We start from the raw sequence: 57,671 nt of genomic DNA, 5'->3' as shown, positions 1-57,671 counted from the left end.
CCTGGAAGCGCCGAACTGTGTGAGCTGGGGTCCGAACCGCATCGATTGCTTCGCCCGCGGCACCGACCAGGCGATGTTTCATCGCTGGTGGGACGGCAACTCCTGGGGTGGCTGGGAAAATCTCGGCGGCGTCATTCGCGAGAAGCCGGAATGCGTGAGCTGGGGACCGAACCGCATCGATTGCTTCGCGCGCGGTCTCGACAGCGCGATGTGGCATCGCTGGTGGAATGGCTCCGCGTGGGGCGGTTGGGAGAATCTCGGCGGCGTCATTCTGGAAGGGCCGAGCTGTGTGAGCTGGGGCGCGAACCGCATCGATTGCTTCGCCCGCGGCACGGACGCGGCGATGTGGCATCGCTGGTGGGACGGCAATTCCTGGGGCGGCTGGGAAAGTCTCGGCGGCGTCATCCTGGAAGCGCCGAATTGTGTGAGCTGGGGCGCGAACCGCATCGATTGCTTCGCCCGTGGCACCGATCGCGCGATGTGGCATCGCTGGTGGAATGGCTCGGCCTGGGGCGGCTGGGAGAGCCTCGGTGGCATCATCCTGGAAGCGCCGAACTGCGTGAGCTGGGGACCGAACCGGATCGACTGCTTCGCCCGTGGCACCAATCTCGCGATGTTCCATCGCTGGTGGGACGGCAACTCCTGGGGCGGCTGGGAGAATCTCGGCGGCATCATCCTGGAGCAGCCGAACTGCGTGAGCTGGGCCGCGAACCGCATCGATTGCTTCGCCCGCGGTACCGACCGCGCGATGTGGCATCGCTGGTGGCCGTGTCCGTCCTGCGCCGTCGGAACGCGCAAGTCGATCAACAACCTCACCGCGGCGGAGCTGATGTCGCTGCGCAAGGGCGTCGCGACCATGATGTCGCGCAACTCGGCCCCACGCGACAGCGCCGATTTTCGTCGGAGCTGGATCTTCTGGGCCAACATGCATCTGCATTTCGGCAATGATTGCGCCGGCCCGATCAGCGGGCAGGGCATGCAGGGTGTGCAGACGTTCACTGCGACGAATGCGTCTGAAACCGCGACGTGGTGTAAATGCGAGCACGGCACCGATCGCTTCCTGACCTGGCACCGCATGTATCTCTGGTACTTCGAGCGCGTGCTGCAGCAGGCGGCCGGCGATCCCGCGCTTCGCCTGCCATATTGGGACTACGCGACCGATCCTGGTTTGCCGGCCGCGTATCGTGCCGCGACCTATGTCAACGAGAACGGAGCGACGGTTCCGAACCCGTTGCGCGTCGAGGCACGCCAGGCGGCTCTGAACGCCGGCACGTCGTCATTGTCGGCAGGCGTTCGCTCGTCGGCGGGCGCGATGACGGCGACGAACTACCTGTCGTTCAATGGGTCGCTCGAACAGACACCGCACGGCTCCGTTCACTGCGCCGTCGGCGTCGCCGGCTGCCCGAACGGCCTGATGGGTTCGGTTCCGGTCGCAGCCCTTGATCCGGTGTTCTACGCGCACCACACCAACATCGATCGGCTGTACGAGTGCTGGCTCAAGGTCAACGAGCCGGCGCGGTTGCCGACCGATCCGGGTCATCTCAACACGCAGTTCTCCTTCATCGACTCCGACGGCAGTACCCCCACGCGCAAGGTCAGTGATATGCTGAAGCTCTCGCAACTGGGTTACGCCTATGCCGCGGGCGGCGGCTGTCCGGCCGGAACGCTGGTCGCCGAGGCGGAAGGCGTGAGCATGCAGGGAGCTGCTGTGACCATGAGCGACGCGAACCGAACGACAGTCGCAGCCGCGTCGACCGACCGCGCGCTGGCTTCCGTCGGTCAGACCAAGCTCGAGCGTGGCGTCACGACCGTGCCGATGAACGTCTCCGGTGCGAGCATGAACAGCCTTTCCGCAACCGCCGAGCCGCTCGCCGGACGCCGCGTGCGCCTGGTCATCGACGGCCTGAAATATGATGCGGCACCGGGAACGCTCTACAACGTCTATCTGATGAAGGGCGGCCAGCGCGAGCAGGTCGGCATCATCAACTTCTTCAACTTCTCGGCCCCGGCGGGCGGCGCCCATGCCCACCACACCGGACCTGCCAATGCCAGCCAGTTCGAGTTCGATGCCACCGACGCGGTGCATCGGCTCGGTGTCAGTGCGGGCGAGCAGCCCTCGCTGGTGTTCGAGCCGACCACCGGCCTGTCCGACTCCGCGCCGGAGGCGGCCGCGGCCCTGATCAAGCCGGACGCCAATGTCCGCTTCGACAGCGCCCGTCTCGTCGTCGTGCCGCCGAGTTAGCACGCGGCCGCGTGGCATTGGTCGCGTCAAGACAGGAAACCAGAGCCTCCGTTCCGAAGAGAACGGAGGCTCTGGCGCGTCGGGGTGACCTCGGTGGAGAGCGCGCGGCAGCATTCAGTCCGGAAGCGCGAAGGCCACGATCTCGTCGCTCACCTTCGGCGTGAGGATGGAGTTTCCGCCCGCGGCAAACACGACATATTGCTTGCCCTTGTACTGGTAGATTGCGGGCATCGCGACGGCAGGCGCGCCGACCAGGTGCTTCCACAACACCTCGCCGGTGCGCAAATCGAGCGCGCGCACCCGCGAGTCCATGGAGGCGCCGATGAAGATGAGTCCGCTGGCGGTGAGCGCAGGGGCGCCGATGGTGACGGTGCCCCAGGACTCCGGCATGTAAAAACCCCATTTCTGGATTTGTCCAAACGGTCTTTTCCAGAGCCGTTCGCCGGTCTTCAAATCGTAAGCCGAGATCGTTCCATACGGCGGATTCCAGCAGGGCATGCCGATCGGATTGAGGAACGTCGTGAGGTTGATGCCGTACGGCGCGCCCTCCATCGGAAACAGGCCGCCAGTTTCAAGGCCGCCGCTGGCAGCCTTGGCGTAGTCCGCGCGCGTCAGCAATTGATAGATCTGCACGGCGCTGGTGCTGTTCACGACGAAGATCTGCTTGTCGGGATCGACCGCGCCTCCGCCCCATTCCACGCCGCCGATCGTCCCCGGATATGTCAGCGAGCCCTTCAGGCTCGGCGGCGTGAACAGGCCGTCATAGGCGAGCTCCTTCAGCTTGCGGCTGCAATAGCCGAAGCTGGCGAGATCGGCGAGCTTGAAGACACCCGGCCATTCCGGATCGATCGTCGCACGCGGAAGGGCGACGAAAGGCTGGGTCGGAGCCGATTGTTCGCCCGGCACGCTCGACTTCGGAACGGGACGTTCCTCGATCGGGTAGATCGGCTCGCCATTGGTGCGGTCGAGGATATAAATGAAGCCTTGCTTCGACGTCTGCACCAAAGCGGGGATGGTCTTGCCGTCCTTGGTGATGTCGATCAGGGTCGCGGCCGAATTGGTGTCGTAATCCCAGAGATCGTGATGGACGAGTTGCCGCGACCACACCACCTTGCCGGTGGTGATGTCGAGCGCCGTGACTGACGTGCCGAGCGGAATCGGGTGCTGGCGGTCGCCGCCGTAGAAGTTCGGGCTCGGGGAACTCACGGGAAGGTAGAGCAAATTGCGCTCGGCATCGATCGACATCGAGGCCCAGACATTCGCCGTGCCGGTCTTGGGCCGCGCCTCCTTCGGGATCGATTCAAACGTCCAGCGCAACGCGCCCGTTCGTGCGTCGAGCGCGAACACGGTGCCGGGAGGTGCAGCGGCGTCCGCCCAGTCCTTGCCGGCCCAGCCGACGAAGAGATAATCCTTGAACACGGTGGGCGGCTGCAGCAGCGAGAGCGGCCATTTGGCGTTTTCGGTGTTCCACTGATTGACGTCGACCACGCCGCCGCTACCGAAATCGGCGCACGGCTTGCCGCTGTCGGCATCGACCGCATGCAGCTTGGCATCCATCGTGCCGATATAGACGCGCCTCTGGCAGGGTTGATCGGCGGCGATCGTGTCGGCCTGCCAATATGCGACGCCGCGGTTCTTCAGGTCCGGCTGCGTGAGTGCCTCGAGCTTTGCCTTGGTGTCGTAGGTCCATTTGACCTTCCCGGTATCGGGTTCGACGGCAAAGATGCGATAGAAGGGCGTGCCGAGATAAACCGTGTCGTTGACGAACAGCGGCGTCGCCGACCACACCGTCGCAGGCGTCTTGCCGGTCGCTGCCGAAGCCGTGCCGACATGGGCGCCGCTGACGCGGGCGATCCCGGTGCCGTTCGAAACGTCGCCGGTGTGGACCTTCCAGGCCAGCGCGAGATTTTTCACGTTCTCAGGCGTGATCTGCTTCAGCGGTGAAAATTTCTGCGCCTTGAGATCGCCGTTGAAGTGTTGCCAAAGAGTTTGTTGAGCAGATGCCGCGACCGGCAGGAGCCCGGCCAGCACGACGATCGCAGGGACAAGAACCGTTCGTGTCATGAGCTGTTTTCCCGGTGGAGACTGACGGCCCGGATCACGCCGGGATCGGGCGAGGGCTGAATAGATGAGCGAACCAGCCGACGAGGCAGACCAGCATGAGTGCGACCAGCGTTCCGCTTTCGAGCAGATAGGCCGCGAAGGCCGTGCCGACGATATCCAGCAGCGCGGAGGCTGCAACGAAGGCGCGATAGGCCCGGCTCCCGCCGCTGCTGCGCATGATCAATCCGAATCCAAGCAGGATGATCGTCGAGACGATGACGAGGATCGCGCCGGGTGTCCCGGCAATGCCGCTGCCCGGTGAAAGATAGTTTGCAATCGACACGGCGACGCCGACCAATGCGCCGACGCAGATCAGAATCGAACCGATGTCGACGCTCTTTGGTCCACTCACCGGCATGAGAACCTCGCGGGCCAGTCACAACTGAAAAAGACGAATAGCACGTCGTGGTAGTAGCGGCCAGATGTCCCAAGAGCCCGGGCATGACGAACGCCTCTCGTGCTTGTCGAACGGACGAGGGCGCGCTACTCCGGGTTCACCCGCAGGCAAGAGCTATCCATGACTGACAATGCCGTTCCGACAAGCCGTTATTACGAGTCCCAGGGCCTGCGGCTGCATTATGCAGACTGGGGCAACGAGACCGCGCCGCCGCTCATTCTGGTTCACGGCGGTCGCGATCATTGCCGGAGCTGGGATTTTCTCGCGCGTGCGCTGCGCCCGCATTTTCATGTGCTGGCGCCTGATCTGCGCGGCCACGGCGATTCCGACTGGACCAGGGGCGGCAGCTATCCGCTGACCGATTATGTCTACGACATGACCCGGCTGGTGCAGGCGCTTGCCGTGCCGCGGGTGACGCTGATTGGCCATTCCATGGGCGGGATGGTGAGCCTGATCTATTCGGGATCGTTCCCGGACAGGGTGTCCTCTCTCGTCGTGCTTGACGGCGTCACCGTGCTGCCGGGCGGGAAGGGCCCGCCGCCGCCCCACGAGCGCATCGCCAGATGGGTCGACCAGCTCGACCGGCTGCATGACCGCGCACCGCACCGCCTCGCGTCGATCGAGGAGGCGGCATTGCGGATGCAGGCGCACAACAAGCGCCTGTCGCGCGAGCTGGCGCTGCATCTTGCGACTCACGGCGTCAGGCAGAACGAAGACGGCAGCTATAGCTGGAAGTTCGATCCCTATCAGCGCGTCTCGGCGCCGCATCGGCTGTGGGCGGACGATCATGTCGCGCTGTGGGCGCGCATCACCTGTCCGACGCTGCTGGTCAACGCCTCCGAGAGCTTCCTCGCCGGGCCCCGCGCGGCGGGACTTGCGGATCACTTCCAGCAGGCCCGTGTCGAGACGATCTCCGGTGCCGGGCACTGGCTTCAGCACGACAAGCCGGATGAGGTGCTGGGCTCGATCCGCAGCTTTCTCGGCGTGACCTGAGGCGCTGGAAGACCCAAGTCGTAACTTGGGTCGAAAACAACCCCATGCACAGTAGCCGGGGTCAGGGCGTGCGATTGCGGATTTTACGAAATTCTCCTTGACCTGTCGGGCAAATCAGGCGTATATTGCCATCATCGCCAAGTGTGGTGCCGAGCCGTTACATCAGGCGAAAACGTGCTCATTCACGACATGATGGCGCAGCTTGATGCGCATTCCGCGCCAATCCTGACCGATCTCAGCACGCGAGTGCGCCGGGGGACTTGGCAGCCCTTCCACGCTATTGAAATTAATAGCAAATCATCCATATATTGACGTTCAATCGTCACTGTCTCCCGAGCATACTAATGTATGCGCTGGCAGGAACAGCGACGTTACGGAGCCAGGCCCGTCCGACAGGCGGGCCGTTGGCTTTTTGGGAGCCCGGTCATGAGCCGCTCGAACGGCACCGACCACATCCGCCTCACCTCCCATCCGGAGCCGGGCGGAAAGGCGGCCTTTCCGATCCATTGGGGCGCCGCCGATGCACGCGCGCGCGGCCCGATCGTCGGCACGGTGTCGCGCGCATCGGATCGCAACGTGATCGGCAGCCATGGCGGCTCCTACGCGGTCTATCGCGCGCTCGCCGTCTCCGCCGGCGCGCTCGATCCCATCCGCCGCCCCGATCTCACCAACACGTTTCCCGCCGCGACCATCGGGCCGTTCCCGCAATGGACCGATCCGGACAAGATCGTTGCACTCGATCCGTGGGGGCATCTGGTCGCCGAGAATTTCCGCCAGGAGATCGCTGAAGGCGCCGACATCAGGCCGAGCATCGCGGTGACGCGTGCGCGGCTCGATCTGCCTGAAATCCGCGACGCGATCGCCGCGAAGCGGCTGAAGTCCGACGGCGAGGTCGTGCACGCCAATGGCAGCGTGTCGGTCGTGAAGATCGCGATCGATCCGGTCTGGTATCTGCCAGGGATCGCCACACGCTTCGGCACCAGCGAGACCAGCCTGCGCCGTACGCTGTTCGAGCAGACCGCGGGCATGTTCCCAGAGCTCGTGACGCGCCCTGACATGAAAGTGTTCTTGCCGCCGATTGGCGGCACCACCGTCTATATGTTCGGCGACGTCACCAAGCTGCCCGACCATCGCACCAAGATCACCTGCCGCGTGCATGACGAGTGCAACGGCTCCGACGTGTTCGGGTCCGACATCTGCACCTGCCGTCCCTATCTCATCCACGGCATCGAGGAATGCGCGCGCGACGCGCAATCAGGCGGGCTCGGGCTCGTCGTCTATAACCGCAAGGAAGGCCGCGCGCTCGGCGAGGTCACAAAGTTCCTCGTCTACAACGCGCGCAAGCGCCAGGAGGATGGCGACGCGGCCGCCGCCTATTTCGAGCGCACCGAATGCGTCGCCGGCGTTCAGGATGCGCGCTTCCAGCAATTGATGCCGGATACGATCCACTGGCTCGGGCTGAAGCGGATCGATCGCTTCCTGTCGATGAGCGACATGAAATACGACGCGCTCACGGGGCAGGGCATCGACATCGTGGAACGCGTGCCGATCCCGCTGGAGCTGATCCCGGCCGACGCGCATGTCGAGATCGCCGCCAAGAAGGCCGCCGGTTATTACTCCGAGGAGATTCCGGCGGCGAAGGATTTGACCGACACGGTCGGGCGCTCGCTGGAGAAATATTGATCCCGTGACGCCGGCCACGGCCACAGAGCAACAGGCCCGTTCGCTGCTCTCGGCGCAAGCCGTTCGCGCGCGCGCCGAGCAGATGCTCGCCATCGGCCTGCGCGGCGATCTCACGCACTTCACCGTCGATCTCGACCGTATGGATGCGGTGGCCGACGCCGTGCTCGCGGTCACGCGCCGGTCTTATCCCACACTGAACGTGCCCTTTCATGCGCGCTGGCGGCACTTCGTTCGCGACGGTGTCGATCGCTGGGCCGACATCGCCGATACCGTCGCGTGGCCGGATCGCGCGGCGCGGGCACGCGCCGAATTCGACCTCGCCATCGTCAGCGTGCTGCTGGATGCGGGTGCCGGTGCTGTCTGGCGATATCGTGATGCCGTGACGGGAGCGGATGTCGGCCGCTCCGAGGGACTCGCGCTCGCAAGCCTCGACATGTTTGCGAACGGCGCGTTCTCCAGCGATGCCCAAAATCCCTTCCGGGTCGATGCGGACGTGCTTGCGCAACTGCCGCTCGATCGGCTGCAAACCGGTTTTCAGGTCACGGACCACAATCCGCTGCTCGGCCTCGAGGGCCGCGCCGATCTGCTGCGCCGCCTCGGCAGACACTTGCTGGATCGATCTGATGTCTTCGCGCTGAACGATCGCCCGCGTCCGGGAGGGCTGTTCGACCATCTCGCAGCGAAGGCCGTCGGCGGCGTGATCGCCGCGCCGGTCATCCTGGCCGCGGTGCTGAGCGAGCTCGGTCCGATCTGGCCGTCGCGGCTCGCGCTCGCGGGCGTGCCGCTCGGCGATTGCTGGCGCCATCCCGCAATCACCGCCGATGATGCTACCGCAGGCCTCGTGCCCCTGCACAAGCTGTCGCAATGGCTGAGCTATTCGCTGATCGAGCCGTTGCAGCGCGCCGGCTTCGACGTCACCGACATCGACGGCCTCACCGGTCTCGCTGAATACCGCAACGGCGGCCTGTTCGTCGATCTCGGCGTGTTGCGGCTGCGCGACGCTGCGGATGCAGAGCGTTCCCATGCCGTGGATTCGCTTCTCGTCGTGGAGTGGCGTGCGCTGACCGTTGCCTTGCTGGATCGCATCGCCGAACGCGTCCGCGCGAAACTTGGTCGCAATTCTCAGGAATTGCCGTTGGCGAGCGTACTCGAAGGCGGCACCTGGGCGGCGGGCCGTGCCGCCGCGTTCGAGCGGCGCAGTGACGGCGCCTCGCCGCTCAAGGTCATCAGCGACGGTACCGTGTTTTAGCGCGTGGTCCGAAAAGGCATGCGCGACATTTAGACTCTCAGGGAGCACCAGATCATGGAAGGCGTCACGATCGTCGATCACCCGCTGGTCCAGCACAAGCTGACGCTGCTGCGCGACAAGTCCATCTCGACAAAATCCTTCCGCGAGCTGCTCAAGGAGATCGGGATGCTGGTGTGCTACGAGGTCACACGCGACCTTCCGCTCACCGACGTCGTCGTCGAGACGCCGCTGGCGCGGATGCACTCGGCCAAGATTGCCGGCAAGAAGCTGGCCTTCGTGCCGGTGCTCCGCGCCGGCGTGACCTTCGTCGACGGCATGATGGATCTGGTGCCGACCGCGCGCATCGCCCATATCGGGCTGTACCGCGAGCCGCACAGCTTTGCCGCGGTCGAATATTTCTTCAAGTCGCCGTCCGATATCAACGAGCGCCTCGCGATCGTGGTGACGCCGGTGCTTGCGACCGCCAACACGGCGGTTGCCGCGGTCGACCGGCTGAAGGAACGCGGTGCCAAGGACATCCGGCTCGCCTGCCTGATCGCTGCGCCGGAAGGACTCGAACGTATCAGGGGCCTGCATCCCGACGTTCCGATCTGGACGGCGGCCGTCGACGAAGGGCTGGATGAGGAAGGGTTTATCGTCCCCGGCCTGGGCGATGCCGGCGACCGCGCTTACGGAACCAGATAAGAGATCGTTGCTGAACGCGGGCAGGCGTCATGTATCTCGGCATCGATCTCGGCACGTCGGCGATCAAGACCGTTCTGGTCGATGATGCCCAGCGCGTGATCGCGACCCAAAGCCGATCGCTTGAGACTGTTTCGCCGCATCCGGGCTGGTCCGAACAGGATCCCGCACATTGGATCGATGCCGCCGTTGCAACGCTGGATGCGTTGAAAGCGGATCATCCGCGCGAACTGGCGGCAGTTGAAGGCATCGGCTTGTCCGGCCAGATGCATGGCGCGACGCTGCTCGACGCAAACCTCAGGCCGTTACGTCCCTGCATCCTCTGGAACGACGGACGATCCGCGCTCGAATGCCGCGAGCTCGAGGAGCGTTGGCCGGCATTGCGCAAGACGACCGGTAACAAGGCGATGCCCGGCTTCACTGCGCCGAAATTGTTGTGGGTCGCGAAGCACGAGCCGGAGATATTTGCGGCGACCAGGCTGGTGCTGCTGCCAAAGGCCTATCTGCGCCTTCACCTCAGCGGTGAAGCGGTCGAGGATGTCTCGGACGCGTCGGGATCCCTATGGCTCGATGTCGCGCGACGCGACTGGTCGGATGAAGGACTCGTCGCGACCGGCCTGTTGCGCAAGCACATGCCGCGCCTCGTCGAGGGATGCGCGCCCGCGACGACACTGCGTAGCGAGTTGGCGCAACGCTGGGGCATGACAAGGCGTCCCGTGATCGCCGGAGGCGCCGGGGACAACCCGGCGGGCGCCGTCGGCATCGGGGCGATACGGCCGGGAGCCGCGTTCATCTCGCTGGGCACCTCGGGCGCGTTGCTGGTGCCGACCGACACGATCGCCGCCAACCCCGATAGGGCCGTGCACACCTTCTGTCACGCCGTCCCCGCGATGTGGATCCAGGCCGGCGCAATCCTCTCGGCCGCCTCATGTCTTGCCTGGATCGCGCGGCTGTTCGGCGCCTCCGAGGCCGATCTGCTGCAGCCGCTCGGTGCGCGTCCGAAGGCGCCGTCGCCGGTGAGCTTCTTGCCTTATCTCTCCGGCGAGCGGACGCCGCACGATGATCCCACGGCGCGCGGCATGCTCGACGGATTGAGCTTTGGCACCGATCGAGCTGCGATCGTCCAGGCCGTGCTCGAGGGCGTCGCCTTCGCCCTTGCGGATTGCCGGGACGTGCTTGCCGACACCGGGATCGCGATCGCACAAGCAGATGTCATCGGCGGCGGATCGCGTTCGCGGTTCTGGCTCGCCGTGCTGGCCAACGTGCTTGATGTTCCCATCCATCGCTTTGCCGATGGCGAGACGGGTGCAGCTTTTGGTGCGGCGCGATTGGGGCGGCTCGCCGTCACTGGCGAGACAGTGGAAGCCGTTTGCACGCCACCGCAACGCGTCGAAACCTTTGAACCCGAACGCGCTCTCGCTGACGCCTATGCCGAGCGGCTTCCTGAATGGCGTAAGTTGTATCGTCCGCGGAACCAGCGCCCTTCTCAAATTTAATTGCGGTCAATCCCGCGAAGCGCGATCGGTATTGCCCTTCGTCGTCGCCTTTTGTTTAATGCGTGAACCGCGCGGCCTGGCAAACGAGACGCGGGTGAATGCGTTGTGCGCCGGGAGGCACGATGAGCGATCCGATCCTCGAGATGCGCGGGGTCTCAAAATCCTTCTTCGGCATCAAGGCGCTGCGCACGGTGGACCTCACCGTCTATGCCGGCGAAATCCATGCCTTGATGGGCGAGAACGGCGCCGGCAAATCGACGCTGATGAAGATCCTGTCGGGCGCCTACAAGCCTGATCCCGGCGGTGAGATTCGCATCGAGGGCAGGCCCGTGCAAATCCACGGCCCGCTTGGCGGCCGCGCGGCAGGCATCTCGATCATCTACCAGGAACTGTCGCTGGCCCCCAATCTGACGGTTGCGGAGAATATTTATCTCGGTCGCGAGCTCTCTCGTTCAGGTTTGCTCGCACGCGGCACCATGCGCGCTGGCGTCGGCCCGATCCTGGAGCGGCTCGGCGCGGACTTCACCCCGTCAACGCTGGTGGCGCATTTGTCGATGGGGCAGCGTCAGCTGGTCGAGATCGCCCGCGCGCTGCATGTGCGATCGAAGATCCTGATCATGGACGAGCCGACGACATCACTGTCCGCCGCCGAGAGCGAGCGGCTGTTCGCGCTGATCCGCCAACTCCGCGCCGAGGGGCTTGCCATCATTTACATCTCGCACCGCATGGACGAGGTCTACGCGCTCGGCGATCGCGTCACGGTGCTGCGCGACGGCCGGCTGGTCGGCTCGCTGGACAAGTCCGACATCCGCGCCGACACCATCGTCCGCATGATGGTCGGGCGCGACGTGTCGTCCTTCTACAAGAAGGATCATGATCCCGAGGCGGGGAAGGGGCATCCGGTGCTGGCCGCGATCGACATGTCCGACGGGCAGCGTGTCAAGGGCTGCTCGCTCACGGTCCATGCCGGCGAGGTCGTCGGGCTCGCCGGCCTGATCGGCGCGGGTCGCACCGAGCTTGCGCACCTCATCATTGGCGCTGCGCCGAAGATTTCGGGGCGGCTCGAGCTCGAGGGAAGGCCGATCGAGATCCGCACGCCCGGCGAGGCGCTGGAGACCGGCATCGCCTATCTCACCGAGGACCGCAAGGCGCTTGGCCTGTTCCTGGACATGTCCTGCCTCGATAACATCAACCTCGCAGTCTTGGGCGACGACGCCAGGCTTGGCTGGATCCTCGATCGCGACAAGGCGCGCGAGCGCGCCGACCGGGCATTCACCGGCTTGAGCATCCGCGCTGCAAATCCCGGCGTGCCGGCGGGCGGGCTCTCCGGCGGCAACCAGCAGAAGGTGCTGCTGTCGCGGCTGCTTGCGATCGCGCCAAAAGTTTTGATCCTGGACGAGCCGACGCGCGGCGTCGACGTCGGAGCCAAGTCCGAGATCTATTCGATCATCGACAATCTCGCGAAGTCAGGCACGGCGATCCTCGTCATCTCGTCCGACCTGCCGGAGATCATCGGCATCTGCGATCGCGTCATCGTGATGCGTTCGGGGCACATCGCCGGCGAGGTCAAGCGAACCGAGACGTCGCCGCTGAACCAGGAGGATATCATGGCACTCGCCACCGGGATGGAGCACCTCGATGCCTGATGATGGTGCCTCGCAGGCCAAGGCCGCGCCCGTCACGGCGAACGGCGTCGCGGCTGCACAGGAGACGAAGCGGCAGCGCGTCAGGGTACTGGTCCGTGCCCTCGGCATGCTGCCGGTGCTGCTGATCCTGTGCCTCGGCTTCCACTTCCTGTCCGAGGGACGCTTCTTCACGGGGCAGAATCTCGGCATCGTGCTGCAGCAGGCCGCCGTCAACACGGTGCTGGCGGCGGGCATGACCTTCGTCATCCTCACCGGCGGCATCGATCTCTCGGTCGGCTCCATTCTCGCGGCGGCCGCGATGGCCGGGCTGACCATCTCAAAGCTTCCGGAATTCGGGCTGCTGTGGTTGCCGGTCGCGGTCCTCACCGGCCTTGGTTTCGGCGTTATCAACGGTGCGCTGATCGCGCTTCTGCGCCTGCCGCCCTTCATCGTGACGTTGGGGTCGCTGACGGCCGTGCGCGGTCTTGCGCGTTTGCTCGGTGCCGACACCACCGTGTTCAATCCGTCGATCCCCTATGCCTTCATCGGCAACGGTTCGCTTACTCTCATTCCCGGCGTCGCCTCGATTCCCTGGCTGTCTGTCATCGCCCTGCTGGTGATCTTCGGCTCGTGGCTGGTGCTGCGCCGAACCGTGCTCGGCGTGCACATCTATGCCGTCGGCGGCAACGAAAGCGCGGCGCGCCTCGCCGGCATCAAGGTCTGGGCCGTCGTGATTTTCGTCTATGGCGTGTCGGGCCTTTTGGCCGGACTTGGCGGCGCGATGCAGGCCGCGCGGCTTTATGCCGCCAACGGCTTGCAGCTCGGCCAATCCTACGAGCTCGATGCGATCACTGCAGTGATCCTCGGCGGCACGTCCTTTGTCGGTGGCATCGGCTCGATCTGGGGAACGCTGGTCGGAGCGCTCATCATCGCCGTGTTGTCAAACGGACTTATCCTCGTCGGGGTATCCGACATTTGGCAATACGTGATCAAGGGTCTGGTGATCATCGGTGCCGTCGCACTCGATCGTTACCGGTTGCAGGGCTCGGCCCGCACTTGAAGTTTGGTCGCGCGCAAGGTTCTATGTTGCGTTGTGGGACCTCGTGACGGCAACTGGTCGGCTGTCGCGGGACAAAAAACAGACCAGGGAGGAAGCCATGTTGAAGACGATCTCGCTTGCCGGCGCCGCCATGGCGCTGGTCCTGAGTTCATCGCCGTCCTTTGCCAAGGAGCTCAAATCGATTGGCGTCTCGCTGGGTTCGCTCGGCAATCCGTTTTTCGTCGCGCTGTCGAAGGGCGCGGAGTTCGAGGCCAAGAAGACCAATCCGAACGTGAAGGTGACGACGGTCGGCTTCGAATATGACCTCGGCAAGCAGGTTACCCAGATCGACAACTTCATCGCCGCCGGCGTCGACCTCATTCTGCTCAACCCCGGCGATCCCAAGGCGATCGGACCGGCGATCAAGAAAGCGCAGGCGGCGGGCATCGTCGTCGTTGCCGTGGACACCGCCGCCGAAGGCGCCGATGCCACCGTGACCACGAACAACGTCCAGGCCGGCGAGATCTCCTGCCAGTACATCGTCGACAAGTTGGGGGGCAAAGGCGACGTGATCATCCAGAACGGCCCGCAGGTGTCCGCCGTGATCGACCGCGTCGTCGGCTGCAAGAACGTGTTCGCCAAGAACCCCGGCATCAAGGTTTTGTCGAGCGATCAGGATGGCAAGGGATCGCGCGAAGGTGGATTGACCGTTGCGCAGGGCTATCTGACCCGCTTCCCGAAGATCGACGCGATCTTCGCCATCAACGATCCGCAGGCGATCGGCACCGATCTCGCGGCAAAGCAGCAGCAGCGCAGCGGCATCATCATCACCGCGGTCGACGGCGCGCCCGACATCGAGGCATCGCTGAAGGATCCGGGCTCGCCCCAGATCCAGGCCTCGGCCTCGCAGGATCCCTTCTTCATGGCACGCCGCGCCGTTCAGGTCGGGGTCAGCATCCTCGGCGGGCAGAAGCCGGCCAACCCGGTCGAACTTTTGCCGTCGAAGCTCGTTACCCGGGATAACGTCGCCGAGTACAAGGGCTGGACCTCGGACCGTTCGCAATAGCCGAGCGCGTGTTATGCTTTGCGGAGCGCCGCCTCTTGCAGGCGGCGCTTCTCTTCATTTCTCCAACGTGACCCACCCATGCAGCAGCCGGACCGTTCAACTCAATTTTCGTCGCGCCTGGTTGGGCAATACGCACTGGTGACGGGAGCCACCCAGGGCATCGGGCGCGCGGTCGCCGTCCGGTTCGCGCAGGAAGGCGCGACCGTCGCGATCAATTTTCATGATTATCGTGCAAATGCCGAGGATACGCTCGCCCTGGTGCAGGCGGCGTCGCGTGCGCGCGGCCATGGCGATCAGGACCACCTCGTCGTGAAGGCCGATATCGGTGTCGAGGCCGATATTGCGGGGATGTTCGAAACCGTGCTGGCGCACTGGCCGCGGCTCGATTGCCTGGTCAACAATGCCGGCTTCCAGCAGGAGTCCGCGAGCGAGGCGCTCGATGTCGCAACCTATCGCCGCATCATCGACGTCAACCTGAACGGCGCGGTGCTCTGCGCCCAGCAGGCGCTCGCGCATTTCGTGAAGCGTGATGGCGGCGGCACCATCGTCAACTGCTCGAGCGTCCACCAGATCATCCCAAAGCCCGGCTATCTCGCCTATTCCATCAGCAAGGGCGGCATGGCGAACCTGACGCGGACCCTGGCGCTGGAGTTCGCGGGCCGCGGCATTCGCGTCAACGCGGTGGCGCCGGGGGCGATCGACACGCCCATCAACGCGGCATGGACAGGCGACCCGGCCAAGCGCGCGGCCGTCGAGTCGCACATTCCGCTCGGTCGCGTCGGGACCCCGGACGAGATCGCCGGCGTGTTCGCCTTTCTGGCCTCTGACGAAGCCGCCTATATCACCGGCCAGACCATCTATGTCTGCGGCGGCCTCACGCTGTTCGGCGAGTTCAGGGAAAACTGGGCGAGCTAGCTCCACCCTGACAATGCTGCGTCGGGTATCCCGAGGGCTTCACGCTTTCGTTGTGCGCCGCCCAAACGCCGGTCCTCGGTTGCGCTACCAAAACCTTTCTGCTAGCCTTGAGGTGCGCGCCTCATTTTGAGGCGATGCTTGGCTTGTGCCGTGAGTTGGCCCGTAGATGGCTGACCGCATTCAGGGAGGGGTTCGATGCAGCGTCTTGTTGTTGCAGGTATTTCCGTTGCCGTTTCGGCTCTGCTGGGGCTCGCCTCCGCGCAGGCCGCCGACAAGAAGGTCCTGGCCTTCGTCGTCAATGGCGCGTCAGACTTCTGGAAGATCGCCGAAGCCGGCGTGAAGAAGGCGCAGGGCGAACTGCCCAATTACGATCTCCAGCTCAAATATCCCGAGCAGGCCGCCGCCGCCGTGCAGCAGCGCATGATGGACGATTTGGTTGCCGCCGGTGCGGCCGGCATCATGGTCAGCGCCGTCGATCCCAAAAACCAGACCGAGCACCTCAACAAGGTCGCCTCGCAGACGCTGCTCTTCACCACCGACAGCGACGCGCCGAACTCGAAGCGCATCGCCTATATCGGCTCGTCCAACACCGAGCTCGGCAAGGACGCCGGCAAGATGATGCTGAAGGCGCTGCCGAACGGCGGCAAGTGCGTCGGCTTCGTCGGCCTGCCCGGCGCCGACAATGCCCGCGAGCGCATCGAAGGCGTGAAGGAGACCATCAAGGGCTCGAAGATCGAGCTCGTCGACGTCCGCGGTGACGAGATCGACCAGACCCGCGCCAAGCGCAATGTCGAGGACATCCTCGCCGCCATGCCCGACGTGAGCTGTATGGTCGGCTTCTACTCCTACAACACGCCGCGCATCTACGAGGTGCTGAAGGAAGCCGGCAAGCTCGGCAAGATCCAGATCATCGGCTTCGACGAGGATCCGATCACGCTCGGCGGCGTCAAGGAAGGCAGCATCGCCGGCACCGTCGTGCAGCAGCCCTACGAGTGGGGCTATCAGGGCATGAAGCTGATGGCCGCCTATATCGGCGGCAACAAGTCGGGCGTTCCGGCCAACGGCATCATCATCGTGCCCGGCAAGGTCATCGACAAGTCGAACGTCGACGACTTCATGGCCTCGATGAAGGCGATGCTGAAGAAGTAACGGGAGACCTGACGCTCACAGCCTCCAATGTCTGAGCCGTTCCTCGAGCTGGTCGACATCAGCAAGAACTATCCCGGCGTGGTCGCTCTCGACCACGTCGACCTTTCTGTGTCGCGCGGCGAGGTGATCGCCCTGATCGGCGAGAACGGCGCCGGCAAGTCGACGCTGATGCGCGTGCTCGGCGGCGTCGTCGAGCCGAGCGGCGGCCTGCTCCGCGTCGACGGCGTCGAGCGGAGCTCGCTGACGGTTGCGGAGGCGATCAAGGCCGGTATCGCCTTCGTCCATCAGGAGCTCAATCTCTTCGACAATCTCGACGTCGCCGGCAACGTCTTCATCGGCCGCGAGCCCGTCTATGGCGGGCCGCTGCGGCTGATCGACCGCAAGCAGTTGCATGCCAGGGTGCGGCCGCTGCTCGAACGTCTCGGGGCCGATTTCGGCCCGGATGCGCCGCTTGCGGAGCTGTCGCTGGCCCAGCACCAGCTGGTCGAGATCATGAAAGCGCTGTCGCTCGATGCGCGCCTCGTCATCATGGACGAGCCGACGTCGAGCCTGACCCTGACCGAGACCGACCGCCTGATGCGGGTGATCGCCGCCCTCAAGGCCGATGGTGTCAGCGTCATCTTCATCACACATCGCCTCAACGAGGTCGTGCAATGCGCCGACCGCGCGGTGGTGCTGCGCGACGGGCACGTGGTCGGCTCACTCCGGCGCGATGAGCTGGCGCCGGCGGCGATGATCCGCCTGATGATCGGGCGTGACCTCAAATCGCTCTACGTGCCGCCGGCAGCACCACCCGGCGCCAGCGTGCTGGATATCGACGGCGCCGTGACGTCGACCTATCCGGACCGCGCCGTCAGCCTCTCGGTGCGCCGCGGCGAGATTCTCGGTCTCGCGGGCCTGGTCGGCTCCGGCCGCACCGAGCTTGCGCGCGCGATCTTCGGCGTCGATCCGCTGCAGGCCGGCGCCATCCGGCTCGACGGCGAAGCCATCCGCGTCGCGAGCCCGCGCGCGGCGATCGACCACGGCATCTATCTGATCCCGGAGGACCGCAAGGGCTGCGGCCTCCTGCTCGACGTCTCGATCGCCGAGAACATCTCGCTGCCGGACCTTGCGTCCTATCTGCGCTTCTTCCTGGTCAACACCGCCCGGGAGACGGCAAACGCGCGGACCCAGCGCGAGCGGCTCAAGATCCGCGCGCCCGACGTCGGGACGACCGTCGGCTCCTTGTCCGGCGGCAACCAGCAGAAGGTCGTGCTCGCTAAATGGCTGTCGATGCGGCCAAAGGTGCTGATCTTCGACGAGCCGACGCGCGGGGTCGACGTCGGCGCCAAGCAGGAGATCTACGACATGCTGCGCCGCCTCACCGATGCCGGCGTCGCGATCCTGATGATTTCGAGCGACATGGAGGAGGTGATCGGGGTCAGCGACCGGATCGCCGTCATGCACGAAGGTGCGATCTCCGGCTTCCTTGATCGCAGCCAGTTCAGCGAGCACAATGTGCTGCAGTTGGCCGTCGGCCACGCCGTGGAGTGAGGGTGCCTTGAACAAGAAAGATCTCAGCCTCCTGGTCCTGATCCTCGTGGTCGGCGCGGTCGTCGCCTTCATCAATCCGCGCTTCCTCTATGTCGGCAATCTCTCCAACACGCTCAACCAGGTCGGGATGTTCGGTATCTTCTCGATCGCGGAAGCCTTCGTCATCATCATCGGCGGCATCGAGCTGTCGGTCGGCTCGGTCATCGCGCTGCTCGGCGTGCTCTTCATCGATCTCATCGTCAATCACGACGTCAACTGGGTGCTGGCGCTGGCGATGATCATCGCCGCCGGCCTCGCGATCGGCGCGGTGCACGGCACGCTGGTCACCAAGATCGGCATCCAGCCTTTCGTGGTCACGCTCTGTGGCCTGCTGATCTATCGCGGCGCCGCGCGCTATTACACCGAGGATGCCACCGCAGGCTTCGGCTTCGGCGCGAGCTTTCCGATGCTGGAATGGCTGACGGCGGGCCGAACCAACATCTTGGGCTTCCCGCTGCCGCACAGCGTGATCGCCCTGTTCGTCATCGCCGTCATCGCATGGGTGGTGCTGCATCGCTCCGTGTTCGGCCGCTATCTCTATGCGGTCGGCAAGAACGAGGAGGCGGCGCGCTATTCCGGCATCCGTTCCGGCCGCGTCGTCATCGCCGCCTATGTGATCTGCGGCGGGCTGACCGCGTTCGCGGCGATCCTGATCGCCATGTACACCCGCTCGATCTCGCCGGCGGTGCACGGCTCGTTCTACGAACTCTATGCGATCGCCGCCGCCGTGCTCGGTGGCTGCTCCTTGCGCGGCGGCGAGGGCTCGATCGTCGGCGTCGTGCTCGGCACCGTGCTGCTGCAGGTGCTGCAAAACCTCGTCAATCTGCTGGGCATCCCGAGCTCGCTCAATTTCGCCGTCATGGGCACCGTGATCCTGATCGGCGTGCTCGCCGACCAGTATCTCGTGCAGCGCCGCCGCCGCGCCACGACCGCGAAAGGGGTGCCGCAGGCCAGCGGCGCCGGCGCCTCGGTCGGCGCGAGCGCGGAGTAAGGCAGCTCAGACCCAGCCACCGTCCACGACATATTGCTGCGAGGTGCAGGCGGATGCCTCGTCGGACGCAAGGAAGACGGTGAACTTCGCGATCTCGTCCGGCACCAGCTTGCGCTTCAGGCACTGCCGCCGCATCAGCTCTTCCTCGCCTTCCGGCGTCAGCCATTTCTCGATCTGGCGCTTGGTCATGATCCAGCCGGGCGCAATCGAATTGACGCGGATGTTGTAGGGGCCGTAGTCGCGCGCCAGCGAACGGGTGAGGCCGAGGATGCCGGACTTGCTGGCGGTGTAGGCCGCCATGCCGCCCTGTCCGGCCATCCAGGAGATCGAGCCGAAATTGATGATGACGCCGGCCTTCGCCGCCTTCATGTCGGGCAGCACCGCTTGCGCCGCGAAGAACTGATGCTTGATGTTCACGCCGACGCGGTCGTCCCAATATTCCGGCGTCATCTCCTCGGTCGGATGCCGCTCGTCATGGGCGGCGTTGTTGATGAGGATGCTGATCGCGCCATGCGCCTTGCGCGCCGCGATCACGCCTGCGCGAAGTGCTGCCGTGTCGGTGAGGTCGACGTTCTGGAAGTGCACGGCCAAGCCGGCGCCCGTGAGCTCGCGCGCAAGCTCGGTGCCTTCCTCGACCTTGATATCGAAGAACACGACGGTCGATTTCTGTCGCGCGAAGTGACGCACGATCGCCTCGCCGATCCCCGATGCGCCGCCGGTGACGAGAACGACCTTGCCGGCGAGGTCGGGATAAATGGCGGCCATTGCTTCCTCCAGATTTGCTTTGTCCGGCGGCGGAATACGCTGCCAGCGATGTTTTCATGCGACCTTAGTGGCTTTCGTGAGGTGTATCGATCAGAATTTTAGTTGCGTACCTCAAAAATCGAAGGCAGGATTGCCGCAACAGATAAAGACGTCCTCGGGAGGACTGCAGATGAGACTGCTGCGCAAGCTCGGACTCGCCGCGACCGCATGGCTCCTCGCGCTCGGCGCGGCCTCGGCCGACACGACGGTGAAATGGCTGCATATCGAGGTCAATCCGGCCCAGGTGAAGATCTGGGAGGAGGTCGCCCGCGCCTATGAGGCGTCGCATCCCGGCGTGAAGATCGAGATGCAGTTCCTCGAGAACGAGGCCTACAAGGCCAAGCTGCCGACCATCCTGCAATCCAAGGACCGGCCGCACATCATCTATAGCTGGGCCGGCGGGGTGCTGAAGGCGCAGGTCGAAGCCGGCGTGCTGGAAGACATCACCGATTCTGTGAAGAGCGGCGGCTACAGCGACACGATCGCACCGGCGGCGCTCGCCGCCTTCACTCAGAACGGCCGCGTCTTTGGACTTCCGGTCGCGCTGTCGCAGGTCGGCTTTCTCTACAACAAGGATTTGATGGCCAAGGGCAATGTCGATGCAGGCAAGATCAAGACATGGGACGATCTGCTCGGCGCGGTGAAAACGCTGAAAGCCGCGGGTGTTACGCCGATTGTGGTTGGCGGTGCCGATAAATGGCCGCTGCACTTCTACTGGACGCATCTCGCGGTGCGCGTCGGCGGCAAGCCGGCCTTCGATGCAGCGTTGAAGGGTGAAAACGGTGGCTTCGCTGGTGAAACTTTTCAGAAATCCGGCGAGTTGTTCAAGCAGCTCGTTGATTTGCAGCCGTTCCAGAACGGCTTCCTCGGCTTCAAGAACCCGCAGGCCGTCGGCTATTTCGGCGACGGCAAGGCCGCGATGATCCTGGCGATCTCGTCCTTCTATCACACCCAGCGCGCGCTGGCCGCCGACAAGGTCGGCCTCTCCGACGACAAGCTCGGCTGGTTCGATTTTCCTGTCGTGCCCGGCGGCAAGGGTGAGCCGTCAGACACGCTCGGCGGCATCACCGGTTGGCTGATCACCAAGGGGGCGCCCAAGGAAGCGACCGACTTCCTCAAGTTCTTTATCTCCAAGGACGTGCAGGCGCGGCTCGCCTCCGGCAACTTCATCGTTCCCGTCGTGAAGGGCGGCGAGGCCGGTCTCAACAGCGCCTTCATGAAGCGGATCGCGGACAACCTCTCGAAGTCGAACTATCACCAGAACTTCTATGACCAGAGCCTCGGTCCGTCGGTCGGTCGCGTCGTCAACGACGTCTCGGCCGAGATCGCCGGCGGCAGCATGAACCCGCAGGACGCGGCCAAGGCCATCGAAGCTGCGTGGAAGCAGGGCAACTGACCAGTGGCGCGGCGGATCGCAAGCTCTCCGTCGCTCGGCCTGGTGGACGCTGCGGCTACGGCACCGGTGGCGGTCCGCGGCCCGGCCTGGGACAGCCGCTACACGGTGCTCATCCTGTTCCTGCCGCCGGCGCTGCTGCTGTTCACGCTGTTCGTGGTGCTGCCGATCGGCGAAGCCGCCTGGTACTCCGCCTTCAACTGGAACGGCTTTGGCAAGCCGACCAACTGGATCGGCCTCGACAACTACCGTTTCGTGCTGGAGACGCGCGCCTTCTGGCTGGCGCTGCGCAACAACGGGCTGATCATTGCGGTATCGCTACTCATCCAACTGCCGCTGGCGCTGACGCTCGCCCTGATGCTCGCCGAGCGTTTTCGCGGCGCGGTCGCGCTGCGCATGCTGTTCTTCTTGCCCTATATCCTGGCCGAGATCGCAACCGGCCTCATTTTCTCCTTCGTCTATGACGGCGACTACGGCCTGGTCGCCTCGATCTGGCGCTTCTTCGGTGCCGAGGCGCCGCACCTGCTTGCCTCGACCGATACGGCGATGCTGGCGATCCTGATCGTGATCGTCTGGAAGTATTTTGGCTTCCACATGATGCTGTTCATCGCGGCGCTGCAGAGCCTCGACAAGAACCTGGTCGAGGCCGCCCGCATCGATGGCGCGACACGGAGCCAGGTGCTCCGCCATATCGTGGTCCCCTTGCTTTACCCGACGATCCGCTTGTCCGTGTTCTTCGCCATCATCGGCTCGCTGCAATTGTTCGACCTGGTGATGCCGCTGACGCGTGGCGGGCCGGCCGATTCCTCGAACACGCTGGTGAGCTTCCTCTACAACAACGGCATCTCGCGGATGCGGGTCGGTTATGGCAGCGCCGTCGGCGTCATCCTGTTCACGATCTGCGTGACCTTCGCCTTCACCTACAAACGATGGTTCATGCGCGATGAGTAATGTCGAGACCACGCGCGCGCCGTTCGATCCCGCCGTGCTCTACAGGGCGCTGTTCCTGGCCGCGATCGCGATCTTCGTGCTGGTGCCGCTGCTCGCGACCGGGCTCGGCGGCTTCAAGTCGCTGGGCGAATTGCGCGTCAATCCATTCGGGCTGCCGCGGCACTGGGACTGGCAGAACTATGCCGACATCCTGTTCTCCAAACGTTACTGGCAACTGCTGCGCAACTCGCTCATCATCTCGACGCTCGCGGTGACCTTGACCCTGATCGTCGCGTCGATGGCGGCGTTCACCTTCGCCCATGTCAAGTTCTGGGGCAGTTCGATGCTGCTGAGCTATTTGACGCTCGGCCTGTTGTTTCCGGCGGCAACAGCCGTATTGCCGCTGTTCATCAGGGTACGCGACCTCGGTCTGCTCGACACTTATTTCGGCGTGGCGCTGCCGCAGGTCGCCTTCAGCCTTGCGATGAGCGTGCTGCTGCTGCGCCGTTTCTTCAGGGATATTCCCTACGAGTTGCTCGAAGCAGCACTGGTCGATGGCTGCAGCTACATCAAGTTTTTCCGCTACGTGACCCTGCCGCTGTCCCGGCCGATCCTGGCGACCGTCGGCACCATCACCTTCGTCAATAGCTGGAACGCCTATCTGCTGCCGCTGGTGATGCTCAACACCGACGAGCTCTATCCCTGGCCGCTCGGTATCATGGTCTATCAGGGCGAATATTCATCCGAATGGCACCTGATCCTCGCCTTCATCACGCTGACCATCCTGCCGACGATCATCCTGTTCCTGCTCGCGCAGAAGCACATCGTCGCCGGCCTCACCGCAGGCGCGGTCAAGGGATGAGCTGCACTTCACGGAGATCATAATGAGAAAAGTCGGCATCGGAATCATCGGCTGCGGCGTGATCAGCACCGCCTACCTCAAGGCCGCCCAGCGCTTCCCGGTCATGGAAGTCAAGGCGCTGGCGGACATGCGCAGCGATGTCGCCGAGCGGCAGGGCGCGGCATTCGGCCTGCCGGCGATGCGGGTCGATCAGCTGCTGAAGCGCGACGACGTCGAGATCGTCATCAACCTCACGGTGCCGCTCGCCCACACCGACGTCAGCCTCGCCGTGCTCAACGCCGGCAAGCACGTCCATTCCGAAAAGCCGCTCGGCGTCAACGTCGCCGAGGCGCGCAAGGTGATGGAGCTCGCGGCACAGAAGAACCTGCGCGTCGGCTGCGCGCCCGATACCTTCCTCGGGGGCGGGCACCAGACCGCGCGCAAACTGATCGACGACGGCGCGATCGGGACGCCGGTCGGCGGCAGTGCGTTCTTCGGTTGTCCGGGTCACGAGCGCTGGCATCCGGCGCCGGGCTTCTATTATCTGCGCGGCGGCGGACCGATGCTGGACATGGGACCGTATTACATCACCGACCTCGTGCAGCTGCTCGGCCCGGTCGCGAGCGTGATGGGCTCGACGGCCCGGCCCAGGTCTGAGCGCCTCGTCACCAGCGAGCCCCTAAACGGCACGCTGATCCCGGTCGAGGTTGCGACCCACGTCGCGGGCATGCTGGAATTCGAGAGCGGCGCCGTCGTCTCCATCGCCATGAGCTTTGACGTGCCAAAACACCGCCATGTGCCGATCGAGATCTATGGCGACAAGGGCAGCCTGCTGGTGCCGGACCCCAACCGCTTCGGCGGTGAAGTCCAGGTGGCAAAGACCGGCGGCGAATGGGAGACGATGCCGTTAACGCACGGGCATGTCGAGGGCGAATTCCGCTCCATCGGTGTTGCCGACATGGCGGCGGCGATCGTGGCCAACCGGCCGCATCGCGCCTCTGGCGCGCTCGCCTTTCATGTGCTCGAGGTGATGGAGGCGTTCCAGACCTCCGCTGACGAGGGACGCCGCGTGAAAATCGAAAGCCGCGTCGAGCGGCCGGCGATGATGCCGGCGGGACGCGAGACCGGACAGATCGACTGAGGACAAGACCAATGCGCAAGGCACTTATTGTATGGGGCGGCTGGCCCGGACACGATCCCGATCTCTGCGCCTCGATGATCCGCGGCTGGCTGAAGCAGGAAGGCTTTGACGTCCGGATCGAGACCACGACCGCTGTTTTCGCCGACCCCGCGATCCACGACCTCTCGCTGATCATCCCGATCTACACCATGTCCAAGATCGAAAAGCCGGAGGCGCTCAACCTCTGCGCCGCCGTGCGCAGCGGCGTCGGGCTTGCCGGGCATCATGGCGGCATGTGCGATGCCTTCCGCGAGTCCGTCGACTATCAGTTTCTGTGCGGCGGACAATGGGTCGCGCATCCCGGCAACATCATCGACTACAAGGTCGACTTGACGAAGCCCGACGACCCCATCATGAAGGGCCTGAAGAGCTTTGAGCATCGGTCCGAGCAGTATTACATGCATGTCGATCCCGCCAACGAGGTGCTGGCCACGACGACGTTCTCCGGCGAGCATGCGCCCTGGATCGACGGCGTCGTGATGCCCGTGGTCTGGAAGAAGCGTTACGGCGAGGGCAGGGTGTTCTATTCCTCGCTCGGTCACCGCGCCTATGAGCTCGACGTGCCCGAGATCAGGACGCTGATGACCCGCGGCATGTTGTGGGCCGCGCGGGGATGACGGGCGGCGAGATGCAGCCGACGGCGCGCGCCACGCTGGAAGACGTCGCGCGCGCGGCGGGCGTGTCGCTCGCAACCGTCGACCGCGTCGTCAACCGGCGCGAGGGCGTGCGCGCCAAAACCGTGGCGCGCGTCGAGGCGGCGGTCGCAAAGCTCGGCTATCGCACCGATGCCGCGGCCGCGCGGCTGGCGCGCGGGCAGACCTTCCGCTTCGCCTTCGTGCTGCCGACCGGCAGCAACAGTTTCATGACCAATTTGACCGAGCAGGTTCAGCGCACGGCGGACTGGCTGGCAAGCCAGCGTGCCTTCATCGACGTGCTTCACGTCGACGTGTTCGATCCCGACAGTCTCGCGGGCGCGCTTGAGGAGCTGTCGCCGGCCTATCAAGGCCTCGCCGTCATCGCGCTCGATCATCCGCGGGTGCGGGCCGCGATCGACGACCTCGTCATGCGCGGCGTCGCCGTCGTCACGCTGGTCTCGGACGCGCCGAGCTCGCGCCGCCTGCATTACGTCGGCATCGACAATCCCGCGGCCGGGCGCACCGCCGCGACCTTGATGGGGCGCTTTCTCGGCGGCCGTAGCGGAAGCGTCGCCGTCATCGCAGGCTCGCTGTCATTGCGCGATCATACCGAGCGGCAGTTCGGCTTTCACCAGATCCTGTCCAGCGAGTATCCCAACGTGACGACGCTGCCGGTGCTCGAAGGGCGCGACGACAACGAGCGGACGCGCCAATTAACCGCAGAGCTGTTGGTGCGGCAGCCCGGCCTGCTCGGCATCTATTCCTGCGGCGCCGGCAATCGCGGCATTGCCGAGGCGCTGGAGGCCTCGGGTCGCGCCCGCGACGTGGTCTGGATCGCCCATGAGCTGACCCAGCATACGCGGCGGTTTCTGGTGCGCGGCACGATCGATGCCATCATCAACCAGGACCCCGGCCATGAGGCGCGCTCCGCCGCGCGCGTGCTGCTCGCGCACTGCCTGGCCGAGCCGACCAGCCCCGACCAGGAGCGCATCCGCATCGACATTTTTCTGCGGGACAATCTGCCCTAAAAGAGTCAAGCCTGAGAACGGCGCGGCGCCCACTTGAACTCAGCCGAAATTGTCGCGAGAAAGGGTGGGGGCTATCGGGCTCCCGCTACGGTCCTCGAGAGAAAAGGCGCGGCCTTGAAACCACTTCGCCCATCGGCAGAAGATGTCATCCAGATCGTGATCCGGCTCGGCCTGCTCGCGCTCCTGATCATGTGGACCTTCGTCATCATCAGGCCCTTCGTGCCGATCCTGGCCTGGAGCGGGGTGCTTGCGGTCGCGTTCTACCCGGCCTTCAGCTGGCTCGCAAAACTGCTCGGCGGCCGGCCGAAAACCGCGGCCGTGATCCTCACCTTGATCACGCTCGGGATCGTCATCGGACCCGCAACCTGGCTCGGCATCAGCGCGGTCGAGGGCGTCAAGGATCTCGCGGGCAAGATCGGCACCGGCGATCTCGCGCTGCAATCCGCGCCGGAGCAGATCAAGACCTGGCCGCTGGTCGGGCCCTGGCTCTTCGATCTCTGGAACGAGGTCTACAGCAATTTGCGATCGACCTTGCAGGAGGTGGTGCCGTATCTGAAGCCGCTGGCCGGCACGATGCTGTCGCTTGCGGGTGATGCCGGCGTCGGTACGTTGCAATTCCTCGTCTCGGTTTTCGTCGCAGGGTTCCTCTTTCCCTTCGGACCGCAGCTCGTTGTGGCGGCACGGGGCTTTCTGTTCCGCATCATCCCCGAGCAGAGCGAGCACTTCATGGGGCTGGCAGGCGCGACCATCCGCGCCGTGGCGCAGGGCGTCATCGGCGTTGCCGTGATCCAGGCCTTGCTGGCGGGCGTCGGCTTCAAGCTGGCGGCTCTTCCAAGCGCGGGCCTGCTGGCCTTCATCGTCCTCTTGCTTTCGATCGTGCAGATCGGCGCGTTCCTCGTCCTTGCGCCCGTCATCATCTGGCTCTGGATGTACAGGGACTTCACCACGGCGCTGCTGCTGACGATCTTTCTCGTCTTCGTCGGCTTCATCGACAGCATTTTGAAGCCGATCCTGATGGGCCGCGGCCTGACCACGCCGACGTTGGTCATTCTGATCGGGGTGATCGGCGGCACGCTCGCGCACGGCATCATCGGCCTGTTCATTGGGCCGATCGTTCTCGCCGTGGCCTGGGAGATCGCAGTCGCCTGGATCCGCATTGAACGCAGGGTGCCGGCGCCGAAGCCAGCGCTCGACACCTGACTGGTCGGTTGATCCGGGCGTACCGCGTCAGTTCGCCGCGTGCGCCGCCATTGCGGATCGCAGCACCGCCAGTACACGCTCGCCGCCGAGCTGCGCGACGTTGAAGCGCATGAATGTTGTGGCCGACTGCGACACGCTGAACACGTTGCCGGGGGCGAGGATCACGTCGTCCTCCATGCAGCGCCGCGCCAGCACGGTCGAATCCTGACCGTCGGGCAGGCGGCACCACAGATAGAAGCCGCCGCGGGGCATGATCCACGGCACGATGCCGAGCGGCGCCAGCCTTGCGACGGCGGCCTTGCGCGCGCGGACGAGGCGCTGGCGGATGTCGTCCATGTGCTTGCGATAGCTGCCGCCCGCCAGCACGCCGGCGATCAATTCGGTCGTGACCCGGCTCGGCCCGCCAAAGCTGGTCGCGACCTGGAGGTCGATCAACCCCTCGATCCAGTCGGCGGGGCCAGCGATATAGCCGCAGCGCACCGATGCGGACAGCGTCTTGGAGAAACTGCCGATCCTGATGACGCGATGGAGGCCGTCGAGAACGGCAAGGCGCGGCGACGGCGCGGGCTCGAAATCCGCAAAGATCTCGTCTTCGATGATCGTCACGTCATGCGCGGCGGCGAGGCTGAGCACGCGATGTCCCGTTTGCGGCGACAGGCTCGCACCGGTCGGATTATGCAGCGCCGAGTTGGTGAGATAGAGGCGAGGACGCTCGTCGAGAAGGACCTGCTCGAATGCGGCGGTGTCGGGACCCGTCGGCGTGTAGGGGACGCTGACGATCTTCAACTGATGTGCACGCAGCAAGGCCCGGAAATTGAAGTAGCAGGGATCGTCCACCAGCACCGTATCGCCGGGGCGCAGCAGAAGGCGGCAGATCAAATCGACCGCCTGCGTTCCCGAATTCGTCAACATGATCTGGTCCGTCGTCGCTGAGATGCCTTCGTCGGCGAACCGGGCGAGCAGCAGGCGGCGCAACGTGAGCGATCCGGCGGTGCTGCCATAGTCCGACAGCATCGCATCGTCGCCGCGGGCGAGCTGGCGGAGCCCACGCCGAAGCGCGGCGTTCGGCATCCAGTCCGCCGGCAGCCAGCCGCAGCCGGGCTTTGGCACCGACGGATCGGCATCGAGCGACTGCCGCGACACCCAGAACGGATCGACGTCGCGGGCGCGGGGTGGTCCGCGCTCCGCCAGCACCAGTGGCGGCAGGTTGACGCCGGTCACGTAGAATCCGGAGCCGCGACGCGCGCGGATCACGCCCTCCGCAGCGAGGCGATCATAGGCGTCGACCACCGTGGACGGGGAGACGGCCATGGTCTCGGCGAAGCGGCGAACCGATGGCAGCCGGTCGCCCGGCGCCAGCGCGCGGCTCGCGATTTTGGTTCGCACCGCCTCCATCAGCGTCTCGGTGCGCGTCGCTTCCCTCTCGGCCATGGCTATCCCCGCGCTCAACTGTGTGGTCCGCTTAGGCCATACAGCTAGATGAAATTGTATGGCATTGTCCCTGTGCACGCCAGCCTCCATCCGCTATGTCTCGCGCCGAAAGGTGAGGTGACATGGAGCGGACGACCGTCGGCTGGGGCAGCGGCCTGCTCGGCGTGGTGATCTTCAGCGGATCGCTGCCGGCAACGCGGGCGGCGGTGGCCGATTTCACCCCGATCTTCCTCACCTCCGCACGCGCGGCGATCGCGGCACTGCTCGGTGCGCTGTGTCTGCTGGCGCTTCGCGAGAAGCCGCCCGGTCGGTCCGATCTGGTACCGCTGACGATCGTGGCGCTTGGCGTGGTCGTCGGCTTTCCGCTGCTGACCGCGCTCGCACTCCAGCACATCACGGCCGCGCACTCGGTCGTTTTCGTCGGCCTCTTGCCGCTGTCGACCGCCGTCTTCGGCGTGCTGCGCGGCGGCGAGCGGCCAAAGCCGGCGTTCTGGCTGTTCTCGATCCTGGGCGCGGTGACGGTTGCAGGCTTTGCGCTGTTGCGCAGCGGCGGCGGGTCCTTCACGGGCGATGCGTTGATGGTCGCGGCGATCCTGCTCTGCGGGCTCGGCTATGCCGAAGGCGCTGCGCTGTCGCGCCGGCTCGGCGGCTGGCAGGTGATCTCCTGGGCGCTGCTGTTGTCGCTGCCGGTGATGGCGGTGATCACACTGTTGACGCTGCCGGGCAATTGGAGCGGGGTCGGCACGCCCGCATGGATCGGGCTTGCCTATGTCTCGGTGTTCAGCATGCTGGTCGGCTTCATCTTCTGGTATCGCGGCCTGGCGCTCGGCGGCATCGCCGGTGTCGGCCAGTTGCAGTTGCTGCAGCCGTTCTTCAGCTTCGTGCTGGCAGCCCTGTTGCTACACGAGCCGGTGGCCTGGTCGATGGTCGCGTCGACTGCGATCGTCGTGCTCTGCGTTGCCGGGGCGCGGCGCTTCGCCTGACCGCAGGACGCGTTCCCCGCAGGAACGGTGTGATGCGCGCCGGCGTTATGTCTCCCCGAGAGAGGAGACCGGTCATGGGACTTGCCCAATACGCTATTGTTCCAGTGAGAGATCAATGGGGCGTGCTGCACGACGGCAACGTCAACGGCGAATACGCCACCAAGGAATCCGCATTCGAATCGGCCGCCGCGGCGGCATCGCTCGCGATCCGGCAGGGGCACGAGGTCCATCTCAGCGTTCCCGGACGTGAGCCGGGTGAATCCGCGCTCGGTAGCTGACGCCGGATTGTCGCGCGCCCGCGTTGAGCCTTAGAGCATGATCCGGAAAAGTGTGAAGCGGTTTTCCGAAAAGATCATGCTCAAACAAAATGAGCTAAAGCACGATGACGATTCAACCAAATCTCATCGCGCTTTAGTGGATCCGCCGGCTCGGGCTCGACGGCTCGTCATGCGTCTGTTCGACGATCTGCGCGATCGGGCTCGACTGGTGGTGCACCAGGCGCCAGGTGTCGCCGACGCGGCGAAAATGGTTGGCGGCGGCAAGCGCGGTGCCGTCCACGATCTCGATGCAGAGCACGCGTGCGGAATCGCCGTCGACGATCGCCTGCGGCTCGGCACAGGCGATCTGGGGTCGCTCCGGATTCTGCAAAATATCGCGCCAGCTTCCGATCACGGTGGCGCGTCCGACGATCGCGGGCCAGCCGGGATGGATGCAGGAGATGCCGTCGTCATCGGCCCACAGCCGCTCCATTGCCGCGAAGTCGCCCGCCGCAAAAGCTGCGTAGAAGGCCGCATTGGCGGCGATGACCTTGCTTTGGTTCGTCATGTCCTTTCGGGTGAGCCAAAGGTGCGGAAAAATCAAGGCTTAATCAGAGGCCTGCCACCGTTCGCCGTGCGCCGTCAGCATAAAGACTGTGCAGCGCAGACGTTACCGCATCGCGAAAGCGCGGGTCGGCGCCGAACGGGCCGAATACCTTGGCGACGCCGAGCAGCGCCGGCGCAAGCCGCTCCGCAATTGGTCCCGTCCCGCTCGCAATTGCAGCAAACTCTTTCGCCAAGGGATCGCGCACGTCGATCGCGCGGCCCCGTTCATCGGTTGCGGTGACGTAACGCATCCAGCCGGCGACGGCGAGCGCGTGCGTCGCGATCGGCAAGTTCCGGTTCAGCCGATCCTGCATGGCACCCAAGAGCCGCTGCGGAAGCTTCTGCGAGCCGTCCATGGCGATTTGCCAGGTGCGGTGATGCAGCGCCGGATTGGCAAAGCGCTTGAGCAGCGAGGCGCGGTAGGCGGTGAGGTCGGTGCCTGCGGGCATCGTCAAGGTCACCGCGGCCTCTTCCATCACCTGAGCGGCCAGCCGCGCGAAATGCGGATCGGCCATGGTGTCGGCGATGGTCTCATAGCCCGCGAGATAGCCGAGATAGGCAAGTGCGGAATGGCTGGCATTGAGCAGCCGCAGCTTCATCAGCTCGAACGGTTTGACGTCGGCGACGAGTTCGACGCCGGCGGCGGCAAGATCCGGCCGCCCGGCGGAAAAGCGGTCCTCGACCACCCATTGCGTGAAGGGCTCGGTCATGACCGGCCACGCATCGTCCATGCCGAGCGCCCTGGATACGGCTGCACGGTCGGCGTCCGTCGTTTCCGGCACGATGCGATCGACCATGGTGCAGGGGAAGGCGACGCTATCTGATATCCACTTGCCGAGGTCCTTCGACCGCAACGCCGCGAACTGGGTCACGATGCGCTGCACGGTGTGGCCGTTGGCCGCGAGATTGTCGCAGCAGAGCACGGTGAAGGGCGCAAGCCCCTGCGCGCGGCGGCGCGCAAGCGCTGCGACGATGTAGCCGGGTGCCGAGCGCGGCGCGTCCGGATTGTTGAGGTCGTGCACGATGTCCGGATGCCGCTCGTCGAGGTCGCCGGTCTGCGGCGTGTGGCAATAGCCTTTTTCGGTAACGGTCAGCGAGACGATACGGGTCGCGGCATCCGCCATCCGCGCGACGAGCCGCGCGGGGTTTTCGCGCGCAACCTCGGAACCGATGAGCGAGCCGATCACGCGATAGGCGGTGCCCTCGGCTGCCCGCACGGCAATCGTGTAGAGATGGTCCTGTGGCGCGAGCGCATCGCGCGTGTCGGGGCTGCGCAGGCTCGCGCCGATGATGCCCCAGCCGGTCGCGCCGGCGGCAAGACAATCGTCGATGACGACGGCCTGATGCGCGCGATGAAACGCGCCGAGCCCGAGATGCACGATGCCGGGCGTCACGCGCGAAACGTCGTAGGCCGGTCGGCTGATAGCTGACGGCAACCGGTCGAGATTGGCGCGGCCGAGCCGCATGGTCGTCTCCCCTGATTTTCGGGGAGCCTTGACATGCCGGCTTTGCTCGGTCAATGCTCCGGTCAATTGGTAAGACCAATTTTCCAAAAATTGGCAGGCCGGCGGGACTGATCCCGAAACGGCCCTTGTCTGGGAGGCCAGCGTGCCGCTGGAAGCTGTGGAGGCGAGACGGCTTTACCGCCAGATCGCCGATCAATTGCGAGCCTTGATCGACAGCGGCGAGTACGCGGTCGGCAGCCGGCTGCCGACCGAGCGCGAGCTCGCCGAGCAGTTGAAGGTGTCGCGGCCGACGGTGCGTGAAGCCCTGATCGCGCTCGAGGTCGAGGGCCGTCTGCGCATCCGCGTCGGCTCCGGCATCTATGTCATCGAGCCTGCCGGCGCCGCCCCGTCATTTTCTGCCGCGGCCGTCATGGAAGGCCCGTTCGAGCTGTTGCGCGCACGCGAGTTTTTGGAAGGTTCGATCGCCGAGCAGGCGGCGCGGGTGGCGAAGCGCGAGGACATCGCGCGGATCGATGCATCCCTCACCGCGATGGAGAATGTCGAGCATCCCGGCGAATTGTCGATGGTGCATGACCGCGCGTTCCATGTCGCGGTGGCCGGCTGTCTCGGCAATGCCGTGCTGGTGCGCGTCGTCGGCGAGCTGTTCGACCAGCGCCTCAATCCCTATTTCGCGCAGCTTGCGCATTATTTCGAGAACCCCGCGTCCTGGCGCGCGGCGCTCGACGAGCACCGCGCCGTGCGCGACGCCATCGCAGGCCGCGATCCCGATCGCGCGCGCGATGCGATGCGCGACCACCTCGCCAGATCGCAAAAGCGGTTTGCTCAGAATTTTGGAGCGGAAACGGGCGCGGCTCCGGCTGCGGGTCGCGGCCGTTCGGCGAAATCGGTCGCAAGAGCCGCGAGTCCAAAGCGGACATCCGGAAAGCAGGCCGCCGCCGGAAGGCCACGGCGGCCGTGACGTTGGGCGGCCCGGGCTCAATGGACCGGGTGAACAAGAAGCAGACTTGAACGATGGAGGAAAAATCGATGTTGAAGACAATGACGATTGCATTTGCGGTGTCGGCGAGCACGCTGCTGGCTGCGGGTCCCGGCATGGCGCAGACCAAACTGAAATGGGCCCATGTCTACGAGACCTCGGAGCCGTTCCACACCGCCTCGGTCTGGGCCGCGCAGGAGATCGGCAAGCGCACCAACGGACGCTACCAGATCGACGTCTATCCGGCCTCCCAGCTCGGCAAGGAGACCGACATCAACCAGGGCCTCGCGCTCGGCTCGGTCGACATCATCATCTCCGGCTCCAGTTTTGCGGCCAAGAGCTATCCGCCGATCGGCGTGACCTACTATCCCTACACCTTCCGCGACGCCGATCATCTGCTTGCCTACACCAAGAGCGACGTCTTCAAGGAGCTCACGCAAGGCTATGAGGACAAGAGCGGCCATCACATCCTCGCGGTGACTTATTACGGCGTGCGCCACACCTCGTCGAACAAGCCGATCAAGGCCTGCGCCGACATGAAGGGCCTGAAGATGCGCGTGCCCGACGTGCCGGCCTATCTGGCGATGCCGCGCGCCTGCGGCGCCAACACCGCGCCGATCGCCTTTGCGGAAGTCTATCTCGCGCTCCAGAACGGCACCGTCGAGGCGCAGGAAAATCCGCTGACCACGATCGAGGCCAAGAAGTTCTACGAAGTGCAGAAGCACATCGTGCTCACCGGTCACATCGTCGACCATCTCAACACCGTGGTCGCCGGCGCGCTCTGGAAGAAGCTCTCCGACGAGGACAAGAAGATCTTTACCGACGTGGCACAGGAAGCGGCGACGAAGGCAACGGGCGAGATCAAGCAGAACGAGGCCAAGCTTGTCGCCTTCTTCAAGGACAAGGGCCTGACCGTGACGGAGGTCGACAAGAACGAGTTCCGCGACACGGTGCTGAAGAACGTCACGTTCGAGAGCTTTGGCTATCGGAAGGCAGACTGGGACCGCATCCAGGCGGTGAAGTAACGACGTAGCCGTCATTCCGGGGCTCGCGAAGCGAGAACCCTGAATCTCGAGGTTCCGGGTTGGCTCTCCGGGCTGCGCTACGCGCGGTCCCGTCGAGTCGCCCCGGAACGACGATCAGGTCTTTGGAGAGCAAGCACATGTCGACCGCCGAACTGCACCGGCAGATCACCGCCGACGAGATCGCCCATACCTTCGAGGAGGAGGCGACGCCGAAGGTCGACCTCGGCCAATACGCGTTCGAGGACTGGGTGGCGCTGGCGATCTTCTGGGTGATGGCGCTCTCGGTCTTCCTCCAGTTCTTCACCCGTTACGTCCTCAACGACAGCTATGCCTGGACCGAGGAGATCGCGACCTACTGCCTGATCGGCGTGGTCTTCATCGGCTCGTCGATGTGCGTGCGGCTGTCGCGGCACATCCAGGTCGACCTCGTCTATCGCTACCTGCCCCATCTCGCAGGGCGGGCGCTGTCGACGGCGATCGATGCGATCCGCATCGCGTTCCTGGCCTACGCGATCAAGCTGGTCTGGACCTACATCAAGGTGATCGGCGACGAGCCGATGACGACGATCAATTTCCCGAAGAACTACGTCTATTACGCCGCGCTGCTCGGCTTCGTGCTGATGTTCGGGCGTTCGGTCCAGGTCGCGGTCGAGAACTGGCGGCGCGGCTACTCGATCCTGGAGCGCCCCGGCGCCTTCGACGGAACGGAAGGGTGATGCCATGCTGCTGTTGCTTGGGGGCTTTCTCATCCTGATGCTGCTGGGCCTGCCGGTCGCGTTCGCGATGGCGACCTCGTCGCTGCTCTACATCCTCGTCAGCGGCGTGACGCCCGACGTCACGCTGGCGCAGCGCATGATCGCCGGTGTCGAGAGCTTTCCGCTGCTCGCCGTGCCCTTCTTCATCCTTGCCGGCAATCTCATGAACATCGCCGGCGTGACGGGGCGCATCTACAAGTTTGCGGTCGCGCTGGTCGGCTGGATGCGCGGCGGCCTCGGCCACGTCAACATCATCGGCTCCGTGATCTTCTCCGGCATGTCCGGCACCGCGATCGCGGATGCTGCCGGCCTCGGCACCATCGAGATCAAGGCGATGAAGGACCACGGCTACTCCACCGAATTCTCGGTCGGCGTCACCGCGGCCTCCGCGACGCTCGGGCCGATCATTCCGCCGTCGCTGCCCTTCGTCATCTACGGCATGATGGCCAACGTCTCGATCGGCGCGCTGTTTCTCGGCGGCGTCATTCCCGGCGTGGTCATGACGCTGCTGATGATGGCGACCGTCACCTATTTCGCGCACAGGAACAAATGGGGCAGCGACACGCCGTTCTCCTGGCCGCAGCTGGGATCGGCCGGCCTCGAGATCGTCATCGTGCTCGCTTTCCCGATGGCGATCTGGCTGCTTGTCCAGGCCGGCCTGTCCGTCAACATGGCGGTCGCCATCGGCCTCGGCGTGCTGCTCGCGATCGACTGGTATTTCGACTTCTCCGCCGTGATGGCGCTGATGGCGCCGGTGATCCTGATCGGCGGCATGACGCTCGGCTGGTTCACGCCGACGGAAGCGGCCGTCGCGGCCGTGATCTGGTCGCTGTTCCTCGGCTTGGTGCGCTACCGCACCATGACCTTGAAGACGGTCGCGAAGGCGACTTTCGACACCATCGAGACGACGGCCTCCGTGCTGTTCATCGTCACGGCCGCCTCGATCTTCGCGTGGCTCTTGACGGTGTCGCAGGCGGCGCAGACGCTGTCGGATGCGATGCTGTCCTTCACCCACAACAAATGGGTGTTCCTGCTGCTCGCGAACATCCTGATCCTGTTCGTGGGTTGCTTCATCGACACCATCGCCGCCATCACCATTCTGGTGCCGATCCTGCTGCCGATCGTGCTCAAGCTCGGCATCGACCCGATCCACTTCGGCCTGATCATGACGCTGAACCTGATGATCGGCCTGTTGCACCCGCCGCTCGGCATGGTGCTGTTCGTTCTCGCCCGCGTCGCAAAGCTCTCGGTGGAGCGGACGACGGTGGCGATCCTGCCCTGGCTGGTGCCGCTGCTGCTGGCGCTGGTCGCCATCACCTACATTCCCGACCTCACCCTCTGGCTGCCGAAATATATGGGATTGTCCAAATGACATCTGTAGCTCTTGCCGCCACCCTGTTCGGCCCCGAAGACCTCCGCATGATCGAGCATCCGCTCGACAAGCTCGCAGCCGGCATGGTGCGCATCCGCTTCGGCGCCGGCGGCATCTGCGGCTCCGACATGCACTATTTCCGCCATGCCCGCACCGGCGATTTCGTGGTGAAGTCGCCGCTGGTGCTCGGTCATGAGATATCGGGCGAGGTCGTGGAGATCGCGGGCGCGGCACCGAATCTGAAGGTCGGCGACCGCGTCGCCGTCAATCCGTCGCGCTGGTGCGGCCATTGCGTCGCCTGTCGCGAAGGGCGGCCGAACCTATGCGAAAACATCTTCTTCATGGGCTCGGCGTCGAAGACCCCGCACATGCAGGGCGGCTTTGCCAATTACTTCGATGCCATCCCCGCGCAATGCGTGAAGATTCCCGATCACGTCTCCTACCAGGCGGCAGCGCTCGCCGAGCCGCTCTCTGTCTGCCTGCACGCCGTGGCGCGCGCCGGCGACGTCACCGGCAAGCGCGGTATCATCTTTGGCGCAGGCCCAATCGGGCTTCTCACCATGCTGGCGGCGCACCGCGCCGGCATGGCCGACATCACCGTCGCCGACATCGCACCGGCGCCGCTTGCTTTCGCGACAAAGCTCGGTGCCTCGCATGTCGAGAATGTTTCCGGCGGCGAAGACGGGCTGAAGGCGCAGGCCGCCGCGCGCCCCTATGACGTCGCGTTCGAAGTTTCGGGCACCGCCGCGGGTCTCGCCAGCGCGATCGGTATCGTGCGCCGGGGCGGCACCGTGGTGCAGATCGGCAATCTGCCGGGCGGACAGATTCCCACGCCCGCGAATGCCGTGATGGCGAAGGAGATCGATCTCCGCGGCTCGTTCCGCTTCGGCTTCGAATTCATGACCGCGGTGGAACTGATCTCCAACGGCAGCGTCGACGTGCTGTCGCTGGTGACGGCCGAGCGTCCGCTCGCCACCGCGCCGGACGCGCTGCGGCTCGCGCTTGATCGCTCGCAGAGCGTCAAGGTCGTGCTGACGGCGCAGTAGGGAGACGCAACGATGCTTGAGGGATGGCGCTGGTACGGGCCCGACGATCCCGTCTCGCTCGACGATGTCAGGCAGGCCGGAGCGACCGACATCGTGTCGGCGCTGCATCAGGTGCCGATCGGCGAGGCCTGGACCCGCAAGGCGATCGAGGAGCGCAAGAATTTTATCGAGCACAGCCAGCCCGGCCGGTCGCAATTGACGTGGTCGGTCGTCGAGTCGATTCCGATCCCCGACGACGTCAAGCGCCTCGGGGCCAAGGCAACGCGGTCAATTGAAGCCTGGATCGCGAGCATGGAAGCGGTCGCGAGCGCGGGCATCAAGGTCATCTGCTACAATTTCATGCCGGTCGTGGACTGGTGTCGGACCGACCTCGAATGGGAGCTGCCGAACGGCGCGCGCGCCATGCGCTTCGATCAGGATCGCTTTGCTGCGTTCGAGCTGCACATCCTCAAGCGCCCCACCGCCCTGCAGGACTATTCGCCGGAGCAGCAGGCACGCGCGAAAGTGCGCTTCGACAAGATGAGCCAGGCCGATATCGACTATCTCGTCATGGCCATCGCCAGCGCATTGCCGGGCTCGACCACCGAGCCGATGACGATTCCGCAATTTCGCGATCGCCTCGAGACTTATCGCGACATCACGCCAAAGATTTTGCGGCAGCATCTCGCGGAGTTCCTGGGCCGGGTCGCGCCGGTCGCCGAACAGCTCGGCGTATCGCTGACGCTGCATCCCGACGATCCGCCGCGGCCGTTGTTCGGCCTGCCGCGCGTCGCCTCCACCGCCGACGACTATCAGGCGCTGTTCGATGCCGTGCCGTCAAAAGCGAACGGCATCTGCCTATGCACGGGGTCGCTCGGCGTCCGCGCCGACAACGATCTGCCTGATATGGCCGAACGTTTTGGCCCGCGCATCGCGTTTGCGCATCTGCGCGCAACCAAGCGTGAGGCCGACAGCCTGTCGTTCTACGAGTCCGATCATCTCGACGGCGACGTCGACATGATCGCGGTGCTCAAGGCGCTTTTGAAGGAGAATGCGCGGCGTTCGCCGGACAAGAAAATCGTGTTCCGCCCCGATCACGGCCACCGCATGCTCGACGACCTCGCCGCGACCAAACGCACCAATCCCGGCTACACCGCGATCGGCCGCCTGCGCGGCCTCGCCGAACTCCGAGGCGCGATCCGCGCGATCGAGCATCGATAGGACGCCGATCCTCGGAGGCAATCAGGCGAGAAAATCGCTCCGGTTCACCCGGCTGAGTGACGTCTCCAGTCGAGCGCTGTCGCGCCTGATCTCCTCGACCGTCTCGAAGGTGAAGCGGATGTGTTCAGCCGCTGCCGCCTCGGCCTCCTTGGCCTTGCCCGCAATCACGGCGTTCGCGAGCGCGAGGTGCTGCCCGAGCAACTGGTCACGGACGCCGTCGCGCAAGTAGAGCTGTGCACGGCTGTAGAAAATGTTGTTCCGCAAGAGGTCGGCGAGCGCGCGCATGACGTGGAGCAGGACCACGTTGTGGCTCGCCTCGTAGACCAGGAGGTGGAGATCGACGTCGGCGTCGCCTTCCTGCGTCGGATCTTCGAGCTTGTGAGCCTTCTGCATCCGGTCGGCGCAGTGCCGGATCGCCTGGCGATCGAGGTCGGTGGCGCGCAAGGCGGCCAACCGCGCAGCATGTGCCTCCTGAATCCGGCGAAATTCGAAATAGTCGGCGGTGACGCGCGGCTTGTCCTGCAACAGCGTGGCGAGCGGCCGCAACAGCGGCGAGAGGAATTGAGCCACGAACGTCCCGGAGCGGCTGGTGACCAGCAGGCCGCGCTTTTCCAGAATCTGCAACGCCTCGCGCAGCGAGGGTCGCGAGATTTCCAGCTTCTCTGCGAGTTCGCGCTCGGCCGCCAGCTTCTCGCCGGGCCGCAACACGCCTTCCAGGATGAGCTTTTCGATGTGATCGGCCATCGCTTCCGCGACCTTCGGTGTGCGTAGGACGTTGCTCAAGGCGGCACCTATCTCTTTGGCCGGGCGTGCGGATTCGTCCTGACTATGGCGCTTTGACGGCTCCGGTCAAGCAGGCTCTCCGAGGTCGACGCATCACGAAATATATTGCCCAATTGACAGTGATGGTAAAATTATTTTACCAGATATGAAAATGGATAGTGGATATGCCCAAGATCGCGGTTCAACGCGGCGGCGTCCGAGGAAACGTGAGGAGAATTTCTGTGACGTGGACCCAGGTTTACGACCCCTTCAATAATGCGTGGCTGTCGACCGCTGCGGCGGCGATTCCGGTCATTGTCCTGTTGAGCGCGATTGCGGTCTTCGAGATCAAGGCACACTGGGCGGCGGCAATCGGCCTCGCGACAGCGCTCGGCGTCGCCATCTTTGCCTTCGGCATGCCGGCGCCGATGGCCGCAATGGCAGCGGTCTACGGGGCCGGCTTTGGACTTCTGCCGATCGGCTGGATCATCATCAACATCATCTTCCTCTACCAGCTCCTGAACGAGAAGGGCGAGTTCGCCGTGCTCCAGCGCTCGATCAGCTCGATCAGCGACGATCGCCGGCTCCAGCTCCTGTTCATCGCGTTTTCGCTGGGCGCGTTCTTCGAAGGCGCAGCCGGGTTCGGCACGCCGGTTGCGGTCACCGCCGCCATGCTCATCGGCCTTGGCTTTTCCCCGCTCGCCGCATCCGGCCTGTCCTTGATCGCCAACACCGCGCCTGTCGCCTATGGGGCGCTCGGAACGCCGGTGATTGCGCTCAGCGCGGTGACTGGGCTCGACCTGCTGGAGTTGAGCGCGATGATCGGCCGGCAATTGCCGTTCTTTTCGCTGCTGGTGCCGTTCTGGCTGATCTGGGCCTTCGTCGGTTTCCGGCGCATGCTCGAGATCTGGCCGGCGATCCTGGTTGCAGGCGTCTCGTTCGCCGTTCCGCAATATCTGGTCTCGAACTTCCACGGCCCGTGGCTGGTCGACGTGATCGCCGCCGTGGTCTCGATGGCAAGCCTTGCGCTGTTCTTGCAGATCTGGCGGCCGGTGAACACGATGAAGGAGATGCCCGCCCGCTATGGCGCGCCGCAGACGAGCGATGCGCCGGTTGGCAAGGCTACGAAGGCGGCGGTCGCAAAGGCGTGGATGCCGTGGTTCATCTTCTCCGCCTTTGTCTTTGCCTGGGGGACGCCGCAGGTGAAGGCCTGGCTCGACAGCATCTGGGTTGCAAAATTCCCCGTCATCGGCCTGCATAACCTCGTCCAGAAGGCGCCGCCGGTCGTGGCGAAGCCCGTCGCCGAAGGTGCAGTCTACGTCGTCAACCTGCTCTCGGCGGCCGGCACCGGCATCCTGTTGTCGGCGATCATCTCGGGACTGCTGGTCGGCTACGGCCCCATGGGCCTGGTCCGGATGTACGTACGCACGCTGCATCTGACACGCTATTCGCTGGCGACCATCGCCTGCATGCTCGCGCTCGGTTTCGTCACCCGTTACTCCGGCACGGACGCCACCCTCGGTCTCGCCTTTGCCAAGACCGGATCGCTGTATCCGTTGTTCGGCGCGCTGATCGGCTGGCTGGGCGTCGCGCTGACGGGATCGGATACGTCGTCGAACGTGCTGTTCGGCGGACTGCAGCGCATCAGTGCCGAGCAGATCGGCGTCAGCCCGGTGCTGATGGCGGCTGCCAACAGCTCGGGCGGTGTGATGGGCAAGATGATTGATGCGCAGAGCATTGTCGTCGCCTCCACCGCGACCAAATGGTACGGTCACGAGGGCACCATCCTGCGCTTCGTGTTCTTCCACAGCCTTGCGCTCGCCGTCCTGGTGGGCTTGCTGGTGCTGGGGCAGGCCTATGTCTGGCCGCTGAAGCTCCTGGTGCCCTGAGAGGGAGGCAACAGATGCGCCTCGCACAATGTCACAACTTCCACGACTTCCGGCGGCTGGCGCGCCGCCGGCTGCCGGGGCCGATCTTCGACTATATCGATGGTGGGGCCGACGACGAGACCAGCCATCGCCGCAACACGGCGAGTTTCGAGCATTGCGACCTCGTGCCCAACGTGTTGCGCGGGGTGCAGCAGGTCGATCTCTCGGTCACGGTCATGGGCCAGAAGCTGGCGCTGCCGTTCTACTGCTCGCCGACCGCCTTGCAGCGCCTGTTTCACCACGAAGGCGAGCGCGCCGTTGCCGCGGCCGCGGCGAAATATGGCACCATGTTCGGTGTCTCCTCGCTCGGCACGGTCAGCCTCGAGGAATTGCGCAAGACCCACGACACGCCGCAGGTCTATCAGTTCTACTTCCACAGGGATCGGGGTCTCAATCGCGCCATGATGCAGCGCGCCAAGGAGGCCGGCGTAGAGGTGATGATGCTGACGGTCGACAGCATCACCGGGGGCAATCGTGAGCGCGATCTGCGCACGGGTTTCAGCATTCCCTTCCGCTTGACGCTCGCCGGCATGCTCCAGTTCGCGATCAAGCCGATGTGGGGCGTGCAGTATGTCACCCACGAGAAGTTCAGGCTGCCGCAGCTGGAGGACCACGTCGACATGAGCGGCGGCGCCATGTCGATCGGCCGCTACTTCACGGAGATGCTGGACCCCGCGATGAACTGGGACGACGTCGCCGAGATGGTGCGAACCTGGAACGGGCCGTTCTGCCTGAAGGGAATCATGTCGCCGGACGATGCGCGCCGTGCCGTCGAGATCGGCTGTGCCGGAATTGTCCTGTCCAACCATGGCGGCCGGCAGCTCGACGGCTCCCGTTCGGGTTTCGATCAGCTCGCCGAAATCATGGACGCCGTGGGCGGCCGCATCGACGTGATGATGGACGGCGGCATCCAGCGTGCGACCCACATCCTCAAGGCGTTGTCGCTCGGCGCCAAGGCGGTGGGCCTCGGGCGATACTATCTGTATCCGCTCGCGGCGGCCGGCCGGCCCGGCGTCGAGCGGGCCCTCGGCTTGCTGCGAACGGAGCTCGAGCGCGATATGAAGCTGATGGGGTGCACGTCGCTCAGCCAGCTATCGCGCGCGAACCTGCGGTTCAGGTCGGCGTAGGGCGACAACCTTTCGCCGGCATCAATAGCAGGCGTCCATCAGTTCCAGGCGCGGATAAAGCCGGTCGATTTGCGCGATCTCGCCGTGCATCTGCTCGATGATCCAGTCTCGGATTTCGGCCGCGATGGGGCGCATTGGCCGGTTGCGCGGCGGCAAAAATTCGCAGATGCGGCGCGTGGTGGTGAGCACGTCGGAGGCCGGCACCAGCGCGCCGGTGAGCAACCAGTGCGAGGTGACCGTCAGCCAGCCCAGCGCGATGCCCTGGCCGAGCAGGCCGGCCTGCACCACCACCGCATAGTCGCTGAAGCTGAGCGACTTGGCCGGGCCACACCGTTTGGTCAGGAAGCTCGGATAATCCGTGGCCCAGTCGCCGGGCGTTTCGGCAAGCCGGATGATCGTGTTGCCTTCCGTAGGCTCGGCCTCGCTCATATAGCTGGGACTGCACACTGGCAGCATGACTTCCTTCATGACCAGCGTGCCGCCGGAGTAGGGCTCGTCGCGGTCGCGGAAGCGCATGCCGAGATCGACATTCTCGACCGGGCCGCGCAGCGCGCCCGAGATCAGCTGGAAGCGCAGATCGACATTGGGAAAGCTGCGCTGGAGCTTGTCGATGCGCGGCATCAGCCAGTGCGTGGTGAAGGCCGACGATACCGACAGCGTCACCGTCTCGGTGCCCTTCCGGCGGCGCTCGATCTCGATCAGGCCAGTCTCGATGCTGCGAAACCCGTCGAGCACGCGCCGGTAGAGCAGTTCGCCCTCTTCGGTCAGCACCGCGCGTCCGGCCTTGCGGTCGAACAGGCGGACGCCGAGATGATCTTCGAACTGGCCGAGCATCCGGCTCACCGCGGGCTGCGTGACGTTCAGCTCCGCAGCTGCCGCCGTGAAGCTGCCATTGCGCGCCGCCGCGTCGAAGACGAAAAGCGCGTTCGAGGAAGGCAGCATGCGGCGCAGCTCAGGCATAACTTGATGTTATGTGCTTGGTGAGAATTTGGCAATTGCCGAGTTTTGCCAACTCTGGTGTCATCGACATCACAGCCTAAAGACAGGGCTCGCGGGAGAAGATTAGGTGCAATGCACGCTACGACCGTGAGTGCTTCGAATCCCTGTCTATAAAGCAAGCTTATGGCGCGCAGTGAGGCACGCCGGTGCAAGATTTGGCGAGGTCGATCGTTGGACAAACGAGCGGAAAGCGTCGAGATCAGGTCCGCAAGCAAGGCTTACGGCGCGGTTCGCGCCCTCGACGACGTATCGCTCAATGTCGGCGCCGGCGAGTTCGTCTCGCTGCTCGGTCCATCCGGTTCCGGCAAGACCACGCTGCTCGGCATCCTGGGCGGCTTCATCCTGCCGTCGTCGGGCTCGATCTTCTTCGGCGGCCGTGACGTCACCTGGATGCCGCCGCACAAGCGCGACATCGGCGTCGTGTTTCAGAACTACGCGCTGTTTCCCCATATGAGCGTCGGCGAGAACGTCGCCTTTCCCTTGCGCGCGCGGCGTCTGCCGAAGGCGGCGTGGCCGGAGAAGGTGCGCGCCGCGCTCGCCATGGTCGGGCTCGCCGGCTACGAGGCGCGCGGCGTCGCGCAGCTCTCCGGCGGCCAGCGCCAGCGCGTGGCGCTCGCGCGCGCCATGATCTTTGAGCCGCGGCTGATCCTGATGGACGAGCCGCTCTCCGCGCTCGACAAGCAGTTGCGCGAATCCATGCAGATCGAGCTGCGCACGCTGCACAGGCGCATCGGCGCCACCATCATCTATGTCACCCATGACCAGCGCGAAGCGCTGACCATGAGCGATCGCGTTGCGGTCATGAAGGACGGGCGGTTGATCCAGATCGACGAGCCGGCCCGGCTGCACGATCACCCCGCGAACTCCTTTGTCGCGAGTTTTATCGGCGAAGCCACGCTGCTTCCGGTCCGCCGCGTCGACGCCTGTCGTGTTGCGCTCGGCGACGCCGTGCTGCGCAGCGCCCGCCCCATTCCGGCCGAGGACGCGCTCATGCTCGCCGTACACAGTGAAAAGCTCTTGATCGACGACGGCGCTGATGATGCCGCCCGTAACCGCCTCACCGGCACCGTCACCGACGTGGTCTATCAGGGCGAGAGCCTGCGCATCTTCCTGGCGCTTGCCGACGGCACTGCGCTCAGTCTGCGCCAGCCGAGCCATCACGAGGCGCATCGCCGCATTCCGCCCGTGGGCGGCAGCCTCACCGTTACCCTTCACCCCGAGGACACCATCGTCGTGCCCAAGGCTAGTGCATGAAGGCAGGCGCATGAATCCGCTCAAGCAACCCCATCGAAACTAAAGAGAAGAAGCCTCCAATGCCGTCTCCAGCCTCTTTCAGCAATTTCAAGGTCCTCACCTTCGACGTCGTCGGCACCCTGATCGATTTCGAGAGCGGCGTGCTCAACGCGGTGCGCAAGATCTCGGGCAGATCGCCGGCTGAACTCTCCGACGACCAGATCTTCGTCCACTACAAGCGCGGCCGCGACCTGCATCCGGAGCGCTCCAGCGAGGTGATGTTCCACGTCTACCGTCATCTCGCAAAGGCGCTCGGGCTTCCGGCCGACGACGCCTCTTGTGACGTGTTCCAGCTCGCCGTGCTGCGCTGGGCGCCGTTCGCCGATTCCATCGAGGCCTTGAAGCGCCTGCGCACAAAGTTCCGGCTGGTCGCGATGACCAATGCCGACCGCGTCGCGCTGTCCTGCTACGCGCATGCACTGGGCAATCCCTTCGACGACACGGTCTGCGCCGACGATACCGGCGTCGCAAAACCCGATCCGGAATTCTTCGCCTACAACAAGGGGCGTCAATCCGCCTTCGGTTACAAGCAGTCCGATATCCTGCACGTGGCGCAGAGCCAGTACCACGACATCGGGGTCGCGCGACGGCTCGGCTACAAGGTGTGCTGGATCGAGCGGCGCCAGGGCATGGTCGGTTTTGGCGGCACGCCTGAGGTGCCGAACCTGACCAAGCCCGACTTCCACTTTTCGACCATGAAAGCCTTTGCGGACGCCGCGATCGGCGCGGCGGCCTAAGGCATGGATGCGCGCATGACAGGGGATTGGACCGCGCGGCCATCGGCCAACTCGCTCTGGGCGAGCACGGCCGATCCTGCGCGCGAATTCCCGGTCCTCACTGGTGAGACCCAGGCCGACGTCGTCATCATCGGCGCGGGCTATACCGGCCTGTCGGCGGCGCATCACATCGCCAAAAGCGGGCTCGCGCCCGTCGTGCTCGAGGCCAATCGTCCTGGCTGGGGCGCGAGCGGCCGCAATGGCGGCGTCATCACCGCAAAGTTTCGCCTGTCGTTCCGCGAGATCGATGCCGCACATGGCCGCGCCATGGCGAAGCGTATGTACGAGATCGCGCATGAATCGACCGACATCGTCGAAGAGCTGGTCTCCGAGTTCGGCATCGCCAGCGCCGCGCTGACGCGGACCGGCCAGGTCAAGGCCGCGCATAACGAGACGACGCTGAAGGCCGCGATCGACGAGGCCGGCTGGATGAAGCGTGAGATGGGGGATGCGGAGGTCCGTATCCTCGACACCAAAGGCGTACGCGACGAAACCGGTTCCGACGTCTTCGTCGGCGGCGTGCTCAATCCTGGCTCGGGCGGCATCCACCCGCTCAACTATGTGCGCGGCCTTGCTGACGGCGTCGCGCGGCGCGGCGTCGCGATCTACCAGGGCACCCCGGTCGTGAAGTTGCGGCGGGAGGGTAGCGGCATTGTCGCGGAGACACCGAAGGGCACGGTGCGCGCGAAGCAGGCGATCATCGCGACCAACAGCTATTCGGACCTGACGGGCGCGACCGCCCACATGCAGCACACGCTGATCCCGTTCCGCAGCGCCATCATCGCGACCGACAGATTGCCGCGCAATCTCGCGGGAAGGCTGATGCCGACGGGCCGCACCTACACCGAGACCAAGCGCATGATGCGCTGGTTCCGCATGGTCGACAATCGCGTCATCTTCGGCGGCCGCGGCGCCTTCGGCAAGCAGGACTCCGGACCCGCCTTCGACGCGCTACGCAAGGCGATGGTCGGCATTTTCCCGGATCTTGCCGACGTCCCGGTTGCGTTCACATGGTCGGGCCTCGTCGGCATGACCTTGGACTCGGTACCGCATATCGGCCGTCTCGACGACCGGACGCTGTTTGCGATGGGCTACAACGGCGCCGGTGTTGCGATGTCGAGCCTGATGGGCCGCTACCTCGCGGCCTTCGCCCGTGGCGAGACCCCCGATGTCGGCCTGCTCGATGCAAGCCGGCTCAAGACAATTCCGTTCTATCCGTTGCGCGAGCCCGCCGTGCGCATGGTCGCCGGCTGGTACCAGTTTCTGGACGCGATCGGACGATGACATTTCAAATGGCTGGAGTGGAGGACAGAATGAAAACGATATCGGGCTTGAAATACGGATATCTGCTGCTGGGCGCGTCGATCGTGGCGATGGGGTTGGCTGGCGCGGCCAGTGCCGCGGAGCAGATCACCTTCGTCTCGCAAGGTGGCGCCTATCAGCAGGCGCAGACGGTCGCCATCCTCGATCCCTCCGCAAAGAAGCTCGGCATCACCATCAACCAGGATTCCATCCCCGACGCCTGGCCCGCGATCAAGACGCAGGTCGGCAGCGGCAAGCCGATCTGGGATGTCGTTGATACCCCGACCGGCTATTGCCTGCGCGGCGGCGAGCAGGGGCTGATGGAAAAGCTCGACTTCTCGAAAATCCCGAACGCGGCGGCGATGCCGGAGGCTTATCGCAGTCCCTATTCGGTATCCTACGAATTCTATTCCAGCGTACTCGCCTTCAGCCAGAAGACCTTCCCGAAGGATGCGCCCAATAGCTGGGCCGACTTCTGGGACGTGAAGAAATTCCCGGGCCGTCGCGCGCTACGCAATCATCCGATCGCGACGTTGGAGGCGGCCCTGATGGCCGACGGTGTTGCGCCCGACAAGCTCTATCCGCTCGATGTCGACCGTGCTTTCAAGAAGCTCGAGGAGATCAAGCCGAACATCACGGTGTGGTGGACTTCCGGCGCACAATCGGCACAGCTCCTCAACGACGGCGAGGTCGACATGGAGATGGCCTGGAACGGCCGCGTCAGCGCGGTGGCGAAGGAGGGTGCAAAAGTCGCCTTCACCTACAACCAGGGAATCTTGCAGAGCACCTCGCTGTGCATTCTCAAGGGTGCGCCGAACATGGATACCGCAGTGAAATTCCTCAACGAGGCCGTCGATCCCGTGCATCAGGCCAATCTGCCGCTGCACATCGACTACGGCCCCGGCAACCCGAAGGCGTTCGAGACCAACGTGATCAAGGCGGAGCGCGCGGCGCAATTGCCGAGTGAGCCGGCGAATGCGGCGAAGCAGGCGCTGATGTCCTACGCCTGGTGGTCGTCGCCGCAGGGCGAGGCCGCCGAGAAGCGCTGGGCCGCGTTCATGCAGAAGTAAGAAGCGAGCAACAAATTTGGCGACACCGGCATCAGATCCCTCCCTCCGCCATCAGCGCCGTGAAGACGGCCTGATGCTGGCGCTGGTGTCGCCGGCGCTGCTCGTGATCCTGGCTCTGATCGTGTTGCCGGTCGGCTGGCTCGTCTGGCAGTCGATCTATCACGACGGGTTCACGCTGGAGAACTACCGCCGCATCGTGACCGAGGACATCTATTGGCGCAGCTTCGCGCTGACCTTCGAGATCAGCCTTCTGGTCACGGTTCTGGCGCTGCTGCTCGGCTATCCCGTCGCCTATCTCGCCAACGCGGTGCCGCGCGGCTGGAGCGTCCTCATCCTCGCGCTGGTCGTGCTGCCGTTCTGGACCAGCGTGCTGGTGCGCGCCTATGCCTGGCTGGCGCTGTTGCAGCGGACCGGCGTGATCAACCAGTTTTTGCGCTATCTCGACGTGATCGGCGAGCCGCTCGCGCTCGTGCACAACACCTTTGGCACGGTGGTTGCGACTGTCCACATCCTGCTGCCTTTCATGGTGCTGCCGCTCTATGCGACCATGCAGAAGATCCCGGGCGACCTGATGCAGGCCGGCGCCAGTCTCGGCGCGGGTCCTACGCACGCCTTCCTCCGCATCTTCCTGCCGCTGTCGCTGCCGGGCGTGCTCGCCGGCTGCACCATGGTGTTCGTGCTCTGCCTCGGCTTCTACATCACGCCCGAACTGCTCGGCGGCGGCCGCACCGTGATGGTGTCGATGCTGGTGAGCCGCAATGTCGAGCTCTACAACCAGTTCGGCGCGGCCAGCGCCGTCGCCGTGGTGCTGCTGCTCAGCGTGCTCGCGATCTTCTTCGTGGTCAGCCGCTTCATCTCGCTCGATCGCGTGTTGGGGCAGAAATGAGAACGATCTCGCCCGGCCGGATTGCCCTGATCGCGACCTGTGCGCTGGTGCTGATCTTTCTGATCCTGCCGGTGCTGATCATCGTGCCGATCTCGTTCTCCAGCGCCCGGTTCCTGACCTTCCCGCCGCCGTCGCTGTCGTTGCGATGGTACCAACAGTTCTTTTCCAATCCGGCCTGGATGCAGGCGACGCGCGTGACCCTGACGGTCGCAATCTTCACCGTGATCATCGCGACCCCGCTCGGCGTCGCCGCCGCCTATGCGATCAGCCAGTCGAAGTTGCGTATCATGCGTTTCGTCCACATGACGCTGCTGCTGCCGCTGGTGGTGCCCATCATCATCACCGCGGTCGGTATCTACTTCGTCTATGTCAGGGTCGGCCTCGTCGCCACCATGCCCGGCCTCGTGCTCGCCAATGTGATGCTGGGCCTGCCTTACGTGGTGATCTCGGTGCTGGCGGGCCTGCAGAGCTTCGATCCGGCCCAAGAGATGGTCGCGCGCAGCCTCGGCATGAACCGCCTGCGCAGCTTCTTTGCGGTGACGCTGCCGCAGATCAAGTCCAGCGTCATGACCGGCGGCATCTTCGCGTTCATCTCGGCGATGGACGAAACCATCATCGCCCTGTTCATCTCCGGCGGGCAGTACCAGCCGCTGACCAAGCGGATGTTCACGGCGCTGCGCGACGAGATCGATCCGACCATCGCGGCGATCTCGACGCTGATGACCGCGGCCTCGTTCATGCTGGTCCTGGTGGCGAGCGCACGGCAGAAAAAGGCGGGTTGAGGCCGGCCGGCGGCCGGCTCCAAAACAACGTCGAAAACAACCCCATGCACAGTAGAACTGCCATCCGGGCGCGTGGGCGCCATCGAGGCGCAACGCTGCCCTGAATCCTTTCGGTCTTGCGCGGTTTTTCCGCCTGTCCTACGCCACCCCCGACCGAATTTCGCGACGCCGTCTGATGCGCCGCAAAAGCCTTGCAGGGAGCCGTCATGACCATCCGCAACACCCGCACCGGGGGCCAGATCCTGATCGACCAGCTCGTCGCGCAAGGGGTGGAGCGGGTGACTTGCGTGCCCGGCGAAAGCTATCTGGCGGCGCTGGATGCGCTGCATGACAGCCCGATCGACGTCATGATCTGCCGCGCCGAGGGCGGGGCGGCGATGATGGCGGAGGCCTATGGCAAGCTGACGGGCCGTCCGGGGATCTGCTTCGTCACCCGCGGCCCCGGCGCGACCAATGCAAGCCATGGCGTCCACATCGCGATGCAGGATTCCACCCCGATGATCCTGTTCGTCGGCCAGGTCGACACCGGCATGCGCGAGCGCGAGGCCTTTCAGGAACTCGACTACAAGGCGGTGTTCGGCACCATGGCGAAATGGGCGGTCGAGATCGACCGGCCCGACCGCATTCCGGAACTGGTGGCGCGCGCGTTTCGCATCGCGCTGCAGGGTCGCCCGGGGCCGGTCGTGATCGCGCTGCCGGAGAACATGCTGACCGAGACCGCGGCCGTTGCCGATGCCCCGCGCGTCGAGCCGGCCGCGAGCTGGCCCGCGCCTGACGATATCGAGCGTCTCGGTGCGATGCTGGCCGGCGCCAAGGCGCCGCTGGTCGTGCTCGGTGGTTCGGGTTGGACCGCCGACGCCGCCAAGGGCATCGCGCGTTTCGCCGAGCGTTTCGACCTGCCGGTCGCAACCTCGTTCCGCCGGGCGTCGCTGATCGACGCCGATCATTCGCACTATGCCGGCGATCTCGGCATCGGCCCGAGCCCGGGCCTCAAGGCGCGCATCACCGGCGCCGACGTCCTTCTGCTGATCGGCGGCCGCATGTCGGAGATGCCGTCCTCGTCCTACACGCTGCTCGATATTCCGGTGCCGAGCCAGAAGCTGATCCATGTGCATCCCGGCTCCGACGAGCTCGGCCGCATCTACCAGCCAGCGCTGGCGATCCAGGCGACGCCGGCGGCATTCGCTGCCGCGGTCGAGACGCTGAAGCCGTCAGGCACGCCCGCCTGGAAGGGTGAGGCGGCCAAGGCGCACAAGGATTATCTGGAATGGACGGAGGCCGCGCGCGAGCTGCCGGGCGCGTTCCAGTACGGCAAGGTCGTGACATGGCTGCGCGATCGCCTGCCGAAGGATGCGATCGTCTGCAACGGTGCCGGCAATTATGCCGGCTGGCTGCATCGCCATCACCGCTTCCACGCCTTTGCATCGCAGCTTGCGCCGACCTCGGGCTCGATGGGCTACGGCGTGCCGGCCGGCGTGCTGGCAAAGCGGCAATATCCTGACCGTGTCGTCGTGGCCTTTGCCGGCGACGGCTGCTTCCTGATGAACGGGCAGGAATTTGCGACCGCCGTGCAATATGATGCGGCGCTGATCGTCGTCGTGATCGACAACGCGCAATACGGCACCATCCGCATGCACCAGGAGCGCGATTATCCCGGCCGGGTCGTCGGCACCCAGCTCAAGAACCCGGACTTTGCGATGTACGCAAAAGCCTTTGGCGGACATGGCGAGCGGGTCGAACGGACCGAAGATTTTGCGCCGGCCTTCGAGCGCGCGCTGGCCTCCGGCAAGCCGTCGATCCTGCATTGCCTGATCGATCCCCGCGCGATGTCGGTTGGCAAGGACTTTGTCCCGGGCGAGAAAGCGCACTGATGGGCCGCCACGTCGCGATCATCGGTGCAGGCGCGATCGGCGTCATCAGCGCCATCGAGGCGCTGCGCGAGGGCCATCGCGTCACGCTGATCGATCCGGGCGAGCCCGGTGGCGAGCAGGCGGCGAGCTATGGCAATGCCGGCTGGCTGTCCTCGCATTCGGTGATCCCGCCGGCCGAGCCCGGCATCTGGAAAAAGGTGCCGGGTTATCTGCTCGATCCGCTCGGGCCACTCGCGATCCGCTGGTCTTACTTGCCGAAAGCGCTGCCCTGGCTGATCAAATATCTGCTCGCCGGCTGGACCGAGGCGAAGATCGAGACAACGGCGATCGCGATGCGCGCGCTCCTGAAGGATGCGCCTCTCCTGCACCGCAAGCTCGCGGAAGAGGCTGGCGTCCCCGATTTGGTCGAGCGCAACGGCGTGATGCACGTCTTCCCGTCGCGCGTTAATTTCGACGGCGATCTCGGCTGGCGCATCCGCAAGCGCGTCGGCATCGAATGGCTGGAGCTCAATGCCGACGAGATGCGCCAGCGCGAGCCCGAGCTCGATCCGCGCTACACGTTTGGCGTGGTCGTGGAGGAGGCGGGGCGCTGCCGCGATCCCGGCGCCTATGTTGCGGCGCTCGCCGCGCATGCGCAGGCCAGTGGTGCGGAGTTCGTGCGCGCCAAGGCGACCGGCCTCAGGCTTGACGGCAACAAGCTCGTCGCCGTCGTCACCGAGACCGGTGAGGTCCCTTGCGATGCGGCGGTGGTCGCAGCCGGCGCGCGCTCGAAGCTACTGACGGCGTCCGTCGGCGATGCGCTGCCGCTGGAGACCGAGCGCGGCTATCACGTCATGATCGAGAATCCGGAAACAGGCCCGCGCAATTCGATGATGGTGTCGGACGCCAAGATGGTGGTGAACTGGACCAACAAGGGCTTGCGCGCTGCCGGCACGGTCGAGATCGGCGGGTTGGATGCCGCGCCGAACTGGAAGCGCGCCGAGATTCTCCGCGATTATTTGGTCAACATGTTTCCGAAGCTTCCGAAAAACATTCCGGCCTCGCGCATCAAGATGTGGATGGGGCACCGTCCAAGCATGCCGGACGGGCGGCCCTGCATCGGCTATTCCCGCGCCTCGCGCGACATCGTCTATGCCTTCGGGCACGGCCATGTCGGCCTGGTCGGCTCGGCCCGCACCGGGCGATTGGTCGCACAGCTCGTGAGCGGCAAGACGCCGGAGATTCCGCTAGAACCATTCGCGCCGCAGCGCTTCCTGTGATTGGTCTGTTGCAAGCTACGATGGAGGACGTCCATGAAACTATCCGGCAAGGTCGCAGCCATTACGGGTGCGGCGCGCGGCATCGGCAGGGCTTGCGCCGAGCGTTTGCTCAACGACGGCGTCAAGGTGGTGATCTCTGACGTCGACAACGACGCGCTCGAGAAGACCGTTGCCGAGCTCGGGCGTCCAAAGGACCTCCAGGCCGTGCACTGCCACGTGGCGCGGCGCGCCGACATCGACCGCGTCATCACAACCGCGGTCCGCGAATTCGGCCGGCTCGACATCATGGTCAACAATGCCGGCGTCGCGCGCAACCAGGACATCCTCGAGATATCCGAGAAGGATTTTGACGACATCATCGGCATCAACCTGAAGGGCGCGTTTTTCGGCGTGCAGGCGGCCGCAAAACAGATGATCGCGCAGGGCGGCGGCGGCGTCATCATCAACATGTCCTCGGTGAACGCGCTGCTGGCGATCCCGTCGCTCGCGACCTACGCGATGTCCAAGGGCGGCATGAAGCAGTTGACGTCGGTTGCTGCGGTCGCGCTCGCTCCGCACAACATCCGCGTCGTCGCGGTCGGGCCCGGCACGATTCTGACCGACATGGTCGCGTCGTCCATCTACACGTCCGAAGATGCCCGCAAGACCGTGATGTCGCGCACCCCGATCGGCCGTGGCGGCGAGCCGAGCGAAGTGGCTTCCGTGGTGGCGTTCCTCGCCAGTGACGATGCGTCGTACATTACGGGGCAGACGATCTATCCGGACGGCGGGCGGTTGATTCTGAATTACACCGTGCCGGTGAAGGAGAAGTGAGAGCACGGGGCTGCACCGTGTTCGGTGTCGTCCTGGCGAAAGCCAGGACCCATTACCCCTGATGCAGGTTGTTGGAAGCATTCGTAGCCACGGCGTCACGCCGCAATCGAGCTCGGTGGTAATGGGTCCTGGCTTTCGCCAGGACGACAGTTTACTCCGCCGCCCGCATCGCGCCGCTGCCCTCCGCGGCACTGTCAGCCAGATGTCGCCCGGCGATGTAGCCAAACGTCAAGGCAGGCCCGAGCGTGATGCCGGCGCCGGGGTAGTTGCCGCCCATGATGCTCGCCATGTCGTTACCTGCCGCGTAGAGGCCGGGAATGACGCGGCCCTCCGCGTCGAGCGCGCGGGCATTGGCGTCGGTGACGATGCCGGCATAGGTGCCGAGATCGCCGATCACCATTTTGATCGCGTAGAACGGGCCATTTTCGAGCGGCGCCACGCAGGGGTTCGGGCCGTGCAGGGCATCGCCCTGGTAGCGGTTATAGGCCTTTGAGCCCTTGCCGAATGCTGCGTCCTGGCCTTGAGCCGCGCCGGCGTTGAATTGCGCGACAGTCTCGGCAAACCCCCCGGCATCGATGCCGGCCTTGGCCGCGAGCGCTTCCAGCGTATCGCCGCGCATGAGGTAGCCGGTGTTGAGGTGATGGCCTGTTGGCATCGGGAACGGCGGCACGCAGCCGAGGCCATACTTGCGCAGCGTTGTGTGATCGCAGACGAGATACGCCGCGATCTCTTCGCCGGGTTTGGCTGCCTTGACCATGGCCTGGACGAAATCGTGATAGGAGTTGCCTTCATTGGCAAAGCGCCGGCCGTCGCGCATTACGGCGATGACGCCGGGCTTTGCGCGGTCGATGAAGTGCGGCATTACCCCGCGCGAGCCGTCCTTGCGCTGCGTCACCGAAACAGGCACCCACGCCGCCGCGTTCGGCAGGCGATCCTCGATGTGGCCGCCGGCGGTTTCGGCGAGGCGAAGGCCGTCGCCGGTATTGCCCGTCGGTCCCGGCGAGTAGTGCTCGGCGCCGGTCGGCGCGTGCGGAAACATCTTTTTGCGACGTGCGACGTCGTGCGGGAAGCCGCCGCAGGCGAGCACGACTCCGCGCTTCGCGTTGACGCGGATGGTGCGTCCTTCGCGCTCGACGACCGCACCCTTCACCGCGCCGTTCTCGACGATCAGCTCGTGCACAGGCGAGGACAGCCACAAGGGAATATTGAGGTCGAGCGCCGACTTCGCCAGCCTCCCGGCCAGCGCGTTGCCGTTGGTGAGCGTCATGCCGCGGCCATGGCGCAACACGTCCATCAGATGCCGCGACAGCCGCTTGGCGACATAGACCGCCGAGGTCAGCGACTTCGTCGCGCGCATGAAGTGGACGATGTCCTTGCCGCTGCCGAGCATCATGCCGAACACGGTCAATTCCGGCAGCGGCATGCCGAGCGTCTTGATGTGGTCGCCGAGCTCCCGCCCGTCAAAGGGGCGTGCGACCATGGAGCGGCCGCCCTGCGTGCCGCCGGGCGCCTCCGCATGATAGTCTGGAAAGACCAGCGGCATGTCGAAACGCAGCGCGGTCTTGCTGAGGAAGAAGTCGACGGCCTCGGGGCCGGCTTCGAGGAAGGCATCGACGCGCGCGGCGTCGTAATTGTTGCCGGCCTCGTGCCGCAAATAAGTGCGCGCCTGGTCCGGCGTCTCAATGATGCCATAGGCGCGGGCGAGCGAGGTGCCGGGGATCCAGAGCCAGCCGCCGGAGCGGGCGGTGGTGCCGCCGAAGCGCGGCTCTTTCTCGACGATGAGGACGTTCAGCCCGCGGGCACGGGCAGTGATTGCCGCCGCCATGCCCGAGGCGCCGGAGCCTGCCACGAGCACATCGCACGCGTAAACATCGTCCGTGCCACGGGCGCTGTCAGTCATTGTTATCCTCCCGCAGCTTGCTTTTTGCGCCATCATATCCTGTCTGTTCGGCTCGTCCATACCGTGGTGCTCGGGCGCAATGTTGCAGCTGATGTGTCATTGCGAGCCAACGGGTCCGCGCGAAGCGCGGCCCGATGACAGGCTCCGCGAAGCAATCCAGAATCCCTCCGCGGAGACAGTCTGGATTGCTTCGCTGGCTCGCAATGACGGAGAGAATGGCAGCGACACCTAGATGGGGATTGCAATACAAGGACAGGTTGCAAGCCAGAAACGGGTCGTCCATGATGCCCCTGGGAATTCTGGGGCAGGTCGCATGACGGCATTATCGGGGGTCTCCACCGCAACGGAGAAATCGACGACGGCGCATGTCGTCTGGGCAAGCGCGCTCGGCACCGCGATCGAGTGGTACGACTTCCTGATCTACGGCACCGCCGCGGCGCTCGTGTTCAACAAGCTGTTCTTCCCGAGCTTCGATCCCGTGGTCGGCATGATCGTGTCGATCTCCACCTATGCCGTCGGATTCGTGGCGCGGCCGATCGGCGGCGCCATCATCGGCCATTACGGCGACCGGCTCGGGCGCAAGACGATGCTGGTCGCGACCATGATCGCGATGGGGCTCGGCACCTTCCTGATCGGTTGCCTGCCGACTTACAACCAGATCGGCATATGGGCGCCGATCCTGCTGGTTGCCTTGCGCTTCGTGCAGGGCATCGGGCTCGGCGGCGAATGGAGCGGCGCGGTCGTGATGGTGATCGAGCACGCCGGCAATCGCCGCGGCTTCTATGGCAGCCTGGTGCAGATCGGTTTCCCCGTCGGCGTCGCTGCCTCCACCGGTATCTTTGGCCTGATGACGAAACTGCCCGAGGCTGACTTCCTGAGCTGGGGCTGGCGTGTGCCGTTCCTGATCAGCATCCTGCTGGTCGGCGTCGGCTTCATCGTGCGCCTCAAGCTTGCGGAGACGCCGCATTTCAAGGAGGTGGTGGAGCGCAAGGAGGTGCTGGCGCAGCCGGTTCTGGAAGTGCTGCGGCGCGACTGGCGCAGCTTCCTGCTCGCGATCGGCATCACAGTGTCCGAGGTCGGGCTTGCTTATCTCTTGACCGTGTTCACCGTCATCTACGCCACCACAAAACTCGGCCTGCCGCGGCAGGTGATCCTCGACGCCGTCGTCTATGCCGCCATCGTCGAGTTCGCGACCTTGCCGCTCGCCGGCTGGCTGTCCGATATTTTCGGACGTAAGGCGCTGTATCTCGCCGGCGGCGTGTTCTCGGTGGCGCTGGCGTTTCCACTGTTCTGGTTCCTCGACACCAGGGAGCCCGGGCTGATTACGCTGGCACTGGTCGTCACCATGACGCTGACGCACGCGCTGCTGTTCGGACCCAAGGCGGCGTTCATGCCGGAGCTGTTCCGCACGCAGGTGCGCTACAGCGGCGCCTCGCTCGGGGCCAATGTCGCGGCGGCGCTGAGCGGCGGCTTCTCGCCGCTGATCGCGACCGCGTTGCTGGCCTGGGCCGGCGCCTCCTGGCCTGTGTCGGTCTATGTCATCGGGCTGTCGATCATCACGATCATCTCGACGCTGCTGGCGCCGGAAACCGCGCGCGATAGCCTGAGGTCCTAGAGGCAAGCCGGGTTCGCGGCGGTCGGGATCATCAGGAAGGTGATGCTGGAGGGTGCCAGCCGGACGTTGCCGGCGGGGACCGCGCTGGCATCGAGGCGGGGCAGTTCATCGTTGGCCTTGAGCGCCAGCGTCTTGCCGTTCAGCCGCACCGTCGCGCTCTGGAGCGCTTTCGCATCGAGTGTGTAGCGTTGTGCGCCGCGCGGAAGCGACATCGCGTGCGATAATTTGCGCGAGGCGTTGATGGCGAGCAGGCTCACCGCGCCGCCCTGAGTGGGATGGCAGTGCGCATAGAGATGCAGATCGGCGACGGACGAGCTCACGTCCAGCACCGTCGTGCCCATCAGCCGGCGCCACAGCAGCGCGCCCCAATAATTCGGCCGTGGACGAAAATCCGTTTCGTCGAGCAGGCCATAGTCGCTCGCGGCCAGCGTGTTGTGCATCACCACCTGCACGCCAGCGCGCGCGAGGCGGCCGAGCTGGTCGAGATAGCGGAACGTATCAAGGAATGTTGGGTCCCATGGGCTGCCGCCGCAGGCGGCGTTCGCGGTCTCCGTCAGCCAGATCGCCTTGCCAGGCTCGAACGCGTCGCGCAGCGCGCGATAGACGGAGAGAGATTGATCCGTGCGCGACAGCCAGTTTTCGGTGAGCGCCTGCGTGGGATCATCGTGAACGCCGCAGCGGGGCGAGAGCGTGTAGTAATGATGATAGGAGAAGCGATCGACGCCGGTGCCGGATGCGGCGAGCAGCGCGCGCGTGTTGAGGCCCGACTCTGGCGGCGTGGGTGGGTCACCACCGGAGCCGGGGCCGAGGATCAGCGTCTCCGGCGAGGCTTGCTTGATCCAGTCGCGAAAGATCCTGAAGTCGCGACCGTAGGCGGCCGCATCATATCCTGGCGGCGCACCGTTCCACGCCGCGAATGTCGGCTCGTTCATGAATTCGGCGGCAGCGATGCGACCACC

49 protein-coding genes and 1 pseudogene (1 of these 50 running past the window's edge) are annotated in these 57,671 nt (G+C 65.0%); 40 read left to right on the top strand and 10 right to left on the bottom strand.

The window, feature by feature from the left end:
- Nucleotides 1–2,242, top strand: the 3' portion of a protein-coding gene (locus tag C2U70_RS17980; protein WP_210243910.1) for a tyrosinase family protein. 248 nt of this gene lie to the left of the window's left edge; 2,242 of the gene's 2,490 nt are visible here — the last part of the coding sequence; its start codon lies off the left edge, out of view; it ends in the stop codon at nt 2,240–2,242.
- 114 nt (nt 2,243–2,356) lie between these two features.
- Here C2U70_RS17980 and C2U70_RS17975 read toward each other — a convergent pair whose 3' ends face one another.
- Together C2U70_RS17975 and C2U70_RS17970 are read right to left on the bottom strand one after the other, a co-directional pair.
- Nucleotides 2,357–4,306 (bottom strand): pyrroloquinoline quinone-dependent dehydrogenase, encoded by a 1,950-nt coding sequence (locus tag C2U70_RS17975; protein ID WP_140979766.1) that lies wholly within the window; start codon nt 4,304–4,306, stop codon nt 2,357–2,359.
- A 34-nt stretch (nt 4,307–4,340) separates the two neighbouring features.
- The gene (locus tag C2U70_RS17970; RefSeq protein WP_140979765.1) at nt 4,341–4,703 is read right to left on the bottom strand and encodes a hypothetical protein; all 363 of its coding nucleotides are present in this window, start codon (nt 4,701–4,703) and stop codon (nt 4,341–4,343) included.
- A 159-nt stretch (nt 4,704–4,862) separates the two neighbouring features.
- On the opposite strand from C2U70_RS17970, the gene C2U70_RS17965 reads away from it, so the two are divergent.
- The 12 genes from C2U70_RS17965 to C2U70_RS17910 all read left to right on the top strand — a co-directional run bounded on the left by C2U70_RS17965 (nt 4,863) and on the right by C2U70_RS17910 (nt 19,201).
- Nucleotides 4,863–5,735 carry an alpha/beta fold hydrolase gene (locus tag C2U70_RS17965; RefSeq protein ID WP_140979764.1) on the top strand — a complete coding sequence of 291 codons (873 nt, stop codon included), beginning with the start codon at nt 4,863–4,865 and terminating at the stop codon, nt 5,733–5,735.
- Nucleotides 5,736–6,161: 426 nt separating this feature from the next.
- On the top strand, nt 6,162–7,418 hold the full coding sequence (locus tag C2U70_RS17960) for a GTP cyclohydrolase II (RefSeq protein WP_140979763.1): 1,257 nt from the start codon (nt 6,162–6,164) through the stop codon (nt 7,416–7,418).
- A gap of 4 nt (nt 7,419–7,422) precedes the next feature.
- A complete protein-coding gene (locus C2U70_RS17955; protein ID WP_140979762.1) occupies nt 7,423–8,667 on the top strand; it encodes a URC4/urg3 family protein in 1,245 nt (414 codons plus the stop codon).
- A 54-nt stretch (nt 8,668–8,721) separates the two neighbouring features.
- Complete coding sequence (gene upp / locus C2U70_RS17950; RefSeq protein WP_140979761.1) at nt 8,722–9,351, top strand: uracil phosphoribosyltransferase; 630 nt, start codon at nt 8,722–8,724, stop codon at nt 9,349–9,351.
- 29 nt (nt 9,352–9,380) lie between these two features.
- Nucleotides 9,381–10,844, top strand: a complete 1,464-nt coding sequence (gene xylB, locus C2U70_RS17945) for a xylulokinase (RefSeq protein ID WP_140979760.1) — start codon at nt 9,381–9,383, stop codon at nt 10,842–10,844.
- Nucleotides 10,845–10,966: 122 nt separating this feature from the next.
- Complete coding sequence (locus tag C2U70_RS17940; RefSeq protein WP_140979759.1) at nt 10,967–12,490, top strand: sugar ABC transporter ATP-binding protein; 1,524 nt, start codon at nt 10,967–10,969, stop codon at nt 12,488–12,490.
- Nucleotides 12,483–13,529 (top strand): ABC transporter permease subunit, encoded by a 1,047-nt coding sequence (locus C2U70_RS17935; protein WP_140979758.1) that lies wholly within the window; start codon nt 12,483–12,485, stop codon nt 13,527–13,529. The genes C2U70_RS17940 and C2U70_RS17935 overlap by 8 nt, the downstream gene beginning before the upstream one ends.
- A 97-nt stretch (nt 13,530–13,626) precedes the next feature.
- Nucleotides 13,627–14,574, top strand: a complete 948-nt coding sequence (locus tag C2U70_RS17930) for an ABC transporter substrate-binding protein (RefSeq protein WP_140979757.1) — start codon at nt 13,627–13,629, stop codon at nt 14,572–14,574.
- Nucleotides 14,575–14,652: 78 nt separating this feature from the next.
- Nucleotides 14,653–15,489, top strand: a complete 837-nt coding sequence (locus C2U70_RS17925; protein ID WP_140979756.1) for a glucose 1-dehydrogenase — start codon at nt 14,653–14,655, stop codon at nt 15,487–15,489.
- A 195-nt stretch (nt 15,490–15,684) separates the two neighbouring features.
- On the top strand, nt 15,685–16,638 hold the full coding sequence (locus C2U70_RS17920) for a sugar-binding protein (RefSeq protein ID WP_140979755.1): 954 nt from the start codon (nt 15,685–15,687) through the stop codon (nt 16,636–16,638).
- A 27-nt stretch (nt 16,639–16,665) separates the two neighbouring features.
- Nucleotides 16,666–18,171, top strand: coding sequence for a sugar ABC transporter ATP-binding protein (locus tag C2U70_RS17915; protein ID WP_140979754.1), 1,506 nt, complete (start codon nt 16,666–16,668; stop codon nt 18,169–18,171).
- 7 nt (nt 18,172–18,178) lie between these two features.
- Nucleotides 18,179–19,201 (top strand): ABC transporter permease, encoded by a 1,023-nt coding sequence (locus C2U70_RS17910; RefSeq protein ID WP_140979753.1) that lies wholly within the window; start codon nt 18,179–18,181, stop codon nt 19,199–19,201.
- A 6-nt stretch (nt 19,202–19,207) separates the two neighbouring features.
- Here C2U70_RS17910 and C2U70_RS17905 read toward each other — a convergent pair whose 3' ends face one another.
- Entirely contained in the window at nt 19,208–19,966 is a 759-nt protein-coding gene (locus C2U70_RS17905) for an SDR family NAD(P)-dependent oxidoreductase (protein ID WP_140979752.1), read from the bottom strand.
- 169 nt (nt 19,967–20,135) lie between these two features.
- Here C2U70_RS17905 and C2U70_RS17900 point away from each other — a divergent pair, with 169 nt between their 5' ends.
- The 7 genes from C2U70_RS17900 to C2U70_RS17870 all read left to right on the top strand — a co-directional run bounded on the left by C2U70_RS17900 (nt 20,136) and on the right by C2U70_RS17870 (nt 27,212).
- Nucleotides 20,136–21,401, top strand: a complete 1,266-nt coding sequence (locus C2U70_RS17900; RefSeq protein ID WP_140979751.1) for an extracellular solute-binding protein — start codon at nt 20,136–20,138, stop codon at nt 21,399–21,401.
- Nucleotides 21,402–21,404: 3 nt separating this feature from the next.
- A complete protein-coding gene (locus tag C2U70_RS17895) occupies nt 21,405–22,349 on the top strand; it encodes a carbohydrate ABC transporter permease (RefSeq protein WP_140979750.1) in 945 nt (314 codons plus the stop codon).
- Nucleotides 22,342–23,190, top strand: coding sequence for a carbohydrate ABC transporter permease (locus C2U70_RS17890; protein ID WP_140979749.1), 849 nt, complete (start codon nt 22,342–22,344; stop codon nt 23,188–23,190). The genes C2U70_RS17895 and C2U70_RS17890 overlap by 8 nt, the downstream gene beginning before the upstream one ends.
- Before the next feature lie 22 nt (nt 23,191–23,212).
- Nucleotides 23,213–24,310: a Gfo/Idh/MocA family protein gene (locus tag C2U70_RS17885; RefSeq protein ID WP_140979748.1), complete on the top strand. Its 1,098-nt coding sequence runs from the start codon at nt 23,213–23,215 to the stop codon at nt 24,308–24,310.
- An 11-nt stretch (nt 24,311–24,321) separates the two neighbouring features.
- A complete protein-coding gene (locus C2U70_RS17880; protein ID WP_140979747.1) occupies nt 24,322–24,966 on the top strand; it encodes a ThuA domain-containing protein in 645 nt (214 codons plus the stop codon).
- The gene (locus C2U70_RS17875) at nt 24,963–26,012 is read left to right on the top strand and encodes a LacI family DNA-binding transcriptional regulator (protein WP_140979746.1); all 1,050 of its coding nucleotides are present in this window, start codon (nt 24,963–24,965) and stop codon (nt 26,010–26,012) included. The genes C2U70_RS17880 and C2U70_RS17875 overlap by 4 nt, the downstream gene beginning before the upstream one ends.
- A gap of 114 nt (nt 26,013–26,126) precedes the next feature.
- Nucleotides 26,127–27,212, top strand: a complete 1,086-nt coding sequence (locus C2U70_RS17870) for an AI-2E family transporter (protein WP_140979745.1) — start codon at nt 26,127–26,129, stop codon at nt 27,210–27,212.
- 27 nt (nt 27,213–27,239) lie between these two features.
- On the opposite strand, the gene C2U70_RS17865 is transcribed toward C2U70_RS17870, so the two are convergent.
- The gene (locus C2U70_RS17865; protein WP_140979744.1) at nt 27,240–28,643 is read right to left on the bottom strand and encodes a PLP-dependent aminotransferase family protein; all 1,404 of its coding nucleotides are present in this window, start codon (nt 28,641–28,643) and stop codon (nt 27,240–27,242) included.
- Nucleotides 28,644–28,765: 122 nt separating this feature from the next.
- On the opposite strand from C2U70_RS17865, the gene C2U70_RS17860 reads away from it, so the two are divergent.
- Nucleotides 28,766–29,626, top strand: a complete 861-nt coding sequence (locus C2U70_RS17860) for a DMT family transporter (protein ID WP_140979743.1) — start codon at nt 28,766–28,768, stop codon at nt 29,624–29,626.
- A gap of 74 nt (nt 29,627–29,700) precedes the next feature.
- A complete protein-coding gene (locus tag C2U70_RS17855; protein WP_140979742.1) occupies nt 29,701–29,904 on the top strand; it encodes a hypothetical protein in 204 nt (67 codons plus the stop codon).
- A gap of 133 nt (nt 29,905–30,037) precedes the next feature.
- Here C2U70_RS17855 and C2U70_RS17850 read toward each other — a convergent pair whose 3' ends face one another.
- Nucleotides 30,038–30,451, bottom strand: a complete 414-nt coding sequence (locus tag C2U70_RS17850; RefSeq protein ID WP_140979741.1) for a nuclear transport factor 2 family protein — start codon at nt 30,449–30,451, stop codon at nt 30,038–30,040.
- A gap of 43 nt (nt 30,452–30,494) precedes the next feature.
- A complete protein-coding gene (locus tag C2U70_RS17845) occupies nt 30,495–31,955 on the bottom strand; it encodes a mannitol dehydrogenase family protein (protein WP_140979740.1) in 1,461 nt (486 codons plus the stop codon).
- A gap of 142 nt (nt 31,956–32,097) precedes the next feature.
- Between C2U70_RS17845 and C2U70_RS17840 the strand changes: the two genes are divergently transcribed.
- From C2U70_RS17840 to uxuA, 6 genes are all read left to right on the top strand, one after another.
- Nucleotides 32,098–32,913 (top strand): FadR/GntR family transcriptional regulator, encoded by an 816-nt coding sequence (locus C2U70_RS17840; RefSeq protein ID WP_140979739.1) that lies wholly within the window; start codon nt 32,098–32,100, stop codon nt 32,911–32,913.
- A gap of 68 nt (nt 32,914–32,981) precedes the next feature.
- Nucleotides 32,982–33,956: a sialic acid TRAP transporter substrate-binding protein SiaP gene (locus C2U70_RS17835; RefSeq protein WP_186294328.1), complete on the top strand. Its 975-nt coding sequence runs from the start codon at nt 32,982–32,984 to the stop codon at nt 33,954–33,956.
- Nucleotides 33,957–34,093: 137 nt separating this feature from the next.
- Entirely contained in the window at nt 34,094–34,672 is a 579-nt protein-coding gene (locus C2U70_RS17830) for a TRAP transporter small permease (RefSeq protein ID WP_140979737.1), read from the top strand.
- Nucleotides 34,673–34,676: 4 nt separating this feature from the next.
- Complete coding sequence (locus C2U70_RS17825) at nt 34,677–36,083, top strand: TRAP transporter large permease (RefSeq protein ID WP_140979736.1); 1,407 nt, start codon at nt 34,677–34,679, stop codon at nt 36,081–36,083.
- A complete protein-coding gene (locus C2U70_RS17820) occupies nt 36,080–37,129 on the top strand; it encodes an L-idonate 5-dehydrogenase (RefSeq protein ID WP_140979735.1) in 1,050 nt (349 codons plus the stop codon). The genes C2U70_RS17825 and C2U70_RS17820 overlap by 4 nt, the downstream gene beginning before the upstream one ends.
- 12 nt (nt 37,130–37,141) lie before the next feature.
- A complete protein-coding gene (uxuA, locus tag C2U70_RS17815) occupies nt 37,142–38,329 on the top strand; it encodes a mannonate dehydratase (protein ID WP_140979734.1) in 1,188 nt (395 codons plus the stop codon).
- A 21-nt stretch (nt 38,330–38,350) separates the two neighbouring features.
- On the opposite strand, the gene C2U70_RS17810 is transcribed toward uxuA, so the two are convergent.
- The gene (locus C2U70_RS17810; RefSeq protein WP_246666781.1) at nt 38,351–39,112 is read right to left on the bottom strand and encodes an FCD domain-containing protein; all 762 of its coding nucleotides are present in this window, start codon (nt 39,110–39,112) and stop codon (nt 38,351–38,353) included.
- A gap of 221 nt (nt 39,113–39,333) precedes the next feature.
- Here C2U70_RS17810 and C2U70_RS17805 point away from each other — a divergent pair, with 221 nt between their 5' ends.
- Entirely contained in the window at nt 39,334–40,980 is a 1,647-nt protein-coding gene (locus C2U70_RS17805) for an L-lactate permease (protein ID WP_140979733.1), read from the top strand.
- Nucleotides 40,981–40,994: 14 nt separating this feature from the next.
- Entirely contained in the window at nt 40,995–42,146 is a 1,152-nt protein-coding gene (locus C2U70_RS17800; protein ID WP_140979732.1) for an alpha-hydroxy acid oxidase, read from the top strand.
- A 21-nt stretch (nt 42,147–42,167) separates the two neighbouring features.
- On the opposite strand, the gene C2U70_RS17795 is transcribed toward C2U70_RS17800, so the two are convergent.
- On the bottom strand, nt 42,168–43,106 hold the full coding sequence (locus C2U70_RS17795; protein WP_140979731.1) for a LysR family transcriptional regulator: 939 nt from the start codon (nt 43,104–43,106) through the stop codon (nt 42,168–42,170).
- Nucleotides 43,107–43,316: 210 nt separating this feature from the next.
- Here C2U70_RS17795 and C2U70_RS17790 point away from each other — a divergent pair, with 210 nt between their 5' ends.
- From C2U70_RS17790 to C2U70_RS17750, 9 genes are all read left to right on the top strand, one after another.
- Entirely contained in the window at nt 43,317–44,399 is a 1,083-nt protein-coding gene (locus C2U70_RS17790) for an ABC transporter ATP-binding protein (RefSeq protein WP_186294327.1), read from the top strand.
- A gap of 59 nt (nt 44,400–44,458) precedes the next feature.
- The gene (locus C2U70_RS17785; RefSeq protein ID WP_140979729.1) at nt 44,459–45,175 is read left to right on the top strand and encodes an HAD family hydrolase; all 717 of its coding nucleotides are present in this window, start codon (nt 44,459–44,461) and stop codon (nt 45,173–45,175) included.
- Between the two features lie 15 nt (nt 45,176–45,190).
- Nucleotides 45,191–46,498: an NAD(P)/FAD-dependent oxidoreductase gene (locus tag C2U70_RS17780; RefSeq protein ID WP_186294326.1), complete on the top strand. Its 1,308-nt coding sequence runs from the start codon at nt 45,191–45,193 to the stop codon at nt 46,496–46,498.
- Between the two features lie 29 nt (nt 46,499–46,527).
- Nucleotides 46,528–47,586 (top strand): ABC transporter substrate-binding protein, encoded by a 1,059-nt coding sequence (locus C2U70_RS17775; RefSeq protein ID WP_140979727.1) that lies wholly within the window; start codon nt 46,528–46,530, stop codon nt 47,584–47,586.
- 73 nt (nt 47,587–47,659) lie between these two features.
- Nucleotides 47,660–48,472: an ABC transporter permease gene (locus tag C2U70_RS17770; protein WP_140979771.1), complete on the top strand. Its 813-nt coding sequence runs from the start codon at nt 47,660–47,662 to the stop codon at nt 48,470–48,472.
- The gene (locus tag C2U70_RS17765) at nt 48,469–49,254 is read left to right on the top strand and encodes an ABC transporter permease (protein ID WP_140979726.1); all 786 of its coding nucleotides are present in this window, start codon (nt 48,469–48,471) and stop codon (nt 49,252–49,254) included. The genes C2U70_RS17770 and C2U70_RS17765 overlap by 4 nt, the downstream gene beginning before the upstream one ends.
- 206 nt (nt 49,255–49,460) lie before the next feature.
- The gene (locus tag C2U70_RS17760; RefSeq protein WP_140979725.1) at nt 49,461–51,125 is read left to right on the top strand and encodes a thiamine pyrophosphate-binding protein; all 1,665 of its coding nucleotides are present in this window, start codon (nt 49,461–49,463) and stop codon (nt 51,123–51,125) included.
- Nucleotides 51,125–52,384, top strand: a complete 1,260-nt coding sequence (locus tag C2U70_RS17755) for an NAD(P)/FAD-dependent oxidoreductase (protein ID WP_140979724.1) — start codon at nt 51,125–51,127, stop codon at nt 52,382–52,384. The genes C2U70_RS17760 and C2U70_RS17755 overlap by 1 nt, the downstream gene beginning before the upstream one ends.
- 33 nt (nt 52,385–52,417) lie before the next feature.
- Nucleotides 52,418–53,197 (top strand): SDR family NAD(P)-dependent oxidoreductase, encoded by a 780-nt coding sequence (locus C2U70_RS17750; RefSeq protein ID WP_140979723.1) that lies wholly within the window; start codon nt 52,418–52,420, stop codon nt 53,195–53,197.
- A gap of 151 nt (nt 53,198–53,348) precedes the next feature.
- On the opposite strand, the gene C2U70_RS17745 is transcribed toward C2U70_RS17750, so the two are convergent.
- The gene (locus tag C2U70_RS17745) at nt 53,349–55,097 is read right to left on the bottom strand and encodes an FAD-dependent oxidoreductase (RefSeq protein ID WP_140979722.1); all 1,749 of its coding nucleotides are present in this window, start codon (nt 55,095–55,097) and stop codon (nt 53,349–53,351) included.
- 313 nt (nt 55,098–55,410) lie between these two features.
- Here C2U70_RS17745 and C2U70_RS17740 point away from each other — a divergent pair, with 313 nt between their 5' ends.
- Nucleotides 55,411–56,712 (top strand): MFS transporter, encoded by a 1,302-nt coding sequence (locus tag C2U70_RS17740; protein WP_140979721.1) that lies wholly within the window; start codon nt 55,411–55,413, stop codon nt 56,710–56,712.
- Here the strand turns inward: C2U70_RS17740 and C2U70_RS17735 are convergent.
- A pseudogene (locus C2U70_RS17735) lies at nt 56,709–57,671 on the bottom strand (hypothetical protein); the annotation flags it as partial. The gene C2U70_RS17740 and the pseudogene C2U70_RS17735 sit on opposite strands and share 4 nt — an antisense overlap.

This window comes from Bradyrhizobium guangdongense (assembly GCF_006483445.1).
Classification (GTDB): Bacteria; Pseudomonadota; Alphaproteobacteria; order Rhizobiales; family Xanthobacteraceae; genus Bradyrhizobium; species Bradyrhizobium guangdongense_A.
This window is presented reverse-complemented; position numbering and strand designations above follow the sequence as displayed.

What these genes read in the sequence shown, in the direction of transcription:
- C2U70_RS17820 (WP_140979735.1), top strand. Translation starts at nt 36,080, where the DNA reads ATGACATCTGTAGCTCTTGCCGCCACCCTGTTCGGCCCCGAAGACCTC.
- C2U70_RS17880 (WP_140979747.1), top strand. Translation starts at nt 24,322, where the DNA reads ATGCGCAAGGCACTTATTGTATGGGGCGGCTGGCCCGGACACGATCCC.
- C2U70_RS17765 (WP_140979726.1), top strand. Translation starts at nt 48,469, where the DNA reads ATGAGAACGATCTCGCCCGGCCGGATTGCCCTGATCGCGACCTGTGCG.
- C2U70_RS17750 (WP_140979723.1), top strand. Translation starts at nt 52,418, where the DNA reads ATGAAACTATCCGGCAAGGTCGCAGCCATTACGGGTGCGGCGCGCGGC.
- C2U70_RS17875 (WP_140979746.1), top strand. Translation starts at nt 24,963, where the DNA reads ATGACGGGCGGCGAGATGCAGCCGACGGCGCGCGCCACGCTGGAAGAC.
- C2U70_RS17830 (WP_140979737.1), top strand. Translation starts at nt 34,094, where the DNA reads ATGTCGACCGCCGAACTGCACCGGCAGATCACCGCCGACGAGATCGCC.
- C2U70_RS17855 (WP_140979742.1), top strand. Translation starts at nt 29,701, where the DNA reads ATGGGACTTGCCCAATACGCTATTGTTCCAGTGAGAGATCAATGGGGC.
- C2U70_RS17890 (WP_140979749.1), top strand. Translation starts at nt 22,342, where the DNA reads ATGAGTAATGTCGAGACCACGCGCGCGCCGTTCGATCCCGCCGTGCTC.
- C2U70_RS17785 (WP_140979729.1), top strand. Translation starts at nt 44,459, where the DNA reads ATGCCGTCTCCAGCCTCTTTCAGCAATTTCAAGGTCCTCACCTTCGAC.
- C2U70_RS17940 (WP_140979759.1), top strand. Translation starts at nt 10,967, where the DNA reads ATGAGCGATCCGATCCTCGAGATGCGCGGGGTCTCAAAATCCTTCTTC.
- C2U70_RS17770 (WP_140979771.1), top strand. Translation starts at nt 47,660, where the DNA reads ATGCTGGCGCTGGTGTCGCCGGCGCTGCTCGTGATCCTGGCTCTGATC.
- C2U70_RS17915 (WP_140979754.1), top strand. Translation starts at nt 16,666, where the DNA reads ATGTCTGAGCCGTTCCTCGAGCTGGTCGACATCAGCAAGAACTATCCC.
- C2U70_RS17860 (WP_140979743.1), top strand. Translation starts at nt 28,766, where the DNA reads ATGGAGCGGACGACCGTCGGCTGGGGCAGCGGCCTGCTCGGCGTGGTG.
- C2U70_RS17920 (WP_140979755.1), top strand. Translation starts at nt 15,685, where the DNA reads ATGCAGCGTCTTGTTGTTGCAGGTATTTCCGTTGCCGTTTCGGCTCTG.
- C2U70_RS17975 (WP_140979766.1), bottom strand. Translation starts at nt 4,306, where the DNA reads ATGACACGAACGGTTCTTGTCCCTGCGATCGTCGTGCTGGCCGGGCTC.
- C2U70_RS17965 (WP_140979764.1), top strand. Translation starts at nt 4,863, where the DNA reads ATGACTGACAATGCCGTTCCGACAAGCCGTTATTACGAGTCCCAGGGC.
- C2U70_RS17760 (WP_140979725.1), top strand. Translation starts at nt 49,461, where the DNA reads ATGACCATCCGCAACACCCGCACCGGGGGCCAGATCCTGATCGACCAG.
- upp (WP_140979761.1), top strand. Translation starts at nt 8,722, where the DNA reads ATGGAAGGCGTCACGATCGTCGATCACCCGCTGGTCCAGCACAAGCTG.
- C2U70_RS17780 (WP_186294326.1), top strand. Translation starts at nt 45,191, where the DNA reads ATGACAGGGGATTGGACCGCGCGGCCATCGGCCAACTCGCTCTGGGCG.
- C2U70_RS17775 (WP_140979727.1), top strand. Translation starts at nt 46,528, where the DNA reads ATGAAAACGATATCGGGCTTGAAATACGGATATCTGCTGCTGGGCGCG.
- C2U70_RS17835 (WP_186294328.1), top strand. Translation starts at nt 32,982, where the DNA reads ATGTTGAAGACAATGACGATTGCATTTGCGGTGTCGGCGAGCACGCTG.
- uxuA (WP_140979734.1), top strand. Translation starts at nt 37,142, where the DNA reads ATGCTTGAGGGATGGCGCTGGTACGGGCCCGACGATCCCGTCTCGCTC.
- C2U70_RS17935 (WP_140979758.1), top strand. Translation starts at nt 12,483, where the DNA reads ATGCCTGATGATGGTGCCTCGCAGGCCAAGGCCGCGCCCGTCACGGCG.
- C2U70_RS17740 (WP_140979721.1), top strand. Translation starts at nt 55,411, where the DNA reads ATGACGGCATTATCGGGGGTCTCCACCGCAACGGAGAAATCGACGACG.
- C2U70_RS17745 (WP_140979722.1), bottom strand. Translation starts at nt 55,097, where the DNA reads ATGACTGACAGCGCCCGTGGCACGGACGATGTTTACGCGTGCGATGTG.
- C2U70_RS17960 (WP_140979763.1), top strand. Translation starts at nt 6,162, where the DNA reads ATGAGCCGCTCGAACGGCACCGACCACATCCGCCTCACCTCCCATCCG.
- C2U70_RS17905 (WP_140979752.1), bottom strand. Translation starts at nt 19,966, where the DNA reads ATGGCCGCCATTTATCCCGACCTCGCCGGCAAGGTCGTTCTCGTCACC.
- C2U70_RS17795 (WP_140979731.1), bottom strand. Translation starts at nt 43,106, where the DNA reads ATGCCTGAGCTGCGCCGCATGCTGCCTTCCTCGAACGCGCTTTTCGTC.
- C2U70_RS17800 (WP_140979732.1), top strand. Translation starts at nt 40,995, where the DNA reads ATGCGCCTCGCACAATGTCACAACTTCCACGACTTCCGGCGGCTGGCG.
- C2U70_RS17865 (WP_140979744.1), bottom strand. Translation starts at nt 28,643, where the DNA reads ATGGCCGAGAGGGAAGCGACGCGCACCGAGACGCTGATGGAGGCGGTG.
- C2U70_RS17925 (WP_140979756.1), top strand. Translation starts at nt 14,653, where the DNA reads ATGCAGCAGCCGGACCGTTCAACTCAATTTTCGTCGCGCCTGGTTGGG.
- C2U70_RS17970 (WP_140979765.1), bottom strand. Translation starts at nt 4,703, where the DNA reads ATGCCGGTGAGTGGACCAAAGAGCGTCGACATCGGTTCGATTCTGATC.
- C2U70_RS17850 (WP_140979741.1), bottom strand. Translation starts at nt 30,451, where the DNA reads ATGACGAACCAAAGCAAGGTCATCGCCGCCAATGCGGCCTTCTACGCA.
- C2U70_RS17845 (WP_140979740.1), bottom strand. Translation starts at nt 31,955, where the DNA reads ATGCGGCTCGGCCGCGCCAATCTCGACCGGTTGCCGTCAGCTATCAGC.
- C2U70_RS17900 (WP_140979751.1), top strand. Translation starts at nt 20,136, where the DNA reads ATGAGACTGCTGCGCAAGCTCGGACTCGCCGCGACCGCATGGCTCCTC.
- C2U70_RS17755 (WP_140979724.1), top strand. Translation starts at nt 51,125, where the DNA reads ATGGGCCGCCACGTCGCGATCATCGGTGCAGGCGCGATCGGCGTCATC.
- C2U70_RS17930 (WP_140979757.1), top strand. Translation starts at nt 13,627, where the DNA reads ATGTTGAAGACGATCTCGCTTGCCGGCGCCGCCATGGCGCTGGTCCTG.
- C2U70_RS17825 (WP_140979736.1), top strand. Translation starts at nt 34,677, where the DNA reads ATGCTGCTGTTGCTTGGGGGCTTTCTCATCCTGATGCTGCTGGGCCTG.
- xylB (WP_140979760.1), top strand. Translation starts at nt 9,381, where the DNA reads ATGTATCTCGGCATCGATCTCGGCACGTCGGCGATCAAGACCGTTCTG.
- C2U70_RS17885 (WP_140979748.1), top strand. Translation starts at nt 23,213, where the DNA reads ATGAGAAAAGTCGGCATCGGAATCATCGGCTGCGGCGTGATCAGCACC.